The 57671-nt window shown below is 36.1% G+C and carries 54 protein-coding genes and 2 tRNA genes (1 of these 56 running past the window's edge); 22 read left to right on the top strand and 34 right to left on the bottom strand.

Going from position 1 to position 57671, the window contains the following annotated elements; genetic code table 11:
• The 5 genes from ACKWCD_RS11820 to ACKWCD_RS11800 form a co-directional block, all read right to left on the bottom strand.
• On the bottom strand, window positions 1-1149 hold the beginning of the coding sequence (locus tag ACKWCD_RS11820; RefSeq protein WP_413984179.1) for a BamA/OMP85 family outer membrane protein. It extends 1482 nt beyond the left edge of the window; only the first 1149 of its 2631 coding nucleotides appear in the window; the start codon lies at window positions 1147-1149; its stop codon lies beyond the left edge, outside the window.
• Between the two features lie 4 nt (window positions 1150-1153).
• Window positions 1154-1894: an isoprenyl transferase gene (locus ACKWCD_RS11815; RefSeq protein WP_413984178.1), complete on the bottom strand. Its 741-nt coding sequence runs from the start codon at window positions 1892-1894 to the stop codon at window positions 1154-1156.
• A gap of 199 nt (window positions 1895-2093) precedes the next feature.
• Window positions 2094-2798 carry a type IX secretion system protein PorG gene (gene porG / locus ACKWCD_RS11810; RefSeq protein ID WP_413984177.1) on the bottom strand — a complete coding sequence of 235 codons (705 nt, stop codon included), beginning with the start codon at window positions 2796-2798 and terminating at the stop codon, window positions 2094-2096.
• 115 nt (window positions 2799-2913) lie between these two features.
• Complete coding sequence (locus ACKWCD_RS11805) at window positions 2914-3795, bottom strand: NAD kinase (RefSeq protein ID WP_413984176.1); 882 nt, start codon at window positions 3793-3795, stop codon at window positions 2914-2916.
• 4 nt (window positions 3796-3799) lie between these two features.
• Window positions 3800-4456 (bottom strand): CBS domain-containing protein, encoded by a 657-nt coding sequence (locus tag ACKWCD_RS11800; RefSeq protein WP_413984175.1) that lies wholly within the window; start codon window positions 4454-4456, stop codon window positions 3800-3802.
• A gap of 91 nt (window positions 4457-4547) precedes the next feature.
• On the opposite strand from ACKWCD_RS11800, the gene ACKWCD_RS11795 reads away from it, so the two are divergent.
• From ACKWCD_RS11795 to clpX, 7 genes are all read left to right on the top strand, one after another.
• Window positions 4548-5261: a pyridoxine 5'-phosphate synthase gene (locus tag ACKWCD_RS11795; protein ID WP_413984174.1), complete on the top strand. Its 714-nt coding sequence runs from the start codon at window positions 4548-4550 to the stop codon at window positions 5259-5261.
• Window positions 5258-6031: an alpha/beta fold hydrolase gene (locus ACKWCD_RS11790; protein WP_413984173.1), complete on the top strand. Its 774-nt coding sequence runs from the start codon at window positions 5258-5260 to the stop codon at window positions 6029-6031. Before ACKWCD_RS11795 ends, ACKWCD_RS11790 begins: the two co-directional genes overlap by 4 nt.
• A gap of 130 nt (window positions 6032-6161) precedes the next feature.
• Window positions 6162-7667: a G-D-S-L family lipolytic protein gene (locus tag ACKWCD_RS11785; protein ID WP_413984172.1), complete on the top strand. Its 1506-nt coding sequence runs from the start codon at window positions 6162-6164 to the stop codon at window positions 7665-7667.
• 81 nt (window positions 7668-7748) lie between these two features.
• Complete coding sequence (locus ACKWCD_RS11780; protein ID WP_413984171.1) at window positions 7749-8099, top strand: phage holin family protein; 351 nt, start codon at window positions 7749-7751, stop codon at window positions 8097-8099.
• A 95-nt stretch (window positions 8100-8194) separates the two neighbouring features.
• Window positions 8195-9517: a trigger factor gene (gene tig, locus ACKWCD_RS11775; protein WP_413984170.1), complete on the top strand. Its 1323-nt coding sequence runs from the start codon at window positions 8195-8197 to the stop codon at window positions 9515-9517.
• Between the two features lie 84 nt (window positions 9518-9601).
• The gene (gene clpP / locus ACKWCD_RS11770) at window positions 9602-10282 is read left to right on the top strand and encodes an ATP-dependent Clp endopeptidase proteolytic subunit ClpP (RefSeq protein WP_138656112.1); all 681 of its coding nucleotides are present in this window, start codon (window positions 9602-9604) and stop codon (window positions 10280-10282) included.
• 99 nt (window positions 10283-10381) lie between these two features.
• Window positions 10382-11617 carry an ATP-dependent Clp protease ATP-binding subunit ClpX gene (gene clpX, locus ACKWCD_RS11765; protein ID WP_413984169.1) on the top strand — a complete coding sequence of 412 codons (1236 nt, stop codon included), beginning with the start codon at window positions 10382-10384 and terminating at the stop codon, window positions 11615-11617.
• Between the two features lie 38 nt (window positions 11618-11655).
• Here the strand turns inward: clpX and ACKWCD_RS11760 are convergent, their stop codons facing one another.
• The 4 genes from ACKWCD_RS11760 to ACKWCD_RS11745 form a co-directional block, all read right to left on the bottom strand.
• Window positions 11656-12225 carry a dienelactone hydrolase family protein gene (locus tag ACKWCD_RS11760; protein WP_413984168.1) on the bottom strand — a complete coding sequence of 190 codons (570 nt, stop codon included), beginning with the start codon at window positions 12223-12225 and terminating at the stop codon, window positions 11656-11658.
• 194 nt (window positions 12226-12419) lie between these two features.
• Window positions 12420-12935, bottom strand: a complete 516-nt coding sequence (locus ACKWCD_RS11755; RefSeq protein WP_413984167.1) for a hypothetical protein — start codon at window positions 12933-12935, stop codon at window positions 12420-12422.
• 96 nt (window positions 12936-13031) lie between these two features.
• Entirely contained in the window at window positions 13032-14156 is a 1125-nt protein-coding gene (locus ACKWCD_RS11750) for a helix-turn-helix domain-containing protein (protein ID WP_413984166.1), read from the bottom strand.
• Between the two features lie 3 nt (window positions 14157-14159).
• Window positions 14160-15674, bottom strand: coding sequence for a GH3 auxin-responsive promoter family protein (locus ACKWCD_RS11745; protein WP_413984165.1), 1515 nt, complete (start codon window positions 15672-15674; stop codon window positions 14160-14162).
• Between the two features lie 117 nt (window positions 15675-15791).
• On the opposite strand from ACKWCD_RS11745, the gene ACKWCD_RS11740 reads away from it, so the two are divergent.
• Window positions 15792-16586, top strand: coding sequence for a DUF2797 domain-containing protein (locus tag ACKWCD_RS11740; protein ID WP_413984164.1), 795 nt, complete (start codon window positions 15792-15794; stop codon window positions 16584-16586).
• A gap of 1 nt (window position 16587) precedes the next feature.
• Here ACKWCD_RS11740 and ACKWCD_RS11735 read toward each other — a convergent pair whose 3' ends face one another.
• From ACKWCD_RS11735 to sppA, 3 genes are all read right to left on the bottom strand, one after another.
• Window positions 16588-19332 carry an AsmA family protein gene (locus ACKWCD_RS11735; RefSeq protein WP_413984163.1) on the bottom strand — a complete coding sequence of 915 codons (2745 nt, stop codon included), beginning with the start codon at window positions 19330-19332 and terminating at the stop codon, window positions 16588-16590.
• Between the two features lie 63 nt (window positions 19333-19395).
• Window positions 19396-20106, bottom strand: a complete 711-nt coding sequence (locus tag ACKWCD_RS11730) for a queuosine precursor transporter (protein ID WP_413984162.1) — start codon at window positions 20104-20106, stop codon at window positions 19396-19398.
• Between the two features lie 71 nt (window positions 20107-20177).
• Window positions 20178-21938: a signal peptide peptidase SppA gene (sppA, locus tag ACKWCD_RS11725; protein WP_413984161.1), complete on the bottom strand. Its 1761-nt coding sequence runs from the start codon at window positions 21936-21938 to the stop codon at window positions 20178-20180.
• Between the two features lie 73 nt (window positions 21939-22011).
• Between sppA and folK the strand changes: the two genes are divergently transcribed.
• Window positions 22012-23157, top strand: coding sequence for a 2-amino-4-hydroxy-6-hydroxymethyldihydropteridine diphosphokinase (gene folK, locus ACKWCD_RS11720; RefSeq protein WP_413984160.1), 1146 nt, complete (start codon window positions 22012-22014; stop codon window positions 23155-23157).
• A gap of 113 nt (window positions 23158-23270) precedes the next feature.
• Here the strand turns inward: folK and ACKWCD_RS11715 are convergent, their stop codons facing one another.
• Window positions 23271-23801 (bottom strand): RNA methyltransferase, encoded by a 531-nt coding sequence (locus ACKWCD_RS11715; RefSeq protein ID WP_413984159.1) that lies wholly within the window; start codon window positions 23799-23801, stop codon window positions 23271-23273.
• 19 nt (window positions 23802-23820) lie between these two features.
• Window positions 23821-24084, bottom strand: a complete 264-nt coding sequence (locus ACKWCD_RS11710; RefSeq protein ID WP_413984158.1) for a hypothetical protein — start codon at window positions 24082-24084, stop codon at window positions 23821-23823.
• Window positions 24085-24168: 84 nt separating this feature from the next.
• Here ACKWCD_RS11710 and mutS point away from each other — a divergent pair, with 84 nt between their 5' ends.
• The 6 genes from mutS (at window position 24169) to ACKWCD_RS11680 (ending at window position 29953) form a co-directional block, all read left to right on the top strand.
• A complete protein-coding gene (mutS, locus tag ACKWCD_RS11705) occupies window positions 24169-26751 on the top strand; it encodes a DNA mismatch repair protein MutS (RefSeq protein WP_413984472.1) in 2583 nt (860 codons plus the stop codon).
• A 133-nt stretch (window positions 26752-26884) separates the two neighbouring features.
• Window positions 26885-26956: transfer RNA gene (locus tag ACKWCD_RS11700), tRNA-Gly, on the top strand.
• Window positions 26957-27035: 79 nt separating this feature from the next.
• Window positions 27036-27119 (top strand) — tRNA-Leu (locus tag ACKWCD_RS11695).
• Between the two features lie 403 nt (window positions 27120-27522).
• Window positions 27523-28353 (top strand): RteC domain-containing protein, encoded by an 831-nt coding sequence (locus ACKWCD_RS11690; RefSeq protein ID WP_413984157.1) that lies wholly within the window; start codon window positions 27523-27525, stop codon window positions 28351-28353.
• 173 nt (window positions 28354-28526) lie between these two features.
• Window positions 28527-28814 (top strand): helix-turn-helix domain-containing protein, encoded by a 288-nt coding sequence (locus ACKWCD_RS11685; protein ID WP_413984156.1) that lies wholly within the window; start codon window positions 28527-28529, stop codon window positions 28812-28814.
• The gene (locus ACKWCD_RS11680) at window positions 28811-29953 is read left to right on the top strand and encodes a hypothetical protein (protein ID WP_413984155.1); all 1143 of its coding nucleotides are present in this window, start codon (window positions 28811-28813) and stop codon (window positions 29951-29953) included. Before ACKWCD_RS11685 ends, ACKWCD_RS11680 begins: the two co-directional genes overlap by 4 nt.
• Before the next feature lie 71 nt (window positions 29954-30024).
• Here the strand turns inward: ACKWCD_RS11680 and ACKWCD_RS11675 are convergent, their stop codons facing one another.
• The 3 genes from ACKWCD_RS11675 to ACKWCD_RS11665 form a co-directional block, all read right to left on the bottom strand.
• Complete coding sequence (locus ACKWCD_RS11675) at window positions 30025-31341, bottom strand: type II toxin-antitoxin system HipA family toxin (RefSeq protein WP_413984154.1); 1317 nt, start codon at window positions 31339-31341, stop codon at window positions 30025-30027.
• Window positions 31335-31649, bottom strand: a complete 315-nt coding sequence (locus tag ACKWCD_RS11670) for a helix-turn-helix domain-containing protein (protein ID WP_238474589.1) — start codon at window positions 31647-31649, stop codon at window positions 31335-31337. The genes ACKWCD_RS11675 and ACKWCD_RS11670 overlap by 7 nt, the downstream gene beginning before the upstream one ends.
• Window positions 31650-32007: 358 nt before the next feature.
• Window positions 32008-32622 (bottom strand): N-acetylmuramoyl-L-alanine amidase family protein, encoded by a 615-nt coding sequence (locus ACKWCD_RS11665; protein WP_413984153.1) that lies wholly within the window; start codon window positions 32620-32622, stop codon window positions 32008-32010.
• A gap of 190 nt (window positions 32623-32812) precedes the next feature.
• On the opposite strand from ACKWCD_RS11665, the gene ACKWCD_RS11660 reads away from it, so the two are divergent.
• Window positions 32813-33100 (top strand): hypothetical protein, encoded by a 288-nt coding sequence (locus tag ACKWCD_RS11660; protein ID WP_138658712.1) that lies wholly within the window; start codon window positions 32813-32815, stop codon window positions 33098-33100.
• Window positions 33101-33231: 131 nt separating this feature from the next.
• Here the strand turns inward: ACKWCD_RS11660 and ACKWCD_RS11655 are convergent, their stop codons facing one another.
• The gene (locus ACKWCD_RS11655) at window positions 33232-33405 is read right to left on the bottom strand and encodes a hypothetical protein (protein ID WP_413984152.1); all 174 of its coding nucleotides are present in this window, start codon (window positions 33403-33405) and stop codon (window positions 33232-33234) included.
• Here ACKWCD_RS11655 and ACKWCD_RS11650 point away from each other — a divergent pair.
• From ACKWCD_RS11650 to ACKWCD_RS11625, 6 genes are all read left to right on the top strand, one after another.
• Window positions 33404-35812, top strand: coding sequence for a TraG family conjugative transposon ATPase (locus ACKWCD_RS11650; protein WP_413984151.1), 2409 nt, complete (start codon window positions 33404-33406; stop codon window positions 35810-35812). The genes ACKWCD_RS11655 and ACKWCD_RS11650 overlap by 2 nt on opposite strands.
• 66 nt (window positions 35813-35878) lie before the next feature.
• Window positions 35879-36466: a conjugal transfer protein gene (locus ACKWCD_RS11645; protein WP_413984150.1), complete on the top strand. Its 588-nt coding sequence runs from the start codon at window positions 35879-35881 to the stop codon at window positions 36464-36466.
• A 1-nt stretch (window position 36467) separates the two neighbouring features.
• Window positions 36468-37310: a hypothetical protein gene (locus ACKWCD_RS11640; protein ID WP_413984149.1), complete on the top strand. Its 843-nt coding sequence runs from the start codon at window positions 36468-36470 to the stop codon at window positions 37308-37310.
• A 56-nt stretch (window positions 37311-37366) separates the two neighbouring features.
• Complete coding sequence (locus tag ACKWCD_RS11635; protein ID WP_413984148.1) at window positions 37367-37981, top strand: conjugal transfer protein TraK; 615 nt, start codon at window positions 37367-37369, stop codon at window positions 37979-37981.
• A gap of 21 nt (window positions 37982-38002) precedes the next feature.
• A complete protein-coding gene (gene traM, locus ACKWCD_RS11630) occupies window positions 38003-38941 on the top strand; it encodes a conjugative transposon protein TraM (protein ID WP_413984147.1) in 939 nt (312 codons plus the stop codon).
• Window positions 38938-39762: a DUF4138 domain-containing protein gene (locus tag ACKWCD_RS11625; protein WP_413984146.1), complete on the top strand. Its 825-nt coding sequence runs from the start codon at window positions 38938-38940 to the stop codon at window positions 39760-39762. Before traM ends, ACKWCD_RS11625 begins: the two co-directional genes overlap by 4 nt.
• A gap of 311 nt (window positions 39763-40073) precedes the next feature.
• On the opposite strand, the gene ACKWCD_RS11620 is transcribed toward ACKWCD_RS11625, so the two are convergent.
• The 16 genes from ACKWCD_RS11620 to ACKWCD_RS11545 form a co-directional block, all read right to left on the bottom strand.
• Window positions 40074-42605, bottom strand: coding sequence for a DEAD/DEAH box helicase (locus ACKWCD_RS11620; protein WP_413984145.1), 2532 nt, complete (start codon window positions 42603-42605; stop codon window positions 40074-40076).
• 180 nt (window positions 42606-42785) lie between these two features.
• On the bottom strand, window positions 42786-45542 hold the full coding sequence (locus tag ACKWCD_RS11615) for a DEAD/DEAH box helicase (protein WP_413984144.1): 2757 nt from the start codon (window positions 45540-45542) through the stop codon (window positions 42786-42788).
• A gap of 2 nt (window positions 45543-45544) precedes the next feature.
• The gene (locus ACKWCD_RS11610; protein WP_413984143.1) at window positions 45545-46570 is read right to left on the bottom strand and encodes a Hachiman antiphage defense system protein HamA; all 1026 of its coding nucleotides are present in this window, start codon (window positions 46568-46570) and stop codon (window positions 45545-45547) included.
• Window positions 46571-46980: 410 nt separating this feature from the next.
• Window positions 46981-47952: a hypothetical protein gene (locus ACKWCD_RS11605; protein ID WP_413984142.1), complete on the bottom strand. Its 972-nt coding sequence runs from the start codon at window positions 47950-47952 to the stop codon at window positions 46981-46983.
• Window positions 47953-48090: 138 nt separating this feature from the next.
• Window positions 48091-49176: an SMEK domain-containing protein gene (locus ACKWCD_RS11600; RefSeq protein ID WP_413984141.1), complete on the bottom strand. Its 1086-nt coding sequence runs from the start codon at window positions 49174-49176 to the stop codon at window positions 48091-48093.
• A gap of 234 nt (window positions 49177-49410) precedes the next feature.
• Window positions 49411-50517: a DUF6236 family protein gene (locus ACKWCD_RS11595; RefSeq protein WP_413984140.1), complete on the bottom strand. Its 1107-nt coding sequence runs from the start codon at window positions 50515-50517 to the stop codon at window positions 49411-49413.
• Between the two features lie 487 nt (window positions 50518-51004).
• Entirely contained in the window at window positions 51005-51256 is a 252-nt protein-coding gene (locus tag ACKWCD_RS11590; RefSeq protein WP_413984139.1) for a hypothetical protein, read from the bottom strand.
• A gap of 1 nt (window position 51257) precedes the next feature.
• Window positions 51258-51890, bottom strand: coding sequence for a response regulator transcription factor (locus ACKWCD_RS11585; RefSeq protein ID WP_413984138.1), 633 nt, complete (start codon window positions 51888-51890; stop codon window positions 51258-51260).
• Between the two features lie 5 nt (window positions 51891-51895).
• Complete coding sequence (locus tag ACKWCD_RS11580; protein WP_413984137.1) at window positions 51896-52465, bottom strand: sensor histidine kinase; 570 nt, start codon at window positions 52463-52465, stop codon at window positions 51896-51898.
• A gap of 210 nt (window positions 52466-52675) precedes the next feature.
• The gene (locus ACKWCD_RS11575; protein ID WP_413984136.1) at window positions 52676-54283 is read right to left on the bottom strand and encodes a type IV secretory system conjugative DNA transfer family protein; all 1608 of its coding nucleotides are present in this window, start codon (window positions 54281-54283) and stop codon (window positions 52676-52678) included.
• 10 nt (window positions 54284-54293) lie between these two features.
• Window positions 54294-55313 (bottom strand): MobB family relaxase, encoded by a 1020-nt coding sequence (gene mobB, locus ACKWCD_RS11570; RefSeq protein WP_413984135.1) that lies wholly within the window; start codon window positions 55311-55313, stop codon window positions 54294-54296.
• Window positions 55314-55317: 4 nt separating this feature from the next.
• Window positions 55318-55881, bottom strand: a complete 564-nt coding sequence (locus tag ACKWCD_RS11565; protein WP_413984134.1) for a BfmA/BtgA family mobilization protein — start codon at window positions 55879-55881, stop codon at window positions 55318-55320.
• Between the two features lie 381 nt (window positions 55882-56262).
• Window positions 56263-56460 (bottom strand): hypothetical protein, encoded by a 198-nt coding sequence (locus ACKWCD_RS11560; protein WP_413984133.1) that lies wholly within the window; start codon window positions 56458-56460, stop codon window positions 56263-56265.
• Between the two features lie 17 nt (window positions 56461-56477).
• Window positions 56478-56927 (bottom strand): JAB domain-containing protein, encoded by a 450-nt coding sequence (locus ACKWCD_RS11555; RefSeq protein WP_413984132.1) that lies wholly within the window; start codon window positions 56925-56927, stop codon window positions 56478-56480.
• Window positions 56928-57012: 85 nt separating this feature from the next.
• Entirely contained in the window at window positions 57013-57366 is a 354-nt protein-coding gene (locus ACKWCD_RS11550; protein ID WP_413984131.1) for a single-stranded DNA-binding protein, read from the bottom strand.
• The coding region (locus ACKWCD_RS11545) for a hypothetical protein (protein WP_413984130.1) at window positions 57363-57671 on the bottom strand (309 nt) is incomplete at its 5' end. The genes ACKWCD_RS11545 and ACKWCD_RS11550, both read right to left, overlap by 4 nt.

The raw sequence follows: 57671 nt of genomic DNA, 5'->3' as shown, positions 1-57671 counted from the left end.
TCTATCGTTTCCTGTGACCGTTACATGATCAAGAAAAGTTTCCTTGCCTTCAATGATCCTTATTTCAAAATTAATCGTGTCATTCTCCGCAGAAACCTCAACTGGGTTAATACTTGAAAAAAGATACCCAAAATTTTGGTAGTAACTTGTAATATCGACTGCGTCTGGCTTCGTATCATCTGCTATTCTTTCTCGAAGTAATACACCGTTGTAAGTTTCCCCCTTTTTAATCTTGAGAACACTATGCAATTGTCTATCAGTGTAGACACTATTTCCAACGAAATCAATATCTCCGAAATAATACTTGTTACCCTCCTCTACTTTTATTTTTACCTGAATATTATTTTCATCAACATTAACAATTGTATCTGATAAAACCCTTGCATCTCTGTACCCATTCTCTGCATATTTATCAACTAATAAATCTAAATCGTTTTGATAATCTTCTTCTATATATTTTGATTTTTTCCAAAACCTACCAAACCTTTTTTTCTTAGTTTTCTTTAAGGCTCTTTGTAACTTTTTGGTGGGTAATTTCTCATTACCTTCAAATACAATATCACTAATCTTTACCTTATCACCTTTCTTTACATTCACAACCATACTTCTTGCATTAGTTTCTGAAGTATCTTTGGCGGTCGCTATGGCTACTTTAGCATTGAGATAACCTTGTTTTTTGTACTTATTTTGTAAATAATTTTTGGAATTTGCAATTAAGCTTTCAGTAATTTTCTTGCCTTTCTTAAGATCAGTATCATCAAGAATTTCGTCTATTTTACGTTTTTTGACACCATAAACAGTAACATTAGACAAAGTAGGTCTTTCGGTGATAGAGAGTTCAAGGAAAATTTTGTCACCTTCAATGTTGGTAATATAGAACTCAAGGTTGCTAAAAAGTTCTAAGCCCCAGAGTTTATTGAGAACAGCACTTATTTGATCACCAGGTATTGTAATTGGCTGGCCAACCCTCAATCCAGTATATGTTTTCACAGTTTGCTCATTATAGCTTTGAAGCCCTGTAACTTCAATGCCTCCAAGAACATATTTCTTTCCATTCTCATAAGAAGTACTTTCTTGCGCACTTATGCTGAGGGAAGTAAAAAGTAGTAGAAACGTTAATAAGAGTTCGAGAGATATGAATTTTTTCATACCTCTAGTTGAGTTGTTCGCTAGTTTTTCCAAATCGTCTTTCTCTGTTCTGGTAGTTTTGTATGGCCTTAACTAAATGTTCTTCACTAAAATCGGGCCAAAATACGTCAATAAAATATAATTCAGCGTATGCTATTTGCCAAAGTAAAAAGTTACTAATTCTGTGTTCTCCACTGGTACGGATTAGCAAATCTACGTCTGGCAAATTATGCGTGTAAAGATGAGTATTAATAATGGTTTCATCAATACTTTCAGGAGAAATTATATTATTTTTAACTTTGATACTTATCTGTTTTACAGCATTTTTCAGCTCTTCTCGTGCTCCATAGTTAAGCGCCAAAGTAAGCGTCATTCCTGTGTTTTTTCTGGTTTTCTCCATAACCTCAAGAAGCTCATCATGCGCTTTTTTTGGCAAGTGCATAATATCTCCTATCGTATTTAAACGAACGTTATTTTTTATGAAAGTTTTAAGTTCTTTTTTTAGAGAAGAAACCAAAAGTCGCATAAGGGTATCGACCTCTAACTTGGGTCTTTTCCAATTTTCTGTCGAAAAAGTATATAAAGTTAAATACTCAATTTTCAACTGAACGCAATTCTCTACAGCGGTCCTAACTGTTTTTACACCATTTTCATGACCAAATACACGAAGTTTTCCTTTTTGTTTTGCCCATCTTCCATTACCATCCATGATAATGGCTATATGATGTGGTAGGTTTTTATCAGTAATGTCTGCTATTTTACCCATTATAAAACTATGCTACCCTACGAACATAATGCTATGCATTCTTTCTAAGGTTTTGATTTAGAAGAATATACAATTAAAATTATAAGATTTGAGACTTTTAGATAAATCTGCTCACATTCTATTGAATTGATAAAATGCGGTGCAAATATAAGCAGACATTTTAGACAAAACCCCAAAGATTTGCAATGATTCTAAGAAATCACTCAAAGCAATCCATACAAGGCTTTCTTCCGAAGGTATACGTAAAGGTAACTCCAGAAAAAACATACCAATCATCACTGAAAATATTACCAAATTCTGGGCCTGGGTTAATCTGATCAAAAACAGTAGACTTTTTAGGGTTACTAGCATCTAGATTATCGGTAAAGGTATATCTTGCTCCAATTTCTGCACCGATAATAAACAACTGGCTAATTCGGTATTTGAAGCCGACTGTCATAGGAATCGCTAAAGAACCATCTCTCTGATTGAGACCATCTTGCAGTATTCCAGCATCAAAATAGTTGTAATCGTACCTAAAATAAGTTAAGCCTGTGTATAAATAAGGTGTAAACGCAGGGCCTAGCCTATGAAGATTATATTCAACAAAATTAAATTCTAATCCAGCGGAAGCTTCAAGAATTGAATTCCCTACTACATAACCCCTTTCTTGTCTTGAAGAAATGTTAGATTTTGAATCGTCTGCGGTGAACTTCCCGTAAATCACACTTGCCCTCCAAGCGTATCTTTTGCTCTTATTCCATTTAAACAATCCTCCAACAGCATAATTAGAAGGCAAAATAAAATTCGTTCTACCTACATCACCTATGTTATTTGTGCCACCTGCAAAAGCCCCAATTTCATATGTTTGAGCACTTGCGCAGAACGCAAAGAAAAGGAGAGTACCTAAAAAACAACTTCTCATAAATTCTTAAAGTTTGCAAATATAAAAATTGCAGTAGCATAAACTACTTCATTTATCACATTACTGCTCTCACATGATAAACAGCGTTTAGCACTATTTATTGTTTTTTGAAGGTTCAATTACGCTTGTCTTCGCCCCACAAAAGTTTATTACGCAGTGTCTTTAAAAAGCTCTCAGAAGTATATTCAATCATTTTGATAGTAAACTTAGCTTTTCTAATTCTCAACTCAGTTCCATTGGCAACAGAGGCTATTCTTGAATCAAGGGAAACCAGATGATTCTCTTCTCTACCTGAGACCTTTAACCGAATTTCAGTATCATCTGATATTACTAAAGGACGTGCATTCAGATTATGGGGAGCAATTGGTGTTAGAACTAAAGATTTTGCAGTAGGTACTATAACAGGGCCACCACAGCTTAAGGAATATCCCGTAGAACCTGTTGGAGTTGAAACAATCAGTCCGTCAGCCCAATACGAAGTTAAGTATTCATCGTTTAGGTATGTTTCTACTGTAATCATTGAAGTAGTATCTTTTCTACTAACCGTTACTTCATTGAGCGCAAAATTTAAATCTTGAAACTCAGGAATATTAGAATCATCAACAACCTCTACCAAACTACGATCAATAACAACATAATCACCTTGCTTAAATTCCTGAACAACCTTTCTTACATCTTCTTTTTTAAATGTAGACAAAAAACCTAATCGCCCCGTGTTTACACCCACAATAGGTATTCCAGTATCTTTAACATAGGTAGTAGCTCTTAAAATGGTACCGTCACCTCCAAAGCTCACAAACATATCAAAAGTTGAATCTAGACCTTTCGAATCTGTAAAAGTAGCATAGGTGTTTGTATCTCGATTTTCTAACAAAAGTTGATAGAAATTTTGCTCAATAGCGACTTCAGCATTTACTTTTTGAAGTTCATCTAAGAGCTCGACAACGTAATCCAAAGCATCATCTTGATAGGTTTGACCGTAGATGGCTACTTTCATCTCGCTATACATTTAGATATTTATCCAAATAATCCGAACGTTGTTTCAAATCTTCTAAGAATTGATCATCGTTATTGCCAAAAAGAATATTGTAGTTGTATCGCCTGAACGTTTGACTAATTTCATTAAAGTTAGTAGTCCCAACTTTTATGGTTATCTGAACCACATCGTTCTCCATGGCCGTAATAAATCCTCCAATAAATCGGGCGTTATTACTTTCGACGATTTGCGCAATTTCACTAAATGAATAGTCTTTTATGCCTTTTGAAACTACTAATATTCCACCAGGTTCCGTAAAAAACGGAGTGTCAATAAATACACTCACAAAATCAGTTAGATCGTAATAACCTATTACAGATTCATTGACTCCTAAAATTGGCAATAAGTTCGCTTCGTTTCTCGAAAAAGTTTCCAGAACATCTAGCCAATTTGTATCTCGTCTTACAAAAAAAGTCTCTAGATTATATCTATAGTCCTCAATCTTTTCATCAACTTTAAAATTCTCAAGATCTTCCTCACTTAAAACCCCCAAAAACCTTCCTTTCTCAACAACTGCAACATGGGAATAGGTATGATCTTTAAAAAATTGAATAACTTTCTTCAAAGTATCATCAACCTTAAAAATCGGAATATTAGGCAATATGTGAGTATGTATCTGCATAGTCTAAATAATAACGCAAAATAGTAATTAATAATATCAAAAGGCGTGCCTTATTTGTATTTTTGCTACTTCTTTGTAAGAGAACGAAAATATGACACACTTAAGCGTAAACATTAACAAAATTGCGACATTACGAAATGCTCGTGGGGGTAATGCTCCTGACCTTTTAAAGGTAGCTGCTGATATTGAAACATTTGGTGCACAAGGCATCACTATACATCCAAGACCAGACGAAAGACATATACGTTATCAAGACGCTCGTGATTTAACACAGATTGTTACTACAGAATATAATATTGAGGGAAATCCAAACCCTAAATTCATTGCGCTTGTTTTAGAGACCAAACCGACACAAGTAACCTTAGTACCAGATTCGGTTGATGCCATAACCTCTGATGCGGGATGGGACACCATCAAACACAAAGATTTTCTAAAAGACATCATTGCTACTTTCAAGGAAAATGGAATTAGGACTTCCATTTTTGTTGACCCGGATACAAAAATGGTTGAAGGTGCTGCAGAAACAGGAGCCGATCGTATTGAATTGTATACAGAGAGTTACGCAAAAGGTTATGGTACTGGAAACGAAGAAAGCGTGCTACCATTTACAGAAGCGGCAAAAATCGCTTATTCGCTAGATTTAGGAATAAACGCTGGCCACGATTTAAGTTTAGATAATATCAAATTCTTTAAAGATAATGTCCCAAATTTGATCGAAGTATCAATAGGGCACGCTCTTGTATGTGAATCTTTATACTTTGGTTTAGATAACGTTATTAATATGTATCTAAATAAATTAAAATGAACCCACTTTTACATTCAAAAATTTTGGGAGCTGGAAAGCCCTTGATAATTCTTCATGGTTTCCTTGGAATGAGTGATAACTGGAAAACACTTGGAAACCAATATGCAGAAAATGGACTTCAAGTACATCTAGTTGATCAACGGAATCATGGGAAGAGTTTTCATTCGCAAGATTTCAATTATGATTTTTTGGCTGAGGATTTAAAAAACTATTTGGATCAACAAGGAGTTAAAGAAGCATCCATTATTGGGCATTCTATGGGCGGAAAGACCGCAATGCAATTCGCCTGCGATTTTCCAAATATGACAGAGAAACTAATTGTAGCTGATATATCGCCTAAATATTACCCCCCTCATCATCAAGAAATTATAAACGGATTGAATGCTCTTAATTTTGAGGAAATAAAATCAAGAGGTGAAGCCGATCAAGAATTAACTAAGCACATCACAGAATATGGAACGCGGCAATTTTTATTAAAAAACCTGTATTGGGTTGAAAAAGGAAAACTTGGTTTCCGTTTTAATCTAAAAGCTTTAAGCGAAAAAATGGAAGAAATTGGAGAAAACATTAGCTCGACCGCTATCTATAATGGCCCCACACTTTTTCTGAGAGGAGATAAATCTGAATATGTTATTGCTACCGACATTATAGAAATCAAAAAACACTTTCCATTGGCAAAGCTAGATACAGTTGAAAAGGCCGGACATTGGCTACATGCAGAAAATCCGAAGCAATTTTTTGAAAAGTCGATGAATTTCTTAAAATCATAAAAAACCGTATAATTTATTATGCATGCATAATTTTTTACCGCAAATTATTGTGTGTCTGATAATTTTGGTTAATTTTGGTTTTATTGGTAATTAACAATTACTTAACACGACTTAACTCAAAAAATCAAACATGAAAAAGTTTCTTGCATTACTAGCGTTTTCAAGCTTGCTACTAGCATCTTGTATTGATGACGATGCACAACCCCCAGTTTTCCAAGTTCCGGTACCAACCCCTATTAACTATACTAGTGGTGAAGCCGATTTTTCAAATTTCGTTGCTGTCGGAAATTCTTTGACAGCAGGTTTTTCAGATGGTGCTCTATTTACCGCTGGTCAAACTGCCTCCTACCCCAACATGATGGCTTCAAGTTTTGCTCAAGCTGGTGGAGGAGAATTTACTACTCCTTTCATGGCAGATAACCTTGGCGGCGCTACTTTAGGTGGACAGCCAATTCTAGGAAATAGATTGTTCTTATCGTTTGCTTCGGGATCTCCGTTGCCAGCTGCAGTTGAAGGACAAGGAACTACTGAAATTTCAAACATACTTTCTGGACCTTTTAATAATATGGGTGTTCCGGGAGCGAAAAGCTTCCATCTATTAGCACCCGGTTACGGAAATGTAGCTGGTGTACCAATTGGAGCAGCCAATCCATACTATGCAAGATTTGCCTCAAGTCCTAATGCAACAGTTTTGGGTGACGCAGCTGCGCAAGCTCCTAGTTTCTTTTCACTTTGGATTGGAAACAATGACATTTTAAGCTTTGCGACGTCCGGAGGTGCAGGAATTGATCAACAAGGAAATCTAGACCCTTCTACATATGGTGGTAATGATATTACAGACCCTAATGTATTTGCCGGTGCTTACATTGGCATGCTTCAAACGCTAACCGCGGGAGGTGCAAAAGGTGTTATCGCCAATATTCCAGATGTAACTTCAATTCCTTTTTTCACTACCGTTCCGCACAATCCTATTCCATTAGACGCAGGAACAGCAGCAGCGGTAAACGGTGCGTATGCAGCTTATAACGGTGGGTTAGCACAATTACAAGCCGCTGGTCTGATTACCGCGGAAGAATTAGCAAAAAGAACTATTAGCTTCTCTGCAGGAGAAACTAATGCAGCAGTTATAATTGATGAAGATCTTACCGACCTTACTGCGGTTAATCCTGCGCTAATAAATATGCGTCAGGCTACAGCAGATGATTTGGTAGTTCTCACAGCTCGCACTTTCATAGGAACCTTAGCTGACCCTAACAATCCAACGTCTATCAATGGTGTTGCAGTTCCTCTTGGCGATCAGTGGGTTTTAACACCAGAAGAACAAGGTTTGATTAGCAATGCTTTAACTGCCTTTAACCAAACTATTGATGATGCAGCTGCATCTTTTAATCTAGCCAAGGTTGATGCAAATACCTTTCTCAAGGTAATAAACGCATCAGGCGTTCCTCTTGCTGATGGAACAACAGTAACAGCCACTTATGGTACTGGCGGAGGGTTCTCTTTAGACGGAGTCCACCCTTCACCAAGAGGTTATGCTTTATTAGCCAACAAGTTTTTAGAAGCAATTGAAAACACATATGGCGCGACACTACCTGAAGTTGCCCCAGAACAATTTACAGGTGTTTATATAGAATAATTTTAGGCTAACTCAATTAATTACAAAAAGGTATCGAAATTTTCGGTACCTTTTTTGCATCAATCAATTAAAACAATTCTTATGAAATTCATTCTTAGATTACTTTTAAGCGCTTTGGCAGTTGTAGTACTATCGAAAGTGCTTCCAAACGTCACGGTTGATACCTATACTACTGCTTTAATCGTTGCTGTTGCCCTTAGCCTTTTAAATTTTATTGTTCGACCAATTATGGTAATTCTGACCCTTCCTATTACCATTGTAACTTTTGGCCTTTTCTTACTAGTGATCAATGCCATAATTATTAAACTCGCCGATCACTTTATTGATGGGTTTACCGTAAGTGGTTGGCTATGGGCAATTGTATTTAGCTTACTTCTTTCACTTTTACAATCTATATTGTTTTCAGTTTTAAAGGGGGATAAAAAAGACTAGAAATCGATTGTATACCAGTCTTTTAAAAACTTGGTAGGATATAGAATTTGTACTACTTTTGCATCCCATTTATTTAAGCAATAAGACAAGTAGAGATGAATATTACAAAAGAGCAGATTGACGAGTTAAATGCAGTTGTGAAAGTAGCCGTTACAAAAGATGACTACCAAGAGAAAGTAGATAAAATCCTTAAAGACTACAGAAAGCAAGCAAATATTCCCGGCTTTAGAAAAGGTCAAGTACCAATGGGGCTTATCAAAAAGCAATATGGTAAAGCTGTTTTGGTAGATGAGGTAAATAAACTAATTCAAGATAATCTTAACACATATCTAACTGAAGAAAAGTTAGATGTTTTAGGCAATCCTCTTCCCAAACAACAAGATGGTTTTGATTGGGATCAAGAAGACTTTGATTTTGAATTCGAATTGGGTCTTGCTCCAGATTTCGAAGTTCCTTTGAAAACAAAAAAAGCTATCACAAATTACCGCATCGTTGCTGACAAGAAAATGGTTGATGAGCAAGTAGAACGTATTCAAAAACAATATGGAAAACTAGTTAGCAAAACAGAAGTAAGCAAGAAGGATGAAGTTGCCGGAACTTTCAAAAATGAAGCCGAAGAAATAGACAACAAAACTACTTTAGAGTTTAATATGCTAAAAAGCAAAAAAGCTATAGATAGTTTAATTGGAAAAAAAGTCGGAGATACTGTTAATTTAAAAACCAAAGGACTTTTTAAAGAAGATAACTTCCTAACAAGTGTTTTAGGAATTTCTGCCGATAAAGCTGAAAAACTAAATGTAGAGGTTTCTTTCACTATTGAAGAAGTCAATGAGAGAGAACCTGCAGAATTGAATCAAGAGCTTTTCGACAAATTATTCGGCCCGGATGCTATCAAATCAGAAAAGGAACTCAAGGAGCGTATTAAGGAAGATTCTGAAAAACAATTTGAGCAGCAGTCAGATCAGAAATTATTGAATGATGTAACCGAGTATTTTATAGAAAATACAAAGTTTGATCTTCCTTCAGGTTTCTTAACCAAGTGGATTCAAATGACTGGTGAAAATCCTTTGACTGAAGAACAGGCAAATGAAGAGTATGAAAAATCAGAAAAAGGACTTCGTTACCAATTGATCGAAGGTAAAATAATAAAAGACAATGATGTTCAAATTCAGTTTGATGAGTTGAAAGAATTTGCCAAAGGTTTTATCAAATCGCAAATGGCTCAATACGGTCAATTAAATCCACAAGAAGAAGAATTAGATAATATAGCTTCACGGGTATTAAGCAATCAAGATGAGGTAAAACGTTTATCTGAACAACTTATGAGTCAAAAGCTCTTAGCACTTTACAAAGAGAAAGCAAACTTAAAGACCAAAGAGGTTACTTACGAAAACTTCGTTAAGGAGGTCTACGGATAAATTCCGAAAAATAATAAGTATATTTACGGTGCCGGAAATACTCTTTTCGGCACCTTTTTTGTCTAAAAATTTGAACAAAACTAAATGGATTACGGAAAAGAATTCAAAAATTACGCTATAAATCATCAGGGCATCAACAGCATGTATTATGACAAGATCATGAGCAGTATGTACCCTACAAATATGACTCCCAATATCATTGAAGAACGCCAGTTAAATGCCATTGCGATGGATGTTTTTTCTAGGTTAATGATGGACCGTATTATTTTTCTTGGAACAGGAATCAATGATCAGGTAGCGAATATTGTACAGGCACAATTATTATTTCTTGAGAGCGCAGATGCTTCTAAAGACATTCAGATTTATATAAACTCCCCTGGCGGAAGTGTCTATGCGGGATTAGGTATTTATGACACCATGCAATTCATTAAGCCAGATGTTGCTACCATTTGTACAGGCATGGCAGCCTCTATGGGCGCAGTGCTATTATGTGCAGGAGAAAAAGGCAAACGTAGTGGCCTTACCCACTCTCGTGTTATGATTCACCAACCCATGGGCGGTGCCCAAGGTCAAGCAAGTGATATCGAAATTACGGCTCGTGAGATTTTAAAACTCAAAGAGGAACTTTATGCGATTATTGCCGACCATTCAGGACAAACTATTGAGAAAGTGCATGATGATAGTGATAGAGACTATTGGATGAAAGCAGATGAGGCGAAGAAATATGGCATGATTGACGAGATTTTAGTAAGAGATAAAGACTAATTTCGACCAACAACCTAAAATTGTTTATATCTAATGCTACTTTGGTGAACCAAAAATCAAATTCCAGCGTTAGTATCTAGTAATATTGCAGCAATTATTATGGCTAAAGAAAACTTAGAGTGTTCATTTTGTGGAAGAAAAAAACCTGAAACAAATCTTTTGATTGCAGGTTTAGATGCCCACATCTGTGATAGATGCATTGAACAGGCACATGGCATTGTTGCTGAAGAGTCTAAACAAACAAAAACCAACGACTTATCTTCAGAATTGGTTTTAAAGAAGCCTTTAGAGATTAAAGAATTTCTTGACACTTTTATTATAGGTCAAGAACGAACCAAGAAAGTAATGTCGGTTGCAGTATACAATCATTATAAGAGGTTGTTGCAACCAACTGCCAAAGATGATGATATAGAAATTCAAAAAAGTAATATCATAATGGTTGGGCAAACCGGCACGGGAAAGACCCTTATGGCGAAAACTATCGCTAGAATGCTAAATGTACCTTTGGCCATTGTTGACGCGACAGTTCTTACTGAAGCGGGTTATGTTGGTGAAGATGTTGAGAGTATTCTAACACGTTTGTTACAAGCTGCAGATTACAATTTGGAAAAAACTGAGCGTGGAATCGTTTTTATAGATGAAATAGATAAAATTGCGCGTAAAAGTGATAACCCATCCATCACTAGAGATGTTTCTGGAGAAGGCGTGCAACAAGGCTTACTTAAACTTTTAGAAGGCACTGTTGTGAACGTACCTCCAAAAGGAGGAAGAAAACACCCAGACCAAAAGTTCATTGAGGTCAATACTGAAAATATACTATTTATTGCTGGTGGCGCTTTTGACGGAATCGAAAGGGCTATTACCAAACGTTTGAATATGCAAGCTGTTGGTTATAGTGCTTCGAAGGCAGATGAGAACTTAGATGAGAGCAATATCTTACAATATATAATTCCTAAAGATTTAAAAGACTTTGGATTGATTCCTGAGATTATAGGAAGACTTCCAGTTTTAACACATATGAATCCCCTAGACGAAAAAACTCTACGTGCGATTCTTACGGAACCAAAAAATGCGATTATTAAGCAGTATGAAAAACTGTTTCATATGGATGGTATTAGTTTTACCATTACCGATCAGGCTTTAGAATATATTGTAAAGAAGGCTATTGAATATAAATTAGGTGCAAGAGGACTACGCTCTTTATGTGAAGCAATTTTCACCGATGCCATGTTTGAAATGCCCAGCAGTGGCGAAACCGAATTTAAGGTGACCAAGCCTTATGCTGAAGACAAACTCTCTTATGAAACTATTAAAAAACTAAAGGCGGTCTCTTAAAGACCGCCTTTAGTTTTATATCAAATACCGATTTCGAATTAAGCTATCTTAATTTGAATCGTTTTTTCTTGTTTTTGTTTTTTAGTAGCTGAGTTTAAAAGGTCTAAGCAAACCCTACTAATAATTTTCTCATCACCGTACATGGTGTGACCAAAGCCTTCAATAAGGTCAGACTTTACGCCAACTTTTTGATGCCAGTCTAATTTAGGTCGATAGACATCTTGATCACCAAATAAAGAAACTACATTACAGGCAGGCTTCTCTTCCTCCGCTCTAATTCGGGTTGAAGAAACCGTATATAACGATTTCATAGGAAGCCCCATCAAACCAGCTTTCCAAGCAATTGTACCACCCATACTAAATCCTAAATAATGAGCAGATTCCGTTTCTTTTTTCAATAAATGTGCAACGGCTGTATCAATACCTCCTTCAACAAAAGCCCTATGAACATTATCAGTAGTTTGAATCTGTACATCAATATTGGAAAGTTGCTGAATATCGTAATATGTTATATCATAATATTGTTGCAAATATCCTAGGTAAGATGTTATCCAGAGACCTTTTTTGGCACCCCACATATCGGATAATATTACTAGTTTTTCGGCCATAATGATAAGTTTAAATCAGTTGTTCGGTTAAGCTGAGCAGCTAATTTGAGCATTAAACGTTCGAATTCCTTATTTATTTGTTTATGTGGGAGAATTCTTCGATGTAGTTCACTTTATCGGATAAACCATGTGTTTATTACGTTTATCAGATTATTCCAACAGTCAATTATTTGTATTCGAAATATGCCAATGTCTTAAAAGCGTTTTCCTAGTGCGATTCCGAACATAGGGGAAAAACCAAATTCAAGTCCTGAATCTCCATTACCTGCTAGTATAGGTGAGAAATTTGCTTTCCACATCCAACTTTTCTGTTTCCCAAAATAGCTTCGGAAACCTAAGGCGAGTATAAAATTATGAGTACCTCTTTCAGTGGATACGTAGTTCTTGTCTATGTTTATCCATGTATATCCTAACCCAGTCTCTATATAATTCTCATTTTTGATCTTAAAAAGATACGTAATGGAAACTGGTATGCTAAACTTCGGCTCTGTCACCAAACCACTAAAAACATGCTCATATTCATCATCGGCTTTAACTAAAGCCAGTCCTACCCCAATAGTTAACATAAGACCTTTTTCGCTAGTTAATTGCCTTTCATAGTTTAAAGAACTGCCTTGGGCATTTCCGCCTAGTTCTAAAAAAAGCATATTTTTTTGACCATAAATATTTGTCCCTAAAATCAATATCATAATGACGCATACAGTTTTCATAATTTCTAGTTTTAAAGTTTCCTCAAAACTAGATCAGGAAGTGAAATAGAATGTCCGAAATTGTCCGAGTTGTAAGAATTCGGATAATCTTATCTACTACTTGGAAGCAGATTTTCTATACGCAGTAGGGGTTTGCCCTGTAAATTTCTTAAAAGCGGAATAAAAGGTAGATTTCGAATTGAATCCGCATTCTAATCCAATGGAAACGATAGTATAGGCTTCAAAATCTGGATTCGATAGCAATTTCTTCGCATCAGTGACACGTAGCGAGTTAATGTAATCCGAAAAGTTTTTTCCGCTGAGCTGATTAATCAACATAGAAAGCTTACTTGTGCTTATTTCCAATTCTTCGGATAGTTTTTCTAAACTTAAATAAGGATCTAAATATTTTTGATTATTAACCACATAATTATTCATTTTATTAAAGGCCAAACTTTCCCGCCCCTCCTTTTTAAAGTCTGTTTTTTTGTGTGTAGATAATGACTCAGGAGTTTTACTCGCTTCCCTTATTTTCTTTCTAAGGCTTTTTCTATCCTGAAGGATAACGAATCTAAAGAAACCTTGATATCCTATCCAGTAGATAAAAATAGAAGTCCCTAAACGCAATGGATAATAACTATAGGGTGCTTTTATTGTTTCTGACACAAAATTCAATAGCACCGCAATTCCCCATAAAATCAAAACAACACCTCCCAATTGAATCAGGCGTTTAATCCATTTTAAATCATCATACGTTAAGATAGAGGCATATAACTTTTGATACCTAAAAAGAACTTTCAAAACATGGTAAAATATAAATACGGAGAAACACAGCGTAACTGCATCCTCAATGGCATTGTACAGTTCAATGTATTGACTGTCTAGAGCTCCATTTTTTATTTTATAGATTACGATTCCCCTTGCTACCAGTTCCAAAATAAATACAAAAGCAGTGAGCTTAAAAAAAGGTTTCTGTTTTTCTTCTATACCAAGGTAATTGACCAAAAACGCATGAAACATTGGCGCCAAAAGCACGTAAAAAGGAATTGTATAGTAGGCATAGGGTATAAAGTCTTTATCAATTAACCAAGACTGCAAATTGTTCAGGGATAGAAAGAAAACAAAGAGGTTCAAAAAAAGAACCGGAGATTCTATCTTCTTTCGTGAAAGCAATGTTGCTGCATTAAAAATGAATCCCTGAATTGAACCTGCTATCATCAAAAAATTGAATACAGCAGTCATAGGCTAGGAATTCATGTTTAAAAGCTCCTCAATGTAATCACGTTTATTACTAAGTCTTGGTATCTTATGTTGCCCACCAAGTTTATCTTTCGACTTGAGCCAATCATAAAAAAGATTCTCACGTGCCATATGAACTGATGGCATATTTAAAGTGGTGTTATTGTACCGTTTTGCTTCATAATCAGAATTCAAAGATTTCAAAGCGTTATCAAATATCTCCGTAAAGTAATCTAGCTTCTCCGGAGGTTTTCTGAATTCTATAATCCATTCGTGGGCGCCTTTTTCTTTACCCACCATAAAAATTGGGCCAGCCGTATAGTCTTTGATTTCTGCGCCAGTCTTACTACATACACTTTTCAAAGCCTCTTCCGCATTTTCAATAATCAATTCCTCCCCGAACACATTGATATGGTGTTTGGTACGACCAGTTACTTTAATTCGATAGGGATTTGTGGAAGTAAATCGGACCGTATCACCAATCTTGTAACGCCATAACCCCGCATTTGTAGTAATAATTATGGCGTAGTTAATATCTTTTTGTACCTCCCAAAGAGGAATGGCTTGTTCTGTTTCAGAACCGTATACATCCATAGGAATGAACTCGTAGAAGATTCCGTAATCCAACATCAACAACAAATCATCGGCGTTGTTGCGGTCTTGGATAGCAAAAAAGCCTTCGGAAGCATTATAGATTTCATAATATTTAAAACTCTTTCTAGGGAGCAAATTCTGATACTGTTCTTTATAAGGATTGAAACTAACGCCTCCATGAAAATAGACTTCCAGATTTTCCCAGACTTGAAACAAGTGGTCTTTTCCGGTTTCTTCCAATACTTTGTTTAGAAGTACAAGCATCCAAGAAGGAACTCCTGCTAAGCTGGTAACATTTTCACGAGTACTCTCTTCAATAATGGCCATGAGTTTTGACTCCCACTCCCCCATCAAAGAAACTTTATTACTGGGTGTACTACTGAATTCTGCCCAAAGTGGCATATTATCAATTAAAATCGCAGAGAGGTCTCCAAAGGAAGAACCATTGTCTTCATATAGTTGTTTACTACCTCCCAGGCGAAGACCTTTACCAGTGAAAAGCTGAGAGTTCTCATTGTTGTTCAAATAGAGGCACAACATATCTTTACCGGATTTGTAGTGACAATCTTCCAAGGCTTCGGCACTTACTGGAATAAACTTACTCTTCGCGTTCGTTGTACCGCTACTTTTCGCAAACCATTTTATAGAAGTCGGCCAAAATACATTTTGCTCCCCACGACGCGTTCGTTCTATATTGGGTTCCATATCTTCATAAGATATGATAGGAACGCGTTCTCGAAAGGTTTTGTAATTCTCTATAGATTCAAAATCATATCGTTTGCCAATCTCTGTATCTTCGGCGATTTCCAAGAGTTGCTCCAAAACCTCTTCTTGTACCTCAGCCGGGTATTTCAAAAAAAGTTCTATCTGATGATAGCGCTTTTTCAGCAACCACGAGGCAATAGAATTGAATAAAGGTATTGGCATTTTGGGTATCTTTGGCTATTAAGTTGTGTAGCTAAAAATAGCTTTAATACTTATCATTTTCAAATTAGATTTACACACACCCTAAGCCTCTCCTAAGAGAGAGAGAAAATAAAAAATATGCAGTACGAAGGTGTATTACGAAAAATGCAGACTGAAATCGGGAGTCCGATTCAATATTATATGGTTTTCAATGATGATTTTCTCAATGTGAATCAGGTACTAAACAAGACCTTGAAAATCAATTTTATCAAATTCCAATGTTTGAATTGTGGAAACGATAGACCCATTTATCGCCAAGGTTTCTGCAAAAGTTGTTTTTACGAAATTCCATCGGCTGGCGATTGGATCATGCGCCCTGAATTGAGTACTGCCCACTTAGGAAAAGAAGACCGCGATTTGGAATATGAAAAGAAAGTGCAATTACAACCGCATATTGTTTACTTGGCAAACTCTAGCAATATCAAAGTTGGAGTGACACGTAAGACACAAGTCCCGACACGATGGATTGACCAAGGCGCACACGAAGCGATTGAAATAGTTGAAGTCCCCAATCGCTATTTGGCAGGAATTACCGAAGTAGCCCTTAAAGACCATATTGGAGACAAAACCAATTGGCGTAAGATGCTAACCAATTCGGTTGAAGATGAAAACTTGGTGGAATGGCGAAGTAAACTCAAGCAATACATTCCGGCAGAAGCGCAGGAGTACTTTTTGGATAATAACGGAGAAACACATTTGGAATTTCCTGTTTTACAATATCCTGAGAAAGTGAAAAGTTTAAATTTGTCTAAAACTCCTGAATTTGAAGGGGTCTTAAAAGGGATTAAAGGGCAGTACCTGATCTTTGAGGATAATACCGTTTTTAATGTTCGTGGGAGCGAGGGGTATTATGTTGGTTTAGGAGTTTCTTAAATCAGTTTATTGAATCTTTCTTTTCGTCTACAGTGTCCTTTTTCTTTTTTCTCCCCAAAAATCCTCCTATTATATCTTTGGCTTTTTCTTTAACTACATCTTCCTCTGTTTTTGAAGGGATAGAATCCGTTTTGGTTGCCGTGGTATCTTTTTTGTCCTTCCCAAGTATTCCACCTAAAACATCTTTGACCGCGTCCTTGGTTGGGTCCTCGGTTTTGGTTGAATCTTCTTCTTTGGAGTTTCCACCTAAAACATCAGTCAATAATTCGGTGGCTTTATCTTTTCCTTTGTTGATGAGTTTTTGCTTTTGAATTTCAATCAAACGAGATGTCAAGGTCTTGATACCAGAGGTCAAATCGGTAGTCACATTCGGACTATTATAATCCCCTCCAATATTGGCAACTACCGGTATGGTTAAATTATCCAATTGACCGTCATCAATTTTAGCGATTAAATTGGTTACTTCGCTTCCTAGATATTTCGCAGGCACCTCCATTGATGCTTTGTAGTTCATTTTTCTATCAAAGGAATGACCGCCATCGATATTGATAGCAATATCTTTATAGTTTAGGGTAAAAGGCTTTACACTAACCAAACCATCTTTAAAGGAAAGTTTCGTTTTTAAATCATTCAGATTCAATTGTTTTAAGTCGATAAAATCCAATTTACTCGCTAGGGCTGCTAACATTGGCGCCGATGAAGCATCGACATCTTTTGTAAATATGTTCGCCAACATATCACCACTTAGCGTCAATAAATCTGGAGTGAAATCATCAGTCAACGCTCCAGATAATTCAATGTCGGAATTAAGTTTTCCTTTTAGGATTTCAGCTACTGGAGCCAATACTTTAAAGAGCTCCAATGATTGGAAGGTTTCTCCTATCTCTAATTGATCCATTCCCAATTTCATATTGAAAGTCGGGGTCTCTGTTTTGGTAGATACTTCCCCATCAAAAGCCATTTTTCCATTGAAAATGGAAGTTGTCATATTACTTAATGTTGCCTTCTCATCCTTAATTCTGAGATTTCCTTTGACATCTTTTAAAACCAAATCATCATACAAAACCGTTTTAGCAGAGGCATTGATATTGGCATCTAAAAAGGATGGTATTTTGATTTCTGCATCTGGAGTGCTTGTCGAATCACCTTCTGAATTTATTTCTCCGCCTGAAGTTTCATCCGCAGTCATAAAATCGTTTAAAGCAAAAGTATCTGACTTCAAATCGAAATCTCCTTCTACCTTTTCATCATTGAACATATAACCGAGAAGATTTTTTATAGTACCCGTTGCATTGAAATCAGTTTTACCGGTAGTCCCTTCCAATTCATTCAGAGTAACCGTCTTCGGATTAAATGTCAGTGCCGTAGATTTTAGTTTTACAGGATTTACGAGTTCTTCAGAATTGTATTCAAAATCCTTCAAACTCATTTTTCCAGTAGTCTCCGTTTTCTCGTATTGATGTTTTTCTACGGAAGCCATATCGAAGGCCGTCGTAATATCTGCATCTAGATTTCCTTTTAAATCTAAATCTGTGGGAACCGGATACGCTTGCTCGATATTGGCCAAGTTCATTTTTCCATCCAAATGTGCATTGACTTTGGTGTTGCCCATCAACTCATTGATTTTCGCAACCATATTGAATTTGTCCTCATCAATCATAAAGGAAAGCTTTCCGATATCGACATAGGTATCTTCGGAAACGCCCGTTTTGTTGACAATGTCAACATCGATAAAAACATTACGAACCGATTTTGGCAAATCAGGATATTTAAAAGAAGCATTATCTGAGTTGATTCCGATATGAAACCTCGGGATGTAAGAATCATCAACAATTCCTTCGAAATTCCCTTCCAACATAAAATCTCCGGTAGTTTGAACGTTTTCAATGTTCTTTGAATACTCTTGGGGAATAACTGCTAGGAAATTCTTAAACTCCGAAGAAAGCGTTTTAAAACTGATGTCTACTTCTTGATTGTTCTCATTCACTTTCACAAATCCGTCAAAAACCAAAGGCAACTGATTTATGACTGCTTCATTCTTCAGGAAAGTATATTTACTAGCTTCCAAATCAATACCGATTACCGCATCTAGGAGCACTCTATTTTCATTGAGATAATTCGTGCTATCCATTTCGAAAGAAACCAAAGCCTCCGTATGCGTGTCTAATTCAGAAGATGCTAGGGAAAGGTCTCCTTTTCCTTCATGTTGCAGGTTTGAAAGTTCAAAGGACATTCCCGAGGACTTATCCAAATAAGAGATATTCGAGTTTATGATTTCGTAAGATTTCATATCCAACTGAAATCCGGTCAATTCTTCTGTGGACTCACTTTCGGTGCCCGAATCATTACCAATATCGTAATTGGCATTTTCAGTTTCATCCACTACAATATTGAGATTTGCGCCATCAATAAATAGGCTTTCAATTGCAATGGATTCATTTTCATTTTTGAAAAGCTGACGGATGCCCATTTTCAAATCCACTTGCTTTGCAGCAAACAGTGTGTCACCTTCAAAAGGAACTTTATTCAACAAGGTAATGTCAGTAAGCGAAACCTCAGCATCTGGGAAGCTGCTAATCAGACTTAAATTAGCATCTGAAAAGTCAAGCGTTGCATCGACATTATTGTTGACATTGTTCTTTATGATATCGCCAATCTTAGCCTCTAGAATAAAAGGTGCGGCAATCAATACACCAACTACCAACAACAAAAGAACACCAATAATCTTCAAGATTTTCTTTCCCATAATCACATAAGATTTTACCTACGTCTATAACTCTCGGGAAGACAGAATATTTTAAAAAACGGACTAAATATCCAAGTTAATTTCCTCCCCGATTTTAAGACCAAATCGTTTTCTTAGGAGATATACGAAGAAATAGAGGAAAGGGGTGTCGATAAATGCTATAAAAACCTTAAAAAGAAAACCGCTGACTACGAGTCCGAAGAAAATATCCCAAGGTAATACGCCAAAAGTACACAGCAAACCGACGACTGTAAAGGTATCGATGAATTGTGATAGAAAAGTGGAGAAGTTATTCCGAAGCCACAGGTGTTTTCCTTTGGTAAGGTTTTTCCAGAAATGGTAAATCGCAATATCAACGTATTGTGCCAATAAATAGGCAATCATTGATGCCAAAACCGCAATCGGAGATAAAGCAAAGACTTTTGTAAATGTTGCATCATCAATCGGAGAGCCTTCAATCGCTGGAGCGATATCAGCAAGGAGAATAATTCCCATGGAAAAGAAGGAAGCAAAAATACCGGCAGTAACGATTTCGTTTGCCTTCTTTTTTCCAAAGATTTCAGAAATCAAATCGGTAATTAAAAAAGTAATCGGATAGGGCAAAATACCCACCGAAACCTCAAAAAGGGAAGCTCCAAAAACGGTAATATCACCAAAAGGCTGCCAATAAAAGAACTTTTGAAAAATCAGGTTCGAAACTACTAAGGAGGTAATGAATAAAGCTCCTAAATAGAGGTATATTTTGTAGGCTAGTTTTTTATCTTTTGCGGTCATTGTTACTCATTGCAACTAAGAAGCATTCGTAAAACACCCCTAAAGTCCCCTCGAAGGGATAATCTCTTTTATTACTTGATGTCCAACACAAATGGCATTCTAGCTTGCGGACCTTTTTGTTCCATCGCTGATTTTACTTGCTTTAAAATAGTATAGGCCTCTACACCAATCTCATCTTCGATAATACTCTTTTTCGCCTTTGCACCTGCCCCACCGAAATCTTCCATAAACTGCTCTAGTCCGGTTTTATATCTTGGGAATTTCTTGATTCCGTATTCCTCTATTTTTGCCATTTTTGCTGCTTCTTCAATAGCATCGTTTAGATTTCCTAATTCATCAACCAACCCATTGTTCTTCGCATCTACTCCACTCCACACTCTACCTTGCGCTAGGCTATCTGCTTGGGCAACAGTGATTCCCCTACCTTGAGAAACCCGGTCTAGAAAAGTTTCATATACATCCTCAATACCTTCTTGAACGGTACTTCTAAAAGTATCGGTCATCGGCTCAAAAAGCGAATAATCTACCGAATTTTCGTTGGTGCCAACTTGTTCGGCATTGATTCCAATATCTTCTGCCAACTCGGTCATATTCGGAATAGTACCAAAAACACCTATTGAGCCTGTAATAGTTGTAGGTTCGGCAAAAATCTTATCCGCTCCAGCGGCGATATAGTACCCACCAGAAGCAGCAACATTACCCATAGAAACAACTACTGGTTTCTTTTCTTTAGCCAATTCAATTTCGCGCCAAATGATATCAGAAGTTAAAGCACTCCCACCGGGAGAATCAACTCGTAGAACAATTGCTTTCACCTTATCATCTTCCTTGGCCTTAATAATAGCTTCATTCATTAGACCTTGTCCGATTTGATTCGGTCCGCCTTCTCCATAAATGATTTCGCCTTGAGCATAGATTACAGCAATTTTATCCTTGCCCGATTTCTTCATTTTCGGATTTGAGCGCTTCAAATAATCATCAAGCGCAACAATGTGCAAATCATTATCCAACACTGAATCAACAGCGTACTTCAATTTGGCCTCATACTGGTCGTGAAAAACGATTCCGTCTATAAGTCCAGATGCTTTTGCTAGCTCCGGAGTTCTTCCCCCTAAAGTATCTGCAATACGATTTAAATCTTTCGGAAGGATGTTTCTCCCATCTGAAATCTCTTCGACCATGGAATTCCATAAAGAACCTATCAATTCCTTAATCTGGGTTCGGTTCGCATCGCTCATTTCGTTCTCTAAAAAAGGCTCAACGGCGCTTTTATATTTTCCGTGTCTGATAACCTCCATCTTAACACCAGTCTTCTCTTGAAGGTCTTTAAAAAATAGAACTTCAGAAGCCAAACCCTTAAAATCAATAGCCCCTACTGGATTTATAAAAATGGAATCTGCAACACTGGCCAGATAGTAATCTTTCTGCATGTAGAAATCAGAAAAGGTATAGATGAATTTTCCGGTGTTCTTAAAGTCTTGCAGTGCTCTTCGAATTTCTTGGGTCTGGGCATAACCTGCCATCGTAAAATTGTTGTTGATACTAATTCCTTTGATGTCATCATCATTTTTAGCAACTTCAATAGCATTCAAAATTTCATCTAGACCTTGAGACTCTTGAAAAAGTGTCCCGAAAGGGTCATCAGCATTCGACCCAACATAGTCACTTATAGGAAGTTGTAGTTGCAACTCTAAAACTGAATTCTTCTTTACTGCTACTCCATCTTCAGCACTGCCAAACAAACTAGCAAAAATGAAAAACATGAAAAAGATAATTCCAAAAGCAACAAGACAGCCTAAGATGGCTGCCAAAAAATTTCGTAAAAACTTCATAAATGGTGTGTTATAAATATCCTGTAAAGATAATGAAAGTGAATTTGTTTTATTTACTTTGTTACTCCCTATTATGAGCTCAACCAAAACCGTACATCTTTCCCTTGGAAGTAATATTGATGATAAACTGAATAATCTTCAGGATGCCATCTTTGCTATTCACCAAACCGTAGGGAAAGTGGTTAGAATATCCCCGGTATACCAAAGTAGCGCATGGGGATTTGAGGCTGAAGATTTTTTCAACATCTGTATTACGATTAAAACCGGGTTAGCTCCAGCAAATCTACTAGAGGTTCTTTTAAAAATTGAGGTTCAACTTGGAAGAGTTCGTCTTCAGGAAGATGGTTACGAACCCCGCAAAATAGATATTGACATTCTTTACTACGAAAAGGAAACCGTATTTAATGACAACCTGGTAATTCCACATCCTGAGCTGCCTTTTCGTAAGTTCGTATTGAGGCCTTTAGCGGATATTGCTCCACAATTTTATCATCCCGTATTAAACAAAGATTCTCGTAATCTTTTACAGGAATGTAGGGATAAGGGGACACTCGAAAGAACTCCGTTTCGTCTTTTTAAGGATAGGGATGAGCTTTTTGCACATACTAATTTTATAGCGATTGAAGGAAATATCGGCGCAGGAAAGACCACTCTCGCTAACAAAATAGCGGAAGATTTTAATGGAAAACTAGTCCTAGAGCGTTTTGCAGACAACCCGTTTTTACCCAAATTCTATGAAGACCAAGGGCGTTATGCCTTTCCCTTAGAAATGTCTTTTCTAGCGGACCGTTATCAACAATTTACGGACGATACGTCGCAGTATGACCTTTTCAAAAGCTTTATGGTTAGCGATTACGATATTTATAAGTCATTGATTTTTGCCCAAGTGACCTTGCAGAAAGAAGAATTTACACTTTATAGAAAGCTTTTTAATTTGATGTATAAGGAAGTAAAGAAGCCGAAGATTTACGTCTATCTATACCAATCTACCGAACGGCTTTTGAAAAACATTAAAAAACGTGGAAGGGACTACGAGCAAAACATTGAACCTGAATACCTTGAGAAAATTAACTCCGGTTATTTCGACTTTATCAAGAGTTACCCAGAACAAAACAACTTAATTATTGACTTAGGAGATATGGATTTTGTTCAAAACCCTGATGACTATGAAATACTTGTAGATAAAATATTAAGATTCGCTGTTCAACTGCCATTTTAGGATTTTTTTAAGAAAAATGTTGCACAGAACCTACGGATTTCCTTAATTAGCAATCGCTAGAAAGCAACTAACTAACTCAAACTATATTTCAAGCCCGATTTTTCGGGCTTTTTTTATGCATTTAATTTTTGCCAAAAATCCCAAATTAGAACACCTGCACTCACAGAGATATTTAGGGAATGTTTTGTGCCAAATTGAGGAATTTCAACCACTTTAGCGCAGATATCAACAACAGCCTGATCAACTCCTTTTACCTCGTTTCCAAAAACCAGCACATACTTTTTTGCAGTGTCGACTTTTAGCTCGTTCAACATCGTTGCTCTTTCTGCTTGCTCAATAGCAATTGTTTCGTATCCTTTTGAATTGTATTCTTTAATGACTTCGAGAGTACTTCTGCGGTGTTCCCAAGTGACACTTTCGGTAGCACCTAATGCCGTCTTACGAATATCTTTGTGAGGAGGAGTTGCGGTAATTCCGCAGAGATAGATTTTTTCAATTAAAAAAGCATCCGCAGTTCGAAATACCGAACCGATATTGTTCAAACTTCGAATATTGTCAAGAACAACTATAATAGGTGTCTTCTTGGCATTTTTGAATCCGTCAACATCTAAGCGGGGTAATTCTTCGTTTTTTAGTTTACGCATTTTGTTTTTAATAGAGTTTTTAGCGTTGTAGCCCTTCGACTCCGCTCAGGATGATATTTTTGCTCTTGGCTCTTGGCTCTTGGCTCTTGGCTCTTGGCTCTTGGCTCTTGGCTCTTGGCTCTTGGCTCTTGGCTCTTGGCTCTTGGCTCTTGGCTCTTGGCTCTTGGCTCTTGGCTCTTGGCTCAAACAATAATTCAATTGAGTTTGAGCTTGATACTTGAACCCCAAAAGTTATCCCCATAATATCAACAATACTGTGGTTTCCTTGACAAAAATAGTACATTCGTTTCTACCGCTAGGTATGCAATAAAATTTCAACACAATCACTTTGGCAAAAAAAGAAAAAGTAAAAAAGGTGACCCCTTTGATGCAGCAGTATAATACCATCAAGACGAAATATCCTGATGCTTTATTGTTGTTTCGCGTGGGTGACTTTTATGAGACTTTTGGCGAAGATGCGGTCAAAGCATCTAAGATTTTAGGGATTATCTTAACGCATAGAAATAATGGGGGCGACAGAACAGAACTGGCTGGTTTTCCTCACCATTCTTTGAATACATATTTACCGAAATTGGTAAAGGCGGGACAGCGGGTTGCTATCTGCGACCAATTGGAAGACCCTAAAATGACCAAAACCATTGTCAAAAGAGGCGTAACAGAATTGGTAACTCCGGGTGTGGCGATGAATGACGATATTCTTGATACGAAGACGAACAATTTTCTATGCGCGGTTCATTTTGGAAGAAAACTCATCGGAGTTTCATTCGTTGATATTTCAACGGGGGAGTTTTTAACGTCAGAGGGTACAGAAGAGCAAATTGATAAATTGCTTCAGAATTTTGCTCCAAACGAAGTATTGGTTTCCAAAGCACATAAAAAGGATTTTTTAGAAGTCTTTGGAAAGCAGTTCCATACGTTTTTCATGGAGGATTGGGTATTCCAAGAAGATTACACCCAAGAAACGCTCAATAACCATTTCAAAACCAAAACGCTCAAAGGTTTTGGGGTTGACCATTTGAATCATGGCACTATTGCCTCGGGAGTAGTTTTACACTATTTATCGGAAACCCAACACCGACAATTACAGCATATCAATTCGTTAAAGCGAATTGCAGAAGAAGAATATATTTGGATGGACCGTTTTACCATCCGTAATCTTGAATTGTACCATTCTACCAATTTGAATGCGGTTACCTTACTAGATATTATTGACAAGACGATTTCGCCAATGGGCGGACGATTGTTGAAACGATGGTTGGCACTTCCTTTGAAGAATGTGGAGAAAATCCGGAGAAGACATCAAGTGATTGGGCATCTGTCCAAAGAAGAAGATACGCTTCAAAGATTACAGCAGCATATAAAAAAAATGGGCGATTTGGAACGCTTGATTTCCAAAGTAGCTACCGGAAAGATTAATCCGAAAGAAGTTGTTCAGTTGAAAAATTCTTTAGAAGCTATTGTTCCCATAAAACAAATGACTTCTCAAAGTGACAATGAAGCTTTACAGTTGATTTCCGACCAATTGCATCCGTGTGATTTGTTACGTGATAAGATAAAGGAAATGTTGAATGAGGAAGCTCCTGTGCAAATTCCGAAAGGAAAAACCATAGCTGATGGGTATTCCGAAGAACTAGATGAACTGCGTGCCTTAGCTTTTTCAGGAAAAGATTATCTAGCCAAAATGCTAGAGCGAGAAACTGAACGTACAGGCATTAGCTCATTAAAAATAGCTTCTAATAATGTATTCGGATATTACATTGAAGTCCGGAATACACATAAAGACAAAGTCCCAGAAGAATGGATTCGCAAACAGACCTTGGTTAATGCAGAGCGATACATTACTGAAGAACTCAAAGAATACGAAGGAAAAATATTAGGAGCCGAAGAGCGTATTTTGAGTCTGGAAAACCAGTTGTTTTCGCAATTAGTCGTTTGGATGCAAGAGTACATAGCCCCAGTTCAAAACAATGCACATCAAATCGCACAGCTCGATTGCCTTTGTGGATTTGCACAATTGGCTAAGGAAAATAAATATTGCGAACCAATTCTAAATGATTCTACGGAAATCGAGATTCGAAATGGCAGACACCCTGTAATTGAAAAGCAATTGCCTTTGGGTGAAGCCTACATTGCCAATGATGTTGTTTTGAATCGCAAAAATCAGCAGATCATCATGATTACGGGACCAAATATGAGTGGTAAATCTGCTATTTTAAGGCAAACTGCCCTCATCGTATTATTGGCTCAAATGGGCAGCTTTGTACCTGCCGAGTCTGCCCAAATAGGTTATGTGGATAAAATCTTTACGAGAGTTGGCGCGAGCGATAACATATCAATGGGTGAATCTACTTTTATGGTAGAAATGAATGAGACTGCATCTATTTTGAACAACCTATCAGAACGAAGTTTGGTCTTGCTTGACGAAATAGGACGCGGTACAAGTACTTATGATGGTATTTCCATCGCTTGGGCGATTTCAGAGTATTTGCATGAGCACCCGGCACGTGCGAAAACCCTTTTTGCCACCCATTATCATGAGTTAAATGAAATGACCGCTACTTTTGAGCGAATCAAAAATTTTAATGTTTCGGTAAAAGAATTGAAAGACAATGTACTCTTCCTCCGCAAACTTACCGAAGGAGGAAGTGAACATAGCTTTGGAATTCATGTAGCAAAAATGGCCGGTATGCCACAAGCCGTGATTTCAAAAGCGAATAAAATCTTGAAGAAACTAGAAAAATCACATTCCAATGAAGAACTTACTGATAGCTTAAATGCCGCTCAAAATGAAATGCAATTAAGTTTCTTTAATTTAGATGACCCCCTTTTAGAACAGATTAAAGAAGAGATAACCCATTTAGACATTAATACCCTCACACCGGTTGAAGCTTTAATGAAACTGAATGAAATAAAGCGTCTCTTGACTAAAAATAAAAAGGCAACAAGTTAAATCTTGCAAGGCTTATTTTTAGACGAATTTCCTTTGGAGTTTATAGAAATGTATTAAATTTGCATCCGCATTAGTTAAATAATGCACGTTCTTTCTAAGCCCTCCTACGGCGGGTAAACTGAAATTACCAAACGCGAAAGTAGCTCAGGGGTAGAGCATCACCTTGCCAAGGTGGAGGTCGAGGGTTCGAATCCCTTTTTTCGCTCATAAAACGCTGCACGTCGGCGTTTTTTTTTATTCATGTACTAGCCTAGTACATTGAGGACATGCCTTACGGCAGTCAGGCTCGAGTGGTGGAATTGGTAGACACGTTGGACTTAAAATCCAATGGACATTAGTCCGTATGGGTTCAAGTCCCATCTCGAGTACACGGGAGATAGCCGAGGTTTTGCCTCGGCTTTTTCATGCCAAAAAATGACTCAGGTACAACATAGGTACAACAAATGGCCTTTTTTCTCCCTTAATTTCAATTGATTTCATATAAATTCAAGTGCACTCATATTTAACTAAAGTGACCTTTTTTGTGTGGGAACGAAAACAAAGAATAGATACCTCACTCAAAACATCTTTAAACTAATTGCCCTCCATTGTTCACTAATCCTGCATTTATTATTAATAAAAAGACTATATATTTTGTAGTCAGTATTTAGTAAGGCATGATTTTTGGTGATTTATTCATGGAGAATTTCCTAACCTCTATTTAGTAATTCACGTAGTTTTCCCCAATCCTATGATGAACGATAGTATGAACTATTGTCTAAATTTTGGGATATGGAAAGAGCATTACTTTCAGAAAAGTTACTAGAAGAACTAAATGTCATCGAGGCTACGGTTTCGGAGGTCATCAAAAAGTGTGACCTATCTATTTCCAAGTGCAGAGACCTCATCTATCGATTCAAAAAACAGATTTCAAACTTTACGTTTAAAAGTGTGGATGCCGAAATCCAATTTTTTAAGTTCACAAAACAGCTTCCATTATCCAATTTAGTGTACTACTCGGAACTCCGTTCATTTGAAATTCAATTTCCTTTGGGGAATCAAGAAGTTCAAAAAAAGTACATCCAGAAAAAAATGGATAAAATAAATCGGTTCTTTAGATATAATCTCGACTTTGTCCAATACATAGAACAAGATAAAAAACACTTGGACGAGAGTTACTTTACAAGAGCTTATTTCAAGGATGTCAATATCACCTATTCTAGACACTATTATCGTGATAAGGATTTCTGTACCTCACACGACTTATTATTGGCTAAGTTATCCGCGAATAAGCGTCTGATAGCTTACTTAAAAAAACGGTTCTCAAAAATTAATGAAAATTGTATTCCTTGTGATGATTGTTCGGAAAGCAACCTGAAATGGACATTCTCGAATACCGCATATGTTGAACTTTTATATGCTCTTTCAAGTGTTGGTGCTATCAATGATGGAAAAGTAGAGATTTCCCTAATTGACAAAGTACTACGCAAGGCATTCAACCACGACTCCGGGGATATTTATAAAATCTACTCCGAAATTCGCAGAAGGAAAAAAAGCCGAGCCAAATTCATGGAAGACCTCACAAGGGGGTTGGAAGATAGAATGGATAGTGCAGACGCTTGATTGGTTCTCCTCGTTCGAAATCTTGTCAAGAAGTGTTAAAATTTGACCAGAGGTCGGGTGAACTGGTGAATTTTCTCCATCGTTTATAGTCAAATTTGCTTAAAGGGATACAAAGTATTACAACCATTAGTAATTCACTTCCTGAAGATTAATCATAATAAAACAAATGGGTTATGGCAGCAAATATCATTACTACAGAGGATTTAGAGGAGTTCCGAATCAAACTCCTAAGCGAAATCAAAGATTTACTTGTGACAAATGGCAGAATAGGAATAGACCAATGGATTAAGTCAGGACAAGTAATGAATAAACTTGAAATAAGTCCTGGTACGCTACAAAATTTCAGAATAAACGGAACCATTCCCTTTTCAAAACTTGGGGGAATCATCTACTACGATGTGGAGAAGATAAATGAGATACTGGAGAACAATGAGATTGACTTTAAAGGAAAAGCAGCATGAAAGTAGCGACCTTTAATATTCAGAACCTATTCCACAGACATACCGATATGGTAGAACTGGAATATGAAATCAAGTCCGAAATTTGGAAAGAGGAATTCGAATCACTTTTTTCCAAATCCCAAAAGACCTCCCTTGACTATAATCGCATGAGGGAGCTGGCAAACCTCTTAGGTTTTCATCAAGCACCACATACATCTTATTTATCAATGAAGAATATTGAAGGAAGTCTGCACGTAAAATCAAGCTTGCAGGTTATGGAGACAAAAGCATCTTACTTGAGCAATTGGAATGGTTGGACAAGACTAAAATCGGTCCCCATAACCAAAAAGGCCATTTTCAATAAGGCAAAAGTCATTTTAGAAGTTGACCCAGATATTGTTTTATTGCAACAAGTCGAGAATAGGGAATCCCTAATCCAGTTTAATAAATCCTTCTTTAAAAATAACCAATCAACCTATTCTGAGATTATGCATCTTCAGGGTAATGATGGCTTAGGTTTAGGCATGGGCATCCTCTTAAAGAAGGGTTATCATATCAAGTCAGTGAAATCCTTTTCAAATGAAAAGGACGCTAAGGGAAGATTACTTTTCAATACCGATTTTCAAAAATATAAAATCAAAACCCCTCAAAACAAGACGCTACATCTTCTATGTTGTCAGCTCGCTGGCGAAAGCGAATCTGATTCTTTAAGAAGGAAACAAGCGAATAAAATTGCAGAGGTCTATAGTGACTTACTATCACAAGGTGCTGAAAATATCATCATAGCAGGCACTCTAAATGCCCCTTCTTATGCTGCTTCCACTTCCACAATTTTGGAGACGGGGGTTATGGATATAGTCAAACACGATTCTTTCGATGTGATGTTGGATTCAGGAAATGACTCTAGTTATTTCAGAATGGGGGCTTATAGAATGGGTGTCAATATCAAACAGAAAGATTATCTATTGGTTTCCCCCATCCTATTTGACAAAGTGGAGGATAGTGGGTTGAATAGAAAAGCAATATGGCCTCTAAAAAAACCAGAATGGGAAACTTATGATAGCGTAGAGAATGAAAAGGATGCAGCTAGTGAGCATCCATTGTTATGGGCCGAATTTAAATTAGAAGATTCCATTCGGCTATATAAAAAAAGTGCTTAGAGCTCGGTAACTTTAAAAGTAAGTTTGACCTCTAAAAAAAGAACTCCTCTACTTAATGCCTTGTGGAGTTGTTATTCATTAAAAATAGGGGCCACTAATGTTTTTGAAATAGAATTATACAAGCTGTTTGAGACATTCGCCTCAGCTGCATATCTTTTCCAATGACTTACTACCTCTTTAATTTCACTAATTATTTTTTCTCCTTTTTTAATGTTATTGTCCTTTGCTATTTTCATTAAGTCCGACTTCTCAATATTCTTGTGTTTCCCGTTTATACTTAGCGTATGCTGACTTACCCAAATATTATTTGGGTCATATGAGTAGCAAACATCATAGGCTGGAGAAAGCTCCCATTTACTATTTTCTTTGAGCCTAAAGGAAAAGTTCTTTGTATGGTCGTCATAATTGGTTGCCATTACATTGAATACCATCCTTCTAAACATTTGCTCGGCCTCCGGATATGTCAATTTAAGTATTCTCATGGTCTGAAATAATTGCTCGTAACTATAGCCTTGTAAGTTGTTATAATCAAAATGCTGAATTCCGCATAACGTTTGAATATGATGCTTTGTGTTATTGCCTTCTCGGTCGAATCTTTTTGTCATGAAATGCGCTCTTTCGTTTTCTTCGAGTAATCGGCACTCCATCATATTAATTCCGCAGTCTTTGGCCATTAAATAGTATGCGTATTCAACTCTTCCGAATCCATAGCTTTTACCAAATTGCGCATCACTTACACCATCGAGTTTAATTAGCCAATGTTCAAAACCTTTTGGGGAATCTGTCTGCCCTGATCTGACCTCCCCGGTTTTTTCATTGTAAGCAATTACTGCTTTTGGTCTGGCACCACCAGCGGACGTTCCTATGGTTAATATTTCACTCATTGCCTTTTGCTCGTTGCCCTTGAGATTAGTTTCAAAATTTTCTCTATTCGAGAGCATTTTTTGAGCAACTTCGACTAGGCTTTTTATCTCTACAGCGAATGTTTGATTGTTTGACTTGAGGCTTGCAGGATGAAATTCTAGTGCCCCCATGCCTCTTAACCCGATAAAACATAATTGTTCAACGGGGTTCATGCTGTTTGGTGGTCTACCTTGTTGTGCTAGCCATATATTTATTAACTGGTTGCCATACTTATCAGGGAGTGCGTCAGCTAGTAATCCAGGAAGTCCTTTAAAAGTAGAAACCTCCTCATTTTTTGATTTTCTCAATTCAGGAAAACTATAAATACGTTCCCCATTTGTTATAGGCATTTTTATTGGGGAAAGGTCTTGACTCCGGGTTAAGAATTTTTTGTCGAATTGAAAACTAGCCAATTGCTGATTTGTATCCCAACGAGCAGCTCCAACTAATTCGCCCCATATTTTTATTTCAACTGCGTCTACCATTCTGAATCTTCATTTGAATTAGTGGTTTTGTTTCGAGCTCGTTGTCTTTTGTTTTTTTTAAGTTTAGCGTATGCTATTGGACTTATTTCATCACTTACTTTAAAAACGTCCATAACGTATAATAAATCAAGAACTCGTAAAACTTGCATTAGACTATTCAGCGATACTTTTTCGCCACGCTCCAATAGACTAAGTGTGGAGCGACTAATGTCTGCTGCTTTTGCCACCTCACTTTGTGATTTGTTTTGATTTAATCTGTGATGTTGAATAAAAGCACCTATTGTTTCGATTAGAGCTTTATCGCTCATTGAAATCCAATTTATGTATGAATTATCATTCATAATATCATTTTTATCTATTTAATGCATGAAATATCATTCAAATGTACAGATATTCTTTGATTAATTGATTTTAATTCGTATTAAAAATCATTCACTAAGTACTAAAACTTTAGTTAATGCATGATATATCATGCATTTTTTAAATCAGAATTACTATTGAAAGTTCTATATGTGGCCAAATAAGTAATGAGATTCTAGTTTTGGCCACTTATAAGTTCTTGTTTTTACAATTCCTAACGAACTGGGCCACTTCTTTATACATCGCTGGAACAATACTTCCTATACTCTTTACGACCTCTGATATCAGCTCTTTCATAGTTCTCTCTTATATCGCCATTAAAATAGCCAGGGCCAATGCCTTTCTATTCTCAAGATCTTCAAAATAGATTGATTCATCTGAATTCGACAAATACCCAATCTCTATCAATATGGCAGAACAATAGTTGTTGGTTTCCCTTAAAACCTGAAAATTACCCCGCTTTGGTTCTTTGGTCATAAAGCTCAGATTCTGATTTAGCTTATTCAAAATTGTTTGGGCGTACATTTCGGATAGTTCATTATTATCATAGGTATAAACTTCTACGCCTTTTATGTTTGAATCACTTATATGATTACAGTGCAACGAAATAAAAACATCCGGCTTAATGTGTTTGACAAGTTTAGTTCTATCGTCCAATGAGATAAGCGTATCACTATTCCTCGTTAAATAGATATCATATTTGGATTCCAACAAACTTTTGTTCCAATCTTTCATTTGCCGGACAATGTCTAGAACGACATCCTTTTCCTGAAGTCCATCTTCCGAAACTGTACCGGAATCAATACCTCCATGTCCCGCATCGAGAACAACCACCTTTCGTCCCGCAGTTAATGTCTGCCCGATTGTGTTGTTGTTGCTCAACATCAATAGACAAATAAAGAAGATTATAGGCACTCTCATCGATTCATGATTTTCAGATTCTTCATTGAGCAATATTCAACGAATCTTCCAAAACCATGAACTTCCATCAAAAATTAACGCTATTCTTAGTTAATTTTTAGGAATCCTTCGGTAAAAAGTACAATCCACTTCTACATTTCATAATAATTAATCACAGGCCGAAAATGTTTCGACCTTAAAATTATCAGTTATGGAAAAAGCTAAAAGTCTAACACTGGCATTCCTGTTTATGAGCCTTGCCAGTTACGCTCAGGTCGGTGGAATCGAAGATTCCGTAAACGATGTGTCGGATACCATCCGTGCCATCTTTCCCATTATCCTTGGGGTCATCTTTCTAATTGGTTTCCTGTTCAATGCGGGCCACTTCTTTGGGGAGAACGCAGACCTCAAAAAGGGTATTACAAGGGTATTAGTATTCGTACTTATAGCCGGTGCCGTAGTCGGCATCTTTACCTATCTAATCTCAATAGTCGTGTAATGACCCGCATCGCGGGATTTTATTAAAAAAACATGAAAACATTTGAGGTTTACCGGAACATCCGCAAAGGGGCATTGATATGGGGTCTGCCCATATCGCTATTTGCCCTTTTGATGGTGTCCGTCGTAGCCTCACTGTTGGTTATCATTTTCTCTTTCAGCTTGATAATGGTGCTTTCTCTTTTTATCTGGAATGCCACTCTCTTTATAGGTCTGAATAAAATGAATAGCAGCACCCAAACTTTCAATATCAGAAAAGTATTCCCTAAAAGTATCAGTAATAAAAAAGACAATATCCTGAACCATGTCGAAGATCAATATCTCTAAATATCATCCCATAGCGGACATCAAAGATCATCTGTTGTTTTGTAACAACGGGAATGTCGTGGCATGTTATAAGGTAGAGCTACCTGAAATCTATTCCCTTTCGGAAAAGGATTTCGAGGACCTTCATAGCAATTGGTTCCAGGCCATGAAATCCTTACCTGTCGGAACTGTAGTGCATAAACAGGACGTTTATTTCAAAAAATCCTTCACTTCGAAAAACCTACCCAATAACACCTTTCTATCCAAGGCCACGCACGACTACTTTAAGGGAAGGGAGCATATGGAACACCAAGGGTATCTCTTCTTTACACTAACCAAGAACAAACAACTCAACAACTCAAAATATGTCAACCCCTTTCGCAAAGCGGATGCAAAGATTCCCGAAGTTCTACAGGAAAATCTGCAGCGTTTCAAAGCGGCCGTCAACGACTCGGTTTCATTTATCAATAATGGAAGAAAGATGTCATTGGCACCCCTTAGTGCAGATAAAATAATAAGCATCACTGATGCTTATTTCAATGGCTATAATGAAGGTTTCGATACAGCTATAGAACTCGGAAGAAAAGACATCCAAATAGGGGAGAATCATTTCGATGTACTTACCGTGAACAGCGAAAGCTGTTTTGGGGAGAAAGTCCAGACCAGCAAAATAAACGAGCGCTTTACCTCTGACGACTTTAGTTTTCATCAAGGATTTATTGATGGACTAGGGCTTTCCCTAAATGAAAACCATGTAGTCAACCAGATTATCTATCTCGATGACAAACAAAAATGGCGAAAGCTATTGGACAAGAAAATCGAGGAGCTGAACAAGAGTTCCAACTTCGGTTCTCAGAACAAGGTCATCCTTAAAAAAATTCAACACATTCAAGAGCAAATCAATACGGATGATAGTTCGCGAATCATTCGAGGACACCTAAATGTCATCTACTGGCACAAAGAGGAAAAACAACTCGAAAAAATTGCTTCACAAATAAAAACGGAGTTCAAGGAATTGGATATAACCCCCTACTATCCTAGCAGTGAAGAGCGGAAAAACTACTTTCTAAATAGTTTTTGCTGTTTCGCCTCCAACTTTTCAAATGAAGATCTCTATGTAACCGATTTGAAGCATGCCTTGTGCTTGCTGATAAACAATACGAATTATCAATCCGATAAAACGGGTATCATCTTCAATGACAGGGAACATAACATTCCCGTACTTAAAGATGTTTGGGATGAAAAGAAGAAACGCATCAAGGCAAGGAACTTTGCCATATTCGCCCCAACGGGAGAAGGAAAATCCTTTCTGGCCAACAACATCCTACGCCAATATTTTGAGATGGATGTCCGTCTGGTCATTATCGACTTAGGGGGTTCGTATACCAAGTTCGCACAGTTATACCCTGAGCAGTATACTGTTCTGCGTTATGAGAGCGGAAAGAACTTAGGTATCAACCCCTTTTATATCTCGGATGTAAACGATATCAGTCCAGAACGATTGGAAGATCTTTCCGTCTTTCTGTTTGAACTGCTGGCATCGGATCTGAAAGTGACCAAAGCACAATCCGTATCGCTAAAGAAAATCCTTCAACATTATTACAAAACCGTTACCGAGGCCCATTCCTTGGAAAGCTTTTATGGCTTTATCCGAAATAATCGAGAACGATTTTTGGAAACCCTTGGTATCGATAAGGCTTATTTCAACATTACCAACTTCTTGCACATCCTTTCGGAATATGTGGAAGGAGGATTGTACAGTTTCCTATTCGAGATGAGCGAAGATCAATCCTATAAAATAGAGGACAAGCGATTGATCGTATTCGAACTCGACGAGGTCAAGGACAATAAAGAAATCCTTTCGGTAATGCTCAAGCTTATCAAAACGGCAATCCAACGCACCATTTGGCGAAACAAGGAAGAAAAGGGAATCATCCTTTTCGATGAGTTCGCCAAACAGTTGAAGTTTCCCAATGTATTGGAGAGCGTGGAATTCTATTATCAGGCCATCCGAAAGCAGGAAGGGGCCATTGGGATTATTTTACAGTCGATCAACCAACTTCCTGATAATTCCACATCCGCAAGTATCCTTGAAAACACACAGGTCATTTACAGCCTGAACAACGAAAAAGGTTATGATGAATTGATAAAACGGCTCAACCTATCCAGCCATGACCTCAACCAGTTGAAATCCATCAAGAACGACCTTACTGGTGAACGCAAATACACCGAAATGTTCATCAAGATCGGAAAGGAAAGCAACATCTTCCGATTGGAAGTACCGCCAGAAGTATTCGCAGCCTATCTCACGGACGGCTCCGACAACGAGGCCATAATGGCCCTTTATAAAGAGGAAGACAATATGGAAATAGCCATCAAGCGGTTCTTGGAACGCAAAGCTGCATAGCATAACTAATAAAAGTTCAATCAGATGACGAAATCAAAAGTTTGGTCATCATAAAACCCGGAAATCATGAAAATTGGAATTAAAAAAATAGTGTTTACGGCATCCCTGATACTGGCCTTAACAATGCCCGGCCGTACCACGGCTCAGGGTATACCTGTTTACGACAATGTGAACTTTATCTCATTTGTCAAACAACTGTTGGAAGCTGGAAAACAGACCGCCAATATCATCAAGACGGTCAAATTCCTGAAGAAACAGAAAGAGAACATCGAAAAGGTCAGTGCTGCCATTGAAAAACTAAAGGCCGTGCAAGAACTCATCCGCAATAACAAACGCCTCTATGATATGGTGCAGGGAGATTTAAGGGATATCCTTAATTCACCTCATATCAGGGCGGATGAGGTGGAACGGATATCGACATCGTTCAACGCCATCTTGGATCAAGCTACGGAGGACCTGGAATTCATAAACGAAATCCTGTCCAGCGACCATTTGAAATTGACGGATGGGGAACGCATGAGGGCCATCCGTGTACATCAACAAGAGTCCAAGGAAATGGTGACCGAAATCGAGCGTAAGACTGAGCGGTATCGGGATATCATCGCCTTTCGTGAAATGCAGGACAAAATCAATAACCGAAAAACAAATTACTAAAATGGAACTCATGATTTCCTTGAGCATAGGACTTGAATATGTGGACGCTGTCTTTGAGACGATCAAGGGCACCGACTTCTCTACCTATACCATTCGTGGTATCAAGGTCTTGGCCGTGCTGTTCTTTTTGGTCAATATCCTCAAAAAATACAATGAAGGAGTTGCCGATAAGGAAGGATATTCATGGGGATTGTCCCCAAGGGATCTCGCCAAGAATTTTGTTATGGTACTATTGGTCATATTCTCGACACAGATCCTGGGCTTTTTGGATGGTATTTTGGTGGCTATCGAAGGTCAGTATCGTGATACTGCTCCTGCTTTGATTCCGCTGCAATTACAGGAAATTCCGATTGAAGAAGATGTTGGTGCTTTCGATACGGCCAAGAAAGCTTGGGCCTTATTGTACGAAGCTTTGGTCACCCCCGTATTCGGCATCAAGATGTTCAGTTTTTTTATAGGATTGATCCTTTGGATGATCGATCTGTTCATCTATCCCCTGTTCTTGGCGGAACGGTATTTCCTTTTGGGAATCATGCAGGCCTTTTTTCCTTTGGTCATCAGTTTGGCGGTTTTTGAGAAATTCAGAACTATGGCCTACACTTTTTTCAAGTTGTATGCAGCGGTCTATATGCTCGTACCAGCTTTTTTTCTGGTCAACATTTTCGTGAACCAATTGTATTCGGAAATCAATGCCAATTTCTGGACGAACCTTTGGGGAGGGCCAACGGACAATACCACCATCAAGATTTTAGTGGAAGCCGCGACTATCGGGTTTATCGTCTTCCTAAAATTCAAACTTTACAAGAGGGCGACCTCCTTTACGCTAAAACTCTTCAGCGGGTAGCACCCGCAGGCAATTTATTCATGAGATTATTAATGTAAATATGAAAAAATATAAAAATGAAACTACCGTATAAGAACATTTATGATGTACTCAAATTGAACCGCTATGTAACGATTATAGTAACTGTTACAGCACTTTTATCAAGCGTATTTTCAGGGGTGATGGTATTCAATATGTACCAAAAAGCGATGGATAGTGCTTTTGCCGTGAATACGGATGGTTCTGTAATTCCCCTGAAATTGGTTTCCCAAAAAGAAAACCTTCAGGTCGAGGCATTGTCTCATTTGCAACTGTTCCATGAATACTTCTATGGAATCGATGACAGTAATTATGAGAGTAATCTTGAAAAGGCACTTTGGCTTGGAAACAGCACAGTCGACAATGTCTATCGGCAGAAAAAGGCTGATGGGGTCTATAACCGGATATTACAATATTCCCTGGTGCAAAAAGTATTGAGTGTCGAATCACAAGTGGATTTAAGGACAGAACCCTATCGCTTTAAAACTATCACCGTTTTTGAAATCAACAGGGGCTCTGTCATCGACCGCTATGAAATGGTCTCGACAGGAGGACTTATTACGGTAGACCGAAACTATCCCAAGAACACCCATGGTCTGCTCATTACTGATTATTTCGAGAATTCCCTGAAGAAGGTAAAAGAGCAAGAGTGAATTGAACTTAAAAAACGAGCTATGAAAATGGACAAAAAGAAAATAGTGTTTGCAGCGGTCATCGGAGTGGTCATCTTATTCATCATCGGTTATTCGGTTTTTGTTTTGGGTTCGGATGATGATAGTGCCAACGAACTCCAACAGACTTTGGTGCCCGAACTGGAAGATGGGGAGGATATGTACTCCTCCAAAAAGGTAGCAGTGGATGCCATAAAAGATGAAAGGGAACGTATTGCCCCTAGCATCTATGACGAACGTTTCTTGGATGAATCAGGGATATACGATGAAGACCTTTTGGACAAAAAGAAACAACGTATAGTGGATAGCATATACCGAATCGGTCGTATAGATTACTCCCAAGATTCTACAACTTCGGGAACCCGAAAACCATTACGTAAAAAGCGAAGAAAGAAAAGTGAGGTAATCGATACAAAGGATACCATTTCGCCATTGAAGGCAATGGGTCTGGAGCATCAATTGTTCTTTGCGGTCAGTCCACAAGTTTTGGCGGACGGCACCGGTGAGTCTTTGGTAGTCGAGATCGATGGAGAGCAGACCATAAGGGTAAATGACCGATTGCAAATGCGGGTAATACAAAACACGACCCTTCAAGGTTTGGAGATTAAAAAAAATACACTGCTCTATGGAATTGTCAAGTTCCGGCCGAACCGGGTCATCTTAAATGTGGAAAATATAGAAGGAATTCCGCTGAAGCTAAAGGCCTATGATAATGCCGACGGACTGGAAGGCATTTACATACGAAATAGTTTTCGGGGCGATGTCTTCAACGAGGTCTTAAGCGATGCGATTTCTGAATTCAATATTCCCGGCGTTCCTGATGTTTCAGGGGCGGTCAATACTGGGGTAAGCGGGGTGAAAAAAGTATTTCAACGCAATAACCGTAACGTCAAGGTTACGGTCAACAATAATTACAAACTCATTTTAAAACCGAAGCTATGAGACATACATTCTTGATTTTTCTTTTGGCGACTTTGGGTAATACTACATTTGCCCAAGAGCCTCAACAGTTGGATACCATTTATGCCAATGAAAAAATGAACCTGGCCCTCTTCTTCCCAACGAATATCCGTCAGGGAATCGTCGGAGCAAATAACTTTGTCTTTAGCTATAATCGGGAGCGTGCACAACCTTTGGGGCTGTTAAAGGCAACCAAAGGAAAACAAAGTAATCTTCTTGTGGTCACTACCGATGGCAAGGTATATTCATACATCATCAAGTACGCCGATTCATTAAAGGAGATGAACCGTTTTGTTTCCTTTACGGAAAGTATTGGGTACGAGCATCAAAGGGAATCTCTGGTAATTCGCGATACTATAAAACTGGATTCCAATTTGGTTGTTCATAAGCAATACACCAAAGCATTTTTGGAAAAATCATCAAAAGCAATGCTTAAACGACCGGAACGAAAGAATGTTTTCAAGCGAAAAGAAGGTGTTTCATTGGCCATTAAGAATATGATCTATTTCGAAGATTTGGTCTTTATGCAGTTTGAGATCAAGAACGAATCGGGTATTGATTTTGACATTGATTATCTGAAAGTAGCGATGGTCATAGGTAATGAGAAACGAAGAGCTTCATATCAATCCGTACCTCTAGAGCCTCAATATGTTTATAAAATGCCTGACAAAACTAGGCATGCGGAGATTTCAAGGTTTGTTTATATACTACCGAAATTTACTTTGGGCGATAATGAAAAACTGGAATTAAGGCTTAAGGAATTGAAAGGAAACCGGGAATTGATATTAAGAAGGAGGTTATAGTCATTAACACTCTTTACAAAAAGCGGATTCTGTAAAGAGTTTTACTTTTCGGAAGTATAGTTCAGAGAGTCCATCCGCAATTGTGAAACCATGTTCAATAGGCGCGATGTAAAGAGTCCTGAAAAAGGGATCACACATTTACTAGAGAAAGTTTCGGAAACACCCTTAATTCGTTGACAATCAGAATTTGGTAAGATGTTAATTGACCTTCTATTTACCGTCACAGAAAATAACTTGAATTGATTATCGGTTAGTTGTAGTTAAGGGTTCCTAATAGGGTACAAAAACCCGTATTACAATTACCAATGAAGCTATATCATTTGATAAGGAGATTTAAAGTAAACTTTTGAAATATCTCCAACTGTTAGTTTATGAACTATAAGAAGTTTTGATATTTTTTCAGAGGTAATTAGTTCAGATCCAGAATGTAAAAACTCTTTGAAAAAGTTTCGAACATTAGCTTTTAATACTCGAAGCTTAGACTTAGTCATAATTTGAGCACCAGATTCAAGTGTTGCATCTTTAGCTACATTACTAGTATTAATAATCATAACTGGGATACATTTGGAATGTTCATATTTTTTTTTGAACCAGTTACATGAATTACTCATTTGTCCAGTTTCTTTTTTATAAATTTCAGCACGATTTTCTTTAACACAATTTTTGCACTCAAATAAAATGTACTTCCCTCTTTCTATACACCAAAGATTATCTGGGCCTTTCTTCCAATATTTTTCAGGACGTTCGCTGTTAAAACCAATAATACTGCCCAATTGTTCAAGTGCTTGCTCAAAAGTATCTGCTTTAACCCCAAAACCAAGGTCATCTAAAATAGTATCTACTTTTTGGAGTAAATCCTCTTGTTTTTCAAACAGCTTAATCCAATCAAGAATTTTTTGAATTCGATTTTCATGAATTTCCAGTTTCTCAAAACTCATTCCTTGATTAGGTTTATACAGATATCTGTTATTTTGATGTGCATTTATTTGATATTCATTTGAACGTGATATACTTACAGGGCTGATAAATCGCCCCATTTGTTGAAGATACCAACCAAGCTCAGTTTTGTTATTGGGGTCAATAAACTCATTAATAATATATTGCATTAATTCGACGGCTTTCTCATTTTCACCCATACTAAAAACTTCCTCTGCCTCTCTTTCCTTTTCTAAAATCTCTAATACATTATCTATAGCATGGGATTTGGTTATACTATTCATTTCAGTTTTATAGTACTCCTTCCATCCAGCATTTCTTTCTAAACACTGGTCAATAATTTTTGTTAAAACACTAATCCCATCAGAAGTATCTGCATCCTCTACGGCAAACCGAGTTACATTTACTCCAATTTCTAATTGTTTTTGCGTTTCCTTTGAAAAAAATCTTTTGTATCTCGGATTTGATATTACTTGAAGAATATCGTTCCCCGTTAAAATTATAGCACAATAATCCTTTTCTCCTCTTACTCCTCTTCCTAGACCTTGTTCTATTTTTTGGGCAATTTTAATGTCAATTAGATCACTATCTTGTCTTACATCTTCTTGATATTTTTCATATAAATTTTGAGCATATGGCTTTGAATCAATAATTAAAACTCTACAATTATTATCGGGTAGATCAATACCATCATATCTATTTGCAATAACAAGCGTATTCTCATAGTTCCCATTCTTTAAAAAACCAATTTTTTCTTTTATATTTTCACTTTTAACAACTGTTGCTCCTAATTTTTCCCAAAAATTACTTTTATTAAAACCAGATGTTAAAACTACAACCCCATATTTTCTTGATTTTACTGGAGGGGCAAAATGATTTACAATACCTGTTCTATTTAATTGATTGTCTATTTTGTAAGGGAAAAGAATCATTTTCTCACCAGACCATAACTCATCATCATAAACAAGAGGGTTAATAATAGTTTCTTTAGATAATCCTAGACCTTTAATAAAAAATGAGTCATTATTGGTAGTAGCAGACATAAATACTCTGTGTGAAGCATTAAAGAAACTTCCATACTGATCAATTGGATTATGATATGGTTTTATTTCTAGCGCTGTACCAGAAAAAGTGCAGTAACAATGATCTAAATCATCTTTGATTAGATTCCAAGCAAATATGTAATTATAACCTTCTTCTCTTTTATTTTTTGAAAGTATTTCAATAACATCTGTGAAACGCTCTTTCCAATCCCAATATGGAACACTTAATATTTCAGGGGTTCCTCCTTCCTTAACTTCTTGAAGTTTTGCAAAGCCTTGTTTTTCAAGAGAACTTTCAAAAATATTTAATATCAAGTTATAGGCTTCCGTATCAGATTTGATATTAATCGTAAAACTATCTTCAATAGTATCGATGCAAGAATGTGAATCATCTAAAATTATTGTTCCTACCGGTAATGCTTTGCCCTTAAACCCAAATTTTGTAAACCCATTAAAAACTTTTTGTGAATGAGTAATTAGTATTTTTTTTCCATTTATAAAATCCTCAGGAATATTACCATCAAAATCAATCACACAATAATCTACTCCAAATTGTTCAGCTTGTAAACATGTCTGGTTAACAAGATAGATATTAGGGCAAATATATAAGGATGGTGTACTTGTCTCATTCAGTTTTGATTGAAGTATCAATAAGCCTATAATTGTTTTACCTTGTCCTGTATGAAGTTTAACTACACAATCTTTTTTACTTCTATAATCATTAAACCATTTATTTAAAACTTGTTCTTGAGAGGGTCTAAGTGGTCCTTTATCGCTAGCTCTATCTAACGTGTCATATATTTTTACTGGTTGAAGTTCTTTTTCAAGTTTTATTTTTTTTATTCGTTTATTAAAATCGATCATAAAAATATTTAGTTAAATTCCAAACAACTGTTTAGTTGATTCTTCTTATCATAAAAATAAGTGATTGCAAGTTTAAACCACAGATTTCATGTAGGAAATAAGGTCTTTTTTTTGGCCTGAATGATATGAGTAGGCAAAAAAAATAGAAAATATTCAAAGGCTTGTACAAAACAATTACTGTTATTTTAATAATTTAAGTCTCTTTAAATACCTATTATAAATAGGTTTTAATCCATTAATTTTTTCTTTGCTAGACAACCAATCTAAAATTGAGTTATCCTCTCTAAAGGCTTCTGTTGTCTTACTTTTGTATTGCTTAACTACACTAATGGCGACAGACCTAGAAATTCCACTAGAAATTAAGTTTTTGACATTTTTATCTCTCGTTCCTAACTCCAAAGCAGTTGGCAACCCCAATGTGATTTTGTATTTCTCCTTTTGATCTTCTGTTAATGTTGTATCAAGAATATCTACTAATAATTTGACATATTTAACTAAAAGGTAGGTAACTATGGATGAATTAATTTTAATTATCTTATTGATAAGTTTATTAACTTCTTTTTTGTCATTTGGATCTAGCTTGTCCTCATCTGAAACTCTACTATCCGTTGAATAAAAACGAATATCATTATCTATCAATTGTTTATAGCTCAATCCTTGCAGCCAAGTTGTTGCATGAATAGCCATAACTGTAGAATTAATATTAGAGATTTTATAGTTCTCAAATGCTTCTTGACTTATATTAAATATTTCGTCTAAGCCTTTAAATATAGTAAGCAATTGCCAGAAAAATGGCCTGTCTTTATTAGGCTTTTCTAACACATCTTCTTTCTTTCTTCTTTTTTCTAATATACTATTAGGGGTAATCACCCAATCTTCAATATCCTTATTTTGAATAGCTATATAAAGCTCATTCTGAAGTATTGGATCTATTGACTGATTTTCTAGTATAATCTTTTTAGGTATTAATATATCAGATAAGGTATTTTTTAAATCAATAATAGCATTTTCTATATTTGCTAGAGAGACTCCTTTTTTAACAAGGTAATTACTAACACTGTTTTCGTTCTTAATATATCTATTTCGAATAAACAACGTTAGTTGTTTTTGCTTTAAAATAGATTTGACATCTCTTTTCCCATCCTCCTTATAAATCTCTATATCATTGATATTTGACCTTAAATATTTAAAATCATATTCGGGAATATTCTGTGTGGAATATATAGTTATTTCTTTCTCGTAATCAGCCTCAAAATATTCAATTGCACTTTTTCCTTTATAATCTGCTTTCTCAATAAAATATATAGTTCCATAAAGAGATTCGCTTAACCTTCCAGCTCTACCAATAAGGTTACCAAATTCAAAATCCGTTAAATCCTCAATATTTTTCTTTGGAATAATAATGAAAAGATTATTCGCAGGAAGATTAACACCTTCTATTAGTGTTGAAGTACAAAAAAGATTATTTATCTCTTTATCTTGAAACAATTCTTCTACTTCCTTTCTTATAATATCTGGTAATTTCCCATGATGAAATGCGACACCTCTTTCAAGGCAGTCAATAAGATAATAATCCTTATTAAACTCATCTTTTAAAAAATCAATTAACTCTTTTACTCGCTTAGAAATATTAACCTCACCAATAGATTCTTGATATTCTCTTGCCCAATTTTCAGCATAATCTCCTCTATTACTAAAAACTATATTTGATTTATTAGGGGCAAGTAGGTTTATGATTTTCTCTAATATTGTTCCATTTCGTTTATTCTTTATTAGAGAATCAGCATTAAAAGATGTTTGAATATTTAATAGTATAGATTTATTAATATTATCGCGTACCTCAACTTCTAAATCACCTTTTCCATCCGCCCTGATGATTTTCTTAAATTGTATAACTGGTGAAAGTTTTGTTTTAAAAGGAGCTGCTTCTTTATTAAAAAGTTCTTGATATGTCTTTTCAGGGTTTAATATATGAGGTCCGGCAGTAACCAACTTTGCTTTAAAAAACTGCAAAGAAAGATCTTCAAAAACATTTTCAAAAGTAGCACCTCTTCCTTGATCATTTTCTACTCCCTGAATTTCATCTATAAAAATAAAATCCATTGGAATCTTTTCTTCCAAATCTGCGGCCAATAGTTTTATGCATCGCTCAGGTGTAAGAACATATAATATTTTATTTTCTCGAAAGACCTCTTTTACTAGGTCTATAGTATCTTCTTTATCATTATCCTGTATATAGGCTGTTCTAATTAAAGTATTAGTGCCTTTCAATTCAATTCTAAACTCCTCGCTTACTTGATTTATTAATGCTCGACTTGGAACAATATATAGAGCTTTATAATTTTCTTGAAGAGCAAACGTCTCCGATAGAAACTGTTTTAAAATATATGATTTACCCGAAGACGTAGGAGCAGAAACGGCAAGCTTACTAATATCATTTAATCCGTTCCATAATCCTTTTTGAAAAGAGGTAACTAAAATTGATCCGTTATTAGTTTTAATAGTCTTACTCTGTCGCTGTAGTATTAATTCTAACGATAATACACCATCATAATCATTATTGATTAATATATTTGAATCCTCTATTTTAGTGTTTAGCTGAGTAAAAAAGCGAGTTGCTGTTAAATTACCTAATCTGGAAAACAGTACGTAACAAGCCTTAACAACATCAATATTATTTCCTTCTTCATTTTTTGTTAAGTATAATAATGAGGCAAAACGTTGAGCGCGAACTTTGTGGTCTACATCTGAACTACTAGCTAAAATTGAACAAAGCCAAATAGCTTTTTTTAATTTAAAATAATCAAAATCAATATTAGTGTTTTCGGTATAAGTAAAATGATTACTGTATAAAAATTTTAAATTTAAAAGTGAAAACGTTTCTAGTAATACAGGATGATCGTAAGATTGTTCTATTAAACTTTTATCTGTAGTCATGTTTATAAAAGTTTATCATCCATTGCTGCTCTGAATTTAGAAACATCATCTACAGGAATAAGAAAGAAATCAAGAAAAGAATGTTCTAAATTATGATCTCCGACATGATTATTTATTAAATCAAAAACTTCTTTCTTACGTTTAAATCTTTTAATTAGTTCAATGGAGATCATTTCATTGAACTCTTCATGTGTTTTCGCTTTTTTTTGCAAATCTTTGATAAAAGATCTCTCGTACATTAAGATAATTGGATGAACAAGAAGTTGTTCTTTATATTTGTCAGAAGTTGAATCTAACCTATCATAAAGTTCATCTATATTAACCCCATCAACGTCATATTTATGAATATGCTCACGAGCAATAAGAAGTTCATGGCTTCTATTATGTGCGTTTTCGGAATCATTATGATATCTATTAATTGATTCTAGGGCGTCCACTATTGCGCCTGATAGGCTTTTCATTATCTTTGACTCACCAAACAATATTGCCTTATTTTTCTGATAATCACCTAGAAAAATACCATCACTTCCTTTTACTTCATCATTAACATTAGTCAAGTGTTTTATTTTATGCGCTATCATTTTACATTCTAAAACTCCTTCTACTAATGCAAATAGCATTAACTCTCCATATTTACCTCCAATATAATCTTCTCCTTTTTTTCTAAAAAAAATCCGACTTTGATTAAAGATATCAATCCAAGTATCAATTTTAACTCTTTCTCTTTCCGAAGAAATTATCTCAATCAATTCATGTTCATCTAGTTCTGTATTTGATTTGCGAATAGCTTTTTCATTACGTCTTAAACTTCGTTCTATATCATCTTCAATTTCTTTTATACTATATACATAGTGTGGGATTATTTTAGTAAGAAAACTACTTAATGATAGAAAATCCATTTGGGTAGATGAAGGCTTTACAGTATAAACTCTCATACTGATTTTGTCTCCTATTTTTTCTGTAAGATGAGAAATTAGTTCTTTCTCCATCCAACCTTTGTCAATTTTAATTATTTGGTTTTCACTCATCTTTATAAGATATAATTGACTTTTCCATTTTTCATAAAATAGCTTTACGAAAAATTATAAGTATTTTAATCTTAGTTAAGTAAAAGCTGACAGATATGTAGGATAAATCTCGAAGATATTAATTAAACAATCAATTTACAATTTTACTTTCTGATTCAGAAAGAGAATAACCCTTAGAAAGCAATACCACCTATACAAACCTTACCAAAATAGGCTAGGGAAGGTACAAGGAAGAATCAGAAACACCTAAAAGCAATAAAAAAGCACCTCTTTTGGAGAGGCGCTTTCGTTTTTAATTTTTTGTTTTTAAAAGACAAATCCTAAAGATTTGGGGACATTATATATATACGCAAGCTTTTAAATTAAATACCAAAACCCGTATTAACTAAAGGCATTGCTGTGCGCCGTATTTATTTTTCTTCTAATATGCTAACTATTTTATTTTCGTTTAATAAAAATCTAATTTTTTTGTATTCCTGCGTGATTGCAGATCTATTCTCAATGTCAATTGAAGAAGGAAAATATTTTACACTGATAACAATGTTAGGTAAATTAATATCCCAATTGGACCTAATTTTAATGTCCTTCCCACACAACTCTTGATTTGGTGATTTAATATACTTTTCGAATTCTGTTAATCCTACCGTTTTTATTTCTGTTTTCCAGCTAATCATTTTTTCAAAGGTTATTTCCTTATTAAGATTTTCAAGAATACCTGTTATATCAGATTTATTACAAGCGTTAATAAAGTTTCTAATAATTTTTCTTGGGATTTTCTGAAGAGACCTAGACTCTTTCTTTTTCTCTTTAATATACTCTTTAAAGTCTTCATTTACTAATTCTTGCATATTGAAATATCCAAATTGTACTGCTTCATTAATTGATTTAAAAAGTGTGTTTTCTAATATCTCACATTCAGTATTTTTATTTCTAAATTCTTTTAATAGTAAAAACCCTGTTTCTTGAGTTTTGTTATTTTTCCCATTTACAATGTTTATGTAGTAATCTTGCTCTTTTTCTTCAAAAAGAACTTTTACTTTTGGAATAAACCGTTCTATTTTTTTGTCAGACTTTTTTATTAAATACTTTGTTTCGTCTATAGGGGTTTCAATTGTGAAGTGAGATTGATATCTCGATATTTGTAATCTAATTTCCTTTTTGCCTTGTTCAAGATTTGAAGTAAATTTGTAATTAGGAAAACTTTCTAAAATTGCTTTATCTAGTTCCCACTCTTCATAATCACTTGAGAAACTCAATTTGTAATGGTCTTCAAATTCGAAAAAGTAGATAGGAAAATCAATTTTGTTCTCGATAACTTTAGTTTTAATCAGTTCAATGTCTGACTTTCTATTTATCAAAATCGTAATTTCAGTTTCTATCATACGGTTCGTGTATTGTTAGCTGCTTAAAGAATCAGGTTGTCAAAAATGAAGGTCTACAGAAAATCCGATAGGATTTTTGGATTAGCTATTAACTGGCCAAGCAATTAATTATATATGGTGTTGTGCGTTCGTCTTTTCTCATTTAATCCGCTTATCATCTTCGAGTTCTCCCAAAAAGTATCCGAGCGTATTTTCAAATCGATAGAGTATTTTCTCAAATGGCGAATCTTCAACTCCATCATATTTACAGAACAAATGATAATCATTATAATACCCATCTCCATCTTCCCAATCTATTATGTTTTTATATGGTAACTCTCCTAATATTCTAATTTTTACTTTGTAAAACCCTTTTCCTGGTTTTTTGTTTTTATCTCCATAATCCAGAATATACCATTCTTTTTTTTCGTTAACCATAGCTTCAGTTCCTAAAGCTGCGTCGAGCCATATTAAAATTCCTTTTTCATAGAGGTCGTACATAAATGTTCTTGACCATTTTGCATTTTCATCGACATTTGGGTAAGATTCATCAGAAATTGAGCGTAATATAAATCTAGAATCTTTGAACTTATGTATCGGTAATTTAGCTAATTCTTCTCTATCAATTTTATGCCAATCTTCAACTAGCATTTCATTGACTATTTCTTTTTTAATTTTTTTACGCCTTAAAAACTCACTTTGAGAGACTTTGTTTGATTGAGGTTTATTAGCGATTTTATTTATATTTCTAGGTAGAGTATTATTTTTCAGTAGAATGTCTCTGATTTTAAGTAATTCCGTGTGATTACAATTGTTTTCTATTAAACCTGTGAATTCAATTATATTATAATCAATGTAATTAAAATTCAGTTCGTCTTTTGATTTTGGTTTTGATAGTGTGGTAAAAAAAATTATTAAAGTGTCAAATCCATTTTTAAGATGATTCTTCTCAAATAGTTTTAAGGTTTTATCTTTTTTGTTTTTTCTTTTGTTGGAAGTAATTTGAATACATATTTTATTTTTCTCGTCAAATAAATCGTAAGTATCTTGATTTACTTTGACTGATTTTGCAAAATTCCAATTGTCTTTTTTGTATATAATATTAAAGAGTTCCTTAAAATAAGTTTCTGCATATCTGCTTATATCTGTGTCTCCAGATTTATTGAAACAATCTATCTTAAATGATATTTCAAATAATTTATCTTTTATCTGTTGATGAAGATGTTGAAAATCAAGTAAGCTCATTCGTTATTACGGTTTTTTTTAAGATGACGCACAACGGGTTTGTTTACGAAACGTTGCGTGTAAAAAAACGCTAACTTTTCGGTTAAATACAGAGCCGAATTTTTATATTTTGTTTTTAACTTATCAATCTTAAAAGCCAAATTTAGAAATTTGGCGGTCTTTATAAATAAGTAAGAACCTCTCGGTTTAGCACTTACCAGCTATGTTTTATAAACGTTGTGGCCAACTGGCTTTCTACATTCTATTAATTACTCCACTATTTCTAGCGTGATATAAATATGAAAAAGGTGAATTTCTCAAATTAGCTCTATTTTTATTCCTCAATTCAACATATTTGGTCGATAATTCAATTCCACCCATAACCCCAATTCCTATTGTGGTTAATTCTATGGGTAAGTTTAGGAAGTTATTGCTACTATTAACAATAGCTACTGTTGAAGCAATCAAAGTAGGTGACTTTAAACTTATTAATGTTTTTACAGTTTTCAAGGTTGTTTCAATTTTAGAATCTCCCAAGACTTGAACTAAATCATTCACACCTTTGACTAATTCGTCTTGAAAATTGATAGTTGTTTCTTTAAGTTCGGAATTAGATTCAGACTTTGATGCTTTATTTTGGAATTCAGATAGTTTTAAATTGAAGTGTTTCAAGTTATCTTTTCTTTTTTCTTTGAATTTTATAATTTTTTCAATCGAAACATTGCGTTTTGGTGTAGGAAGAATGTTCTTGAAAGCCAACGAAGCTACTGGAAATCCGTTGTTCTTATTCACTTTTTGAAAATTGAAATTCTCATAAACTACACTGTCTGTACCAATTGAAGTATGTTCTTTGTCAATGTCCGCAAGATATTTTGCTAACAATGACATATATAGTAAAGCAGTGTTTTGTTCAAATTGTATCCAATCATTTCCATCTTCCCTTTTTGCTAATCCCTTTTCTTCTAAAAAATAGAAAAGTCCATCCGATGTCTTATTAGAATGAACTCTTGATGTTCTGAGGTCTTGAATTTTATTAGAATGAATCCTGGAACTAAATGGTCTTCGTTGTCTTTCAAGTCTTGTTTGAAATCTTTTACCGAGTATAACTTCTTTAAATTCATTTTGGAATTTTTCAAATTCCTCCCAATTATCTTGTGCAGAAACCAAAGTTTCAGGTTTAATTGGTCTGAAAACTTCAATATCAATTAAGTACTCGATGTCTCTATCTAAATCTAGCAAAAGATTCCCATCGTAATCACTCGGTACAATCGAACTAACTTCATCCCAATAAAATAAAGCACTTTTTAACCACGCGTTTTTTGGGATATTTATTGTTGGGTAGTAGAGCAAATTTCTTTTCATTACGATGGTTTTTCAGCTTTTTAGCAACAATAGGATAACATAATTGATAATATCCTTCTTATATCTGTAAATATAAATATTATTCTTTTGGAGGTTTTGTATTACTTATGTATCGTAATGCTACTTTCTAAACAAGAGAATAGTAGAATACCGCTATAAATATTTGGTGTTAGATAATTTTTCCAGTAATTTCTCTAATTGTAAAAAGTATAGGTTTAGCCTATAAATATGTCCCACGTAACAAACTCTTTACAGAATGCACCTTCTGTAAAGAGTTATATATGAAAGAACCGAATTGCTCCAAAATAATCGCTGGGCTGACCAACATTACAATCATCCTAATGGTTTTGGCATTCGCATGTTTCTTTTTGAAGTTATTTTAAAAAAACGACTATTTTTCAAAAAAAACTCGCATCGCTATGAACTCGCTCAAAATTCTCTTTTAGTCACTCCTTTAAATTCAATTCAGTCAATGACAGTTGTTTAGTTATTCTAGGCTTTCTCTTGGAATTTCCTTTTTTAGATTTTCCAATATTTTTTTCTTGACTGTGATTTCCCCTTTTTTACCTATCATAATCTCTTCAATATCCGAATTTTCATTTATCGAACGTATAACTCGATGAGTATTAATTGCTCTTGAAACTACCATAATCAAATTCGCAGCACAGGTCGCACAAATTAATACAAAGCCTGCAACAGCGTAATTAGAATCAAGTAATATTTCAAAATAATCTTCCAAATTAATACATCGTTTTTTCCTTAGCTATACTATATAATTCTTGAGTCCCATTTATTCCCAATTTCTCAATTATGTTTCTTTTATGTGCTTCCACAGTGTGTTTGGACAACTGCAATTTCTCTGCAATTTCAAATGACTTCAAACTCTTTCCTAATAGAAGCAACACTTCTTTTTCCCTATTTGAAAGTAAGCCGATACCATCTGCATCGTTACTAATTCTTAGGCTTTTTATAATTTTACTGACACATAGTTCATCAAAAAAATCACCTCCCTCCGCTACTTTTCTTATTGCTTCTATTAATCTTGATACATCACTTGTTTTAACAATATAGCCTGAAACCCCATTTCTTATGGCCTCAATTATGGTGTAAGTTTGACTTAACGCTGACAAAAAAATAACAGGAACCTTAATACCGCGTGATTTGATAGACTTTAACAATTCCATTCCACTGGAGTTTATATTAGAGCCCTTCATATAAATATCAGAAATCAAAACATCTGGTTTTTTCTTTTCTAATAATTTCAAGGCATCCTCTGGATTTAAGGCAGTTCCTATGATTTCAATGTCTCTTTCATCCTCTAGAGTTCTTACTAAACCTTGCAATATCATTTCATGATCATCTACTAAAATCACCTTTATCATAGTTTTATTGGTATTTCAATGGTTATCAATGTGCCTTTATTTGAAGCGGAATCTATTCTAATTTTCCCGTTGATAGCTCCAACCCTGGACTCAACATTTTTTAGACCGCCAAACTTGTTTTCAGTACTATCAAATCCTATTCCATCATCCTCCACATAAATCTCTACACGATTACCTCTAGCAAAAAATTGAATGAATACTTCCTTTGCATTTGCATGTTTAATGACATTTGTAAGTAGTTCTTGAATCACTCGATAGATTACGATGTGTATGGTTTCGGAGATATTAAAATCCTCATGAAATCTTTTAAAAACTGGATTAATACGAATTTTTTTTCCATACGTCATAGAATCTATCAATTCCATCAAAGAATTTTGAAATCCTTGATTAACGGGAATATCAAGGTTTCTTGAAATATCTCTGGCTTTATGGTAAACCTGATTCAAAGAATGTAATACTGACCCACTATTACTTCTGTTATCCTTAGAATTTTCAAGGTTTAACATTACTCCGAAAATATCATTGGCAATTTCATCATGTATCCTCCGGCTAATTCTACTTTCCACTAGTTGTACTTCTTTTAATTTTTCAGTAGAAATCTTTTTTCTGAAATATGCTATTACGAGAAGATTAATGACAATCAAAAGGAGTATTACTATACTAAGAACTAAAATAATTATAGTCAAAACTAATTATTAATTATAATTAAATATAACTAATTAATTTCAACTATCAAAGTACACAACCCAATTCCACTTAGCAATCATCCGTAAGGATTATTCAGTTTTAAATTTTTCCGAAGAAAAAATCTCCTCCGCCTCCCGATGAATCCGATCAAAATTCTCCTGAAGTTTTTCTTTTAGATTACGATTGGGCAAAGGCAATTGTCTAATGATTTTCGGCGTTTTAAACAGCACCTTTTTATCCTTCCCATCTGCCAACACTACGAAAGCCCCTTGTTGCAATCCATAGAACACATCGGCACGGGTTTTGGCCACTTCCCGCTCCCCTTTCGTCACACGGGTATCGAAATTCAGGTTATAGCCCTTGTTTACGCTTTTGGTCTCACGCTTTACGATTTCAAAAAAGCGTTCGTAGTATTTCGCGGTGTCCGGGTCATTGGCCTTCCCAAAGAACTGATAGGACAGGTTGCTCAAAATGGCCTTACTGGCCATCGGGCCATACATCATGTCATTTTGAATCTTATCCTGGAGTACATAGACCGTTGCGATATCATAACTACGAAGTGTAGCGGGAATGCGATGCATATTCAGCAATCGAAGGGTCGCAGCTTCCTCCATCAACAAAAAGGAAGGATTGCGTTTGCGCACGCTCATTTGTTTGGTAATCGTGTGTATGATGGTTGCGATAACAGGCGAAAGTGAAGTTTCGATTTTCGGGTTATTGACTACGGAAACCACGCCCAAACTTTCGGGGTCGTTGATATTCAGATTGATTTCATCTTCGGAGAGTGCCATAAAGATGCGTTGTGTACTGATCTTTTTAAAGGCATTGGCCAAGGTGCTTTTGACCCCTGCCGTTTGACGCTCCGATCCTACCCCACTGATAAAAGCATCCGCCATGGCTCTTGATGTTGTGTTCTCCGATAGGAATTTAATGAGTCCCTTGGTATCCAAATGTTGATACAACGCAATCAAATGTGGCAAGGTACAAGCCTCCTTAAAATCCGTTTTCAGACGCCATATCATACCCCCTATCAAGCCTTCGACCACATCATTGAAAAAGCGGGTCGTAGCGTTCATAGTATTGTCCTTTTGCTCCAGTAGGTTTTCAACTAACACACGCGAAACCTCATTGACACTTTCCTCATCGGGCAGGTATCTCGGAGCAATGGGATTGACCTTGGTATAGATGGTATCGAAGGAAATGATGTGAAAAGGCACTTTCCCTTTGCTGAAAAGCGGAAAAGCCATTTCAGTGATTTCAAAGTCTTTGTAGTCGTAGATGACCCCGCTAAACTTCCACTGGCTGAAATGGTTCAATAAGGGGTAGACCACACTTTCTGTTTTACCACTCCCCGCCGCCCCTATGATGGCGATGCCCCTTCTGATATTTTCCAAAGTCAGCTTTCCTTTTGATACTTGAAGCTTGACCTGATACCTACTATTTGTATGCGCTGTGCCCTCCATAGGAAAGAATACATACCAGAGGATATTGACAAAGAGCAAAGGCAATCCGATAAGCAAAAGCAGCAATAAAAACTGTTGCGTATCGGAAGCCCTGAACCAATACCAAGTTAGACCAAGCATAATCCAGGCGTTATTTAGAAAAAATCCTCCTTTGATAAAACGCACCAAGAACAGGCAAATAGCGCTTCCAAAAAGAAGGCTTAAAACAACTACAATCCAATTTAAATTTTCCATATCTATAGTATTAAATTCCTATTGAACCTGCCTCGATAGCACGTTGCATTCCTCGTCGCAAACGATGAAAAACCTTTAGGGCCAATTGTACTTTATTGGTGGGTATCGAAGGCACACGCATTCCTGTTTTTGAAAGTAGTTTTAGTGCCAAGGCCTTTTCGGAAGTGGGGAGGTTTCCCAAAAGCATCCGAAACAACATCGGATTTTTGACCAGTGTCTTTTTAGCGGTATAGGTTTCCACGAAATTGCGTTCGTATTTAAATAGTTTATCGAAAACCTGTTCCGATTTCTCATAAAACTCATCGCGATGGAAGCCGCGTTGCACTTTCTTTCCGTGCATCTCCACTTCGGAAGCTTTGTACTTCGATCCAGGGGAAAGGCCAAAGGAATTGGTCACATCCTTTCGGCTCACGATGATATGGATGTGCGATTGATTTCCCTCTTTTTTCATACCCGCTACTATCATATTCCCATTGATTTGATATGGGGCTTCCTTTTGCAATTGTTTGATTTCCGCTTGAATTTTTTTGATGTTTCCCTCCAATTCCCCTCGCGCTACTTTTCGGATATCGTTTTCCAATTTGGCGATACGTTTTCGAAAGGGTGCGTTCTCAACCACTTCTTTTTCAAAACCTCTATAGGTGCGTTCGTGTTCGATTTTGGCATAGTATTTTATCTGGTCGACCGTAATGGGTTTTTCCCGATAGAAGGAGCTGGTGTAGACCTTCATCAACTCCCGCGTATAGGTTTTTAGTGCCTCTGGATTTTGTGCTATTTTTTTCAGTTCCCGTTGGCTTGGACTTACCACAATGGAATAGAATTTAGGTTCCGTTTTTTTCAGTTTGGCGGTATTGGCATCGATTTCGGAAATTACCTTTTCAGATGGAATTCGATCCTCGGTCTGGCTAAAAAAATGCTCTTGATTTTCGGGTTCCAAACCTTCGTTTTCCTTGTCGAGATAGGCGACATAGTCCGACACGCTATTCGAATAGCTCTGTCCAATTTTTTGAGGTGAAATTGCGATGTACATATAATTAGTCTTTTAAAGCTTGTTTGAAACGCGCTAGTTCTTCCGTGGTGATTTCAATTTTTAAAAAATCCTTTCCAAAGCGATTGCTTACCGGTTCGATTTTGTCCAAGACATACTGCAAACGGTCTTTGATTTCGGACAGTTTTCTGTTCGCCCGGTCGTACTTTATTTTCGAAACACTTGTCTTCTCCTTTCTGGTTTGGGCGGCATCGGCATCGGTCTTTTTAGCTTCCAACAATTGGGGCTGATACATTTTTTGTTCTTCTTCAAAGAGCGACCTCAGCATGGTCTCGATATTGGTCAGGGGAATGTTCTGTGCTTTTTCAATGGACTTTGAAATGGCAATGGAAGCCTCGATACGTTTTCGGTTGAGCTCCTGCCCCGCACTTAGGTCTTTGGCAAAACGTTGGTAGGGGGAATAGTTGTGCCATTCAAAAAAGTCCATCATCGCTATCAAGGCTTCCGCATGGGAACGGGCTACTTTTTTGGAAAAGTCACGAAACCTTTTGGCCACCGCCGCCCTGACATTGATGTTCGCATAATCGTATGTATACTTCTTCTTTCTCATGTTTTTGTGCCAAATCTTTTTCCTGTTTTAAGGGGTTATGAGGCTTTTTATGCCAAAAAATCCGGTATTTGAAATTTCAAAAAACCATTAAAAACACTTCAAATCATTGAAAATGAATGATTTAAAAACCAAACCAAACAGCATAACACCGCTTTAGCGTGTTATCCTCTTGCTATTCCTTTTCCCCCGCAGGGGAAAAAATGAATACCTTTCCCTCAAAGTAAAGGCTCTTGTAACTACAACCTTTTGAAATCCATTATTTAAGAATTGAAATCGGGTATTTTTGCGGATTATTCAAGCTTGTTAAAAAAAGGTTGCACTATCCCAAAAAGAAACGGACAACTTTTGAAGCTGCCCGTTTGGTTAAAACCTAGTTATCTATTAGACCGTAAAAACAAATTTGAAGTTGTACAGGTATCGGATGGCTTCCTCGTTTAGAAGTTCGCTGTAATCCAAACCATTTTTCGCTGCATAGGTTTTTAATTCCCTGCCATGTCGTGTTTCAATTTCCCTTCGGGATTTTTCCAAAAGGCGTTCTTGGGTTTCCCCATCCAAGTTGATGTAATTCAGATAAACCATGATTATAGGGTTTACATTTATAGGATGCCCTCATCGGCAAAACTGTAGTAGTTCCCATCGGGCACGATAATCAAGTGATCTAGTAGTTTTATGTCCAGTAGTTCGGCAGCGTTTTTGATTTTTCGGGTAATCTGCCTGTCCGCAGTACTAGCTTTTAAAGTTCCGCTCGGATGGTTGTGGGTCAAGATAATCGCTACGGAAAGCGTCTTTAGGACAACCGCAAACAAAATTCTCAAATCTACTAGCGTTCCTGTTATTCCTCCCTGTGAAATCTGATAGATTCCTTTTACTTTATTGCTGTTGTTCAATAGGATTACCTTAAAGGATTCATGTACTTGAATGGTGTCCTTGTCCCAAAGTTCATGCAACATTTCCGCGGCATCTTTGGAGGATTTTATCTTGCGCCAAAAGGGGGAGGTTATGCGTTCTTTGTAGCTCACTTTTATTTCATTAACTTGTGATTTCATTGCTTTTAATTTATGTTAGTTGTAATGAAAAAGAGGGCGCGACTTTCCACGGTACGCCCTCTTTCTATTTTAAAAACTAAATGCATTAGGCTGCTTTGTTTTCGTTCTTGGCACCCAACAATAAAACCTCGCTAACGATCACTTCGGTGATATAACGTTTTTCGCCTTCTTTGGTCTCATAGCTTCTTGAAGTCAATTTGCCTTCGATGGCAATTTCTTTACCCTTGCCCGCATACTTTTCGATGATCTCGGCAGTCTTGTTCCAAGCTACCATGTTGTGCCAGTGGGTACTCTGTACTTTCTCGCCCTTTGTGTTACGATAGTTCTCATTGGTAGCCAATGAAAAACGGATTACTTTTTTACCGCTTTCCAAAACGGTCATTTCGGGGTCGTTCCCCACGTTGCCAATTAGTTGGACTTTGTTTCTAAGATTACTCATAATTGAAAAAATTTAGAATGAATTAATAGACCCGCCCGAACTTTTCGGACAGCATTTAAAATCGATTTACTTATTATATCTAGAGCGCTTTCCCTTTTTTTGTTTTTTAACTTTTGTTCCGCTTGCTTTTTGTTGATTCTGTACGATTTCATGATTTCCAGTTTTGATTTACTTCCCATAGTGTATCCTATGATAAATCCAAATTTTGAAGCATAAGTTTTATCTATTCTTCCAAGATTTTTTGTGCAAACCTTTTGAATCGATTTACTTATTATATCCTGAGCGTTTTCCTTTTTTTGATTTTT

It is taken from the genome of Maribacter taeanensis, from assembly GCF_047345145.1.
GTDB lineage: Bacteria > Bacteroidota > Bacteroidia > Flavobacteriales > Flavobacteriaceae > Maribacter_C.
The sequence above is the reverse complement of the archived record's forward strand: the minus strand, read 5'-3'. Positions and strand labels throughout refer to the sequence as shown.

Bases quoted from the DNA above. Each gene is read 5' to 3' on its own strand.
- ACKWCD_RS11815 (WP_413984178.1), bottom strand. From the start codon at position 1,894: ATGGGTAAAATAGCAGACATTACTGATAAAAACCTACCACATCATATA.
- porG (WP_413984177.1), bottom strand. From the start codon at position 2,798: ATGAGAAGTTGTTTTTTAGGTACTCTCCTTTTCTTTGCGTTCTGCGCA.
- ACKWCD_RS11805 (WP_413984176.1), bottom strand. From the start codon at position 3,795: ATGAAAGTAGCCATCTACGGTCAAACCTATCAAGATGATGCTTTGGAT.
- ACKWCD_RS11800 (WP_413984175.1), bottom strand. From the start codon at position 4,456: ATGCAGATACATACTCACATATTGCCTAATATTCCGATTTTTAAGGTT.
- ACKWCD_RS11795 (WP_413984174.1), top strand. From the start codon at position 4,548: ATGACACACTTAAGCGTAAACATTAACAAAATTGCGACATTACGAAAT.
- ACKWCD_RS11790 (WP_413984173.1), top strand. From the start codon at position 5,258: ATGAACCCACTTTTACATTCAAAAATTTTGGGAGCTGGAAAGCCCTTG.
- ACKWCD_RS11785 (WP_413984172.1), top strand. From the start codon at position 6,162: ATGAAAAAGTTTCTTGCATTACTAGCGTTTTCAAGCTTGCTACTAGCA.
- ACKWCD_RS11780 (WP_413984171.1), top strand. From the start codon at position 7,749: ATGAAATTCATTCTTAGATTACTTTTAAGCGCTTTGGCAGTTGTAGTA.
- tig (WP_413984170.1), top strand. From the start codon at position 8,195: ATGAATATTACAAAAGAGCAGATTGACGAGTTAAATGCAGTTGTGAAA.
- clpP (WP_138656112.1), top strand. From the start codon at position 9,602: ATGGATTACGGAAAAGAATTCAAAAATTACGCTATAAATCATCAGGGC.
- clpX (WP_413984169.1), top strand. From the start codon at position 10,382: ATGGCTAAAGAAAACTTAGAGTGTTCATTTTGTGGAAGAAAAAAACCT.
- ACKWCD_RS11760 (WP_413984168.1), bottom strand. From the start codon at position 12,225: ATGGCCGAAAAACTAGTAATATTATCCGATATGTGGGGTGCCAAAAAA.
- ACKWCD_RS11755 (WP_413984167.1), bottom strand. From the start codon at position 12,935: ATGAAAACTGTATGCGTCATTATGATATTGATTTTAGGGACAAATATT.
- ACKWCD_RS11750 (WP_413984166.1), bottom strand. From the start codon at position 14,156: ATGACTGCTGTATTCAATTTTTTGATGATAGCAGGTTCAATTCAGGGA.
- ACKWCD_RS11745 (WP_413984165.1), bottom strand. From the start codon at position 15,674: ATGCCAATACCTTTATTCAATTCTATTGCCTCGTGGTTGCTGAAAAAG.
- ACKWCD_RS11740 (WP_413984164.1), top strand. From the start codon at position 15,792: ATGCAGTACGAAGGTGTATTACGAAAAATGCAGACTGAAATCGGGAGT.
- ACKWCD_RS11735 (WP_413984163.1), bottom strand. From the start codon at position 19,332: ATGGGAAAGAAAATCTTGAAGATTATTGGTGTTCTTTTGTTGTTGGTA.
- ACKWCD_RS11730 (WP_413984162.1), bottom strand. From the start codon at position 20,106: ATGACCGCAAAAGATAAAAAACTAGCCTACAAAATATACCTCTATTTA.
- sppA (WP_413984161.1), bottom strand. From the start codon at position 21,938: ATGAAGTTTTTACGAAATTTTTTGGCAGCCATCTTAGGCTGTCTTGTT.
- folK (WP_413984160.1), top strand. From the start codon at position 22,012: ATGAGCTCAACCAAAACCGTACATCTTTCCCTTGGAAGTAATATTGAT.
- ACKWCD_RS11715 (WP_413984159.1), bottom strand. From the start codon at position 23,801: ATGCGTAAACTAAAAAACGAAGAATTACCCCGCTTAGATGTTGACGGA.
- ACKWCD_RS11710 (WP_413984158.1), bottom strand. From the start codon at position 24,084: ATGTACTATTTTTGTCAAGGAAACCACAGTATTGTTGATATTATGGGG.
- mutS (WP_413984472.1), top strand. From the start codon at position 24,169: ATGCAGCAGTATAATACCATCAAGACGAAATATCCTGATGCTTTATTG.
- ACKWCD_RS11690 (WP_413984157.1), top strand. From the start codon at position 27,523: ATGGAAAGAGCATTACTTTCAGAAAAGTTACTAGAAGAACTAAATGTC.
- ACKWCD_RS11685 (WP_413984156.1), top strand. From the start codon at position 28,527: ATGGCAGCAAATATCATTACTACAGAGGATTTAGAGGAGTTCCGAATC.
- ACKWCD_RS11680 (WP_413984155.1), top strand. From the start codon at position 28,811: ATGAAAGTAGCGACCTTTAATATTCAGAACCTATTCCACAGACATACC.
- ACKWCD_RS11675 (WP_413984154.1), bottom strand. From the start codon at position 31,341: ATGGTAGACGCAGTTGAAATAAAAATATGGGGCGAATTAGTTGGAGCT.
- ACKWCD_RS11670 (WP_238474589.1), bottom strand. From the start codon at position 31,649: ATGAGCGATAAAGCTCTAATCGAAACAATAGGTGCTTTTATTCAACAT.
- ACKWCD_RS11665 (WP_413984153.1), bottom strand. From the start codon at position 32,622: ATGAGAGTGCCTATAATCTTCTTTATTTGTCTATTGATGTTGAGCAAC.
- ACKWCD_RS11660 (WP_138658712.1), top strand. From the start codon at position 32,813: ATGGAAAAAGCTAAAAGTCTAACACTGGCATTCCTGTTTATGAGCCTT.
- ACKWCD_RS11650 (WP_413984151.1), top strand. From the start codon at position 33,404: ATGTCGAAGATCAATATCTCTAAATATCATCCCATAGCGGACATCAAA.
- ACKWCD_RS11655 (WP_413984152.1), bottom strand. From the start codon at position 33,405: ATGGTTCAGGATATTGTCTTTTTTATTACTGATACTTTTAGGGAATAC.
- ACKWCD_RS11645 (WP_413984150.1), top strand. From the start codon at position 35,879: ATGAAAATTGGAATTAAAAAAATAGTGTTTACGGCATCCCTGATACTG.
- ACKWCD_RS11640 (WP_413984149.1), top strand. From the start codon at position 36,468: ATGGAACTCATGATTTCCTTGAGCATAGGACTTGAATATGTGGACGCT.
- ACKWCD_RS11635 (WP_413984148.1), top strand. From the start codon at position 37,367: ATGAAACTACCGTATAAGAACATTTATGATGTACTCAAATTGAACCGC.
- traM (WP_413984147.1), top strand. From the start codon at position 38,003: ATGAAAATGGACAAAAAGAAAATAGTGTTTGCAGCGGTCATCGGAGTG.
- ACKWCD_RS11625 (WP_413984146.1), top strand. From the start codon at position 38,938: ATGAGACATACATTCTTGATTTTTCTTTTGGCGACTTTGGGTAATACT.
- ACKWCD_RS11620 (WP_413984145.1), bottom strand. From the start codon at position 42,605: ATGATCGATTTTAATAAACGAATAAAAAAAATAAAACTTGAAAAAGAA.
- ACKWCD_RS11615 (WP_413984144.1), bottom strand. From the start codon at position 45,542: ATGACTACAGATAAAAGTTTAATAGAACAATCTTACGATCATCCTGTA.
- ACKWCD_RS11610 (WP_413984143.1), bottom strand. From the start codon at position 46,570: ATGAGTGAAAACCAAATAATTAAAATTGACAAAGGTTGGATGGAGAAA.
- ACKWCD_RS11605 (WP_413984142.1), bottom strand. From the start codon at position 47,952: ATGATAGAAACTGAAATTACGATTTTGATAAATAGAAAGTCAGACATT.
- ACKWCD_RS11600 (WP_413984141.1), bottom strand. From the start codon at position 49,176: ATGAGCTTACTTGATTTTCAACATCTTCATCAACAGATAAAAGATAAA.
- ACKWCD_RS11595 (WP_413984140.1), bottom strand. From the start codon at position 50,517: ATGAAAAGAAATTTGCTCTACTACCCAACAATAAATATCCCAAAAAAC.
- ACKWCD_RS11575 (WP_413984136.1), bottom strand. From the start codon at position 54,283: ATGGAAAATTTAAATTGGATTGTAGTTGTTTTAAGCCTTCTTTTTGGA.
- mobB (WP_413984135.1), bottom strand. From the start codon at position 55,313: ATGTACATCGCAATTTCACCTCAAAAAATTGGACAGAGCTATTCGAAT.
- ACKWCD_RS11565 (WP_413984134.1), bottom strand. From the start codon at position 55,881: ATGAGAAAGAAGAAGTATACATACGATTATGCGAACATCAATGTCAGG.
- ACKWCD_RS11560 (WP_413984133.1), bottom strand. From the start codon at position 56,460: ATGGTTTATCTGAATTACATCAACTTGGATGGGGAAACCCAAGAACGC.
- ACKWCD_RS11555 (WP_413984132.1), bottom strand. From the start codon at position 56,927: ATGAAATCACAAGTTAATGAAATAAAAGTGAGCTACAAAGAACGCATA.
- ACKWCD_RS11550 (WP_413984131.1), bottom strand. From the start codon at position 57,366: ATGAGTAATCTTAGAAACAAAGTCCAACTAATTGGCAACGTGGGGAAC.